The sequence below is a fragment of the Burkholderia sp. BCC0398 genome, from assembly GCF_902833245.1.
Classification (GTDB): domain Bacteria; phylum Pseudomonadota; class Gammaproteobacteria; order Burkholderiales; family Burkholderiaceae; genus Burkholderia; species Burkholderia sola.
This window is the reverse complement of the sequence record NZ_CADFEM010000001.1, coordinates 342,490-400,160: the sequence shown is the minus strand read 5'-3', so window position 1 is coordinate 400,160 and position 57,671 is coordinate 342,490. Positions and strand designations below refer to the sequence as shown.

Genomic DNA, 57,671 nt, shown 5'->3' with positions numbered 1-57,671 from the left:
GCGCGCTCGCACGGCATTCCGGCAGTTCTAGGTCTGCCGATCGACAAGGACAGGCTGCGATCCGTCAAACGTATATCGATTGACGGTACGACCGGGGAGGTCTGGCTCGACCATTCCGACGCGCATGAAAAGGAACTGTCGCGCCGTATCGACGCGCAGCGCGAACAGCAATCGGCGCTCCTTGCTTACCGGGACGTCGAGCCCTCCACGCGCGACGGACGCAAGATACTGATCGCCGCGAACATGGGTTCTCTGTCGGAACTTGACTCGGCCCTGCAAGCCGGCGCGATGGGCGTGGGACTATTCCGTACCGAGCTTTTGTTCATGGACCATCAGCGCGTGCCTACGGAGGACGAGCAATACGAAGTTTATGCCACGCTCGCACAGCGCTTTCACCCGTGGCCTGTCGTCATTCGGACGCTCGATGCTGGCGGCGACAAGCCGCTGCCGGGCATTCGCTTCCCGAAGGAGGAGAATCCATTTCTGGGGTGGCGAGGCATCCGGATGTGTCTTGACAGCCCCGAAGTGTTCGAGCCGCAACTGCGAGCGCTACTGCGTGCCACCGCGCACGGAAACATCTGCGTGATGTTGCCGATGGTCGACGATGTCGACGAGGTTCGCCGTACGAAGGCGATCATCGAGCGCATCGCTGCGGAACTCACCGACGCGGGGGTGCCGTTTGCAGTTCCAAAGCTCGGCATCATGATCGAGACGCCGGCTGCGGTTCTCACTGCCGATTTACTGGCGCAGGAGGTCGAGTTCTTCTCGATCGGTACCAACGACCTTACGCAATACATCATGGCCGTCGATCGCATGAATCCCAGCCTTGCCTCGCTCTACAAGACCGAGCACCCGGCTGTCATTCAGGCGATCAAGATGGTATGCGACGCGGCGAAGCGGGCGCACATCAGTGTCGGCGTGTGTGGGGAAGCTGCGTCTCGGCCAAACATGATTCCGGTGCTCGTGAACCTCGGAGTCGACGAACTCAGTATGAGTCCCAACTCGGTACTGCGCGCAAAGAAACTCGTGACGGAAATCTGATTTCCGATCGGGAAACGACAGGGGCGTGGCATCGACGATCCACAAGATTCGTATTTGCCACTGCTTCGCGGGGCCGGCTTGATACACGGAGGGGCGGGCGATCTGTCTCGCCGCGCAGGTATCCGGTCTTGTCGGGCAATTTCGCTATGCCTCCCGAGCTGCTTACCGGCCGACACGGCGCGATTCGAGGAGGCGATTTTACCGGATGGAACTGCCGTCCGGTCTTCTCGAACACGCGCAGCCTTCACACCCGAAAGCCGTCGAGCTTTCTCCAAAATTGCCTGGTTTCCTTCCACGGCTCGTCCAGTCGGGCGTGTGTATCAAGAACGCGCGACGAGCCGCGAGGCTGCTCGTCGCGCTGAATCGGTTTTCCAGCGTCCGGCGCGTGCGGTCTCTCACCCCAGCCGCGTTTCAGTCAGGCATCCCGGGCGATGTCCGCGTGATCCCTGATCGTCATTTTGCCTTGTATTACCTCCCGGATGGTTGCCATCGCTACAGCCCTGTCTGACAGCGGGTGACGGCATGCGCAACAGATTCACGGCGATTGCGACGAACGGCGTGGCCAAGTATCGGACGCAGGGCCGGCCTACTGTCGCGTTGATAAATTTTGGCGATCAGCGCAAATCGCGAATCGCAATTGGACCGCTTCAATTTGGAGGTGGACGATCGTTTCACTTGCCGTGAACAAAGAGCTTCTTGAAGCGAAATCGTGAGACAAATGTAGCGAAATAAACCGACAAATACCAGTCGTTGCTGCATTTCCCAGTGTTTTCGTATGGCGAAGATTCACATAATGACGGAGGTGGGACGGAGATGGAGATGAACATGCAAGAGATTCGCATGAGCGAATCTGCACCCAAAAAGTTATCCGGAAACATGGGGCCGATCGGCCTGGCGCTGATGGTGCTCGCGTTCTCGGCACCTTTGACAACGGTGTCCGGTTACATCCCGTTCGCGCTGATGTTCGGAGGCGTCAGCAGTCCGATCCTGTTCGTCGTCGTTACGATCGTTCTGCTGTTCTTTTCCGTCGGCTACGTGACGCTCAACAACATCGTCAAGCGCCCGGGCGACTTCTACGCATTCGTCAGTTTCGGCATCGGGAAGTCGACAGGCCTCGGCTCGGGCATCCTCGCGGCGGTGTCGTATTTTCTGCTGCTCGCCGGGGTGACGTCGTTCTTCGGCGTGTCCTGTTCCGATCTCCTTCATGAAACGACCGGCGCCGTGCTCCCGTGGTACATCCCGACGATCGCATGCTGGATGGCGTGCGGGATCCTCAGCTACCTGCATGTCGAGTTGTCGGCGAAGGTGCTGACGTGGATCATGCTGCTCGAGATCGCGGTATGTCTCATCTTCTCGTTCTTCGTGCTGGCGAAGGGCGGGGCGGCAGACATCTCGGCAACCGCGCCGTTTGCGCCGAGCCAGTTGTCGAAGAGCGCGAGCGTGCCGTTCTCGGTACTGTTCATCGTCGGTTTCTTCATGGGATTCGAGGCGACCGCGCTGTTCCGGGATGAAGTCCGGATGCCCGACCGGACGATTCCGGTAGCCACGTATGGTGCGGTCATCTTCATCGGCGTCGTCTATACCATTTGTGCGTATGCGCTGATCATGGCCTATGGGTCGCATGTCCAGGACATCGCTACCAAGACCCCTGCCGCAATGTTTCCCGACGCATTCTCGAAGTTCGTCAGCGGCCGTCTCCATGTCGTGATCTCGCTGCTGGTGCTGACGTCGGCGTTCGCATCGGCGCTGTCCACGCAGAACGTGCTGGCCCGCTACATGCACAACCTCGGCACCGACGGCGCGCTGCCGCGATTCCTCGGCAAGGTTCATCCGAAGCACGAGTCGCCCTATCTCGCGTCGATCACGGTGTCGGTGATGGTGCTCTGTGTGCTGATCCCCTTCATCGCGATGGGCGCCAAGCCCGATCTGCTGTACGGGCAACTCTCCGGAGTTGGTACGTCGGGGATCGTCGTTCTGATGGCCATCGTCAGCATCTCGTCGCTGGTATGGTACGGCCGGAGCGGCAGACACCAGGGCGTCAGCTTCTTCAAGTCGGCGGTCGCGCCCGCCATTTCCTCGGTGTTCTTCATCGCGCTCGTCGTGCTGATCGCGCAGCACTTCGATGTTCTGGCAGGTGGCGATCCGGGGCAGTACGTGTGGATGTTCTACTGCCTGATTGGTGTGCTGCTCGTCGGCATCGCACTGGCACAATACTTCAAGTACCTGCGCCCGGAAATTTTCGAAAGACTCGGCCGCAGCCACAAGGACTGAATCGTTGAGCGACCGGGGCGGACACGTTCAGCCTCATCCCGGGTCGTTTCTCCTTTGATCCCGAGCACTTTCGGGATCTTTTTTTATTTTCCGGCTCGTTGCATCAGATGCGCCCGGCTGCCAGTCACGGCCGGTGCGGACACGTCACGACCGGATCATCCGTTCATCCAGAAGATGTCCGAGTTGTCGGACACATCCCAAACCATGGTCGTCGAGACTGCAAGCGAAAGCAACAAGCGGGCTGCAACACGCGCATCATTCTTTCTCGCCGGAATCAGCGTCGCGACGTGGGCGCCGCTGGTGCCGTATGCGAAGGCGCGGCTTGACGTCGACGAAGCGAAATTCGGCTTCCTGCTGCTGTTCCTGGGAATCGGCGCCGTCGGATGCATGCCGCTCTGTCAGCGCGCGGTTGAGCGATTCGGTTGCCGCAAGGTCATCGGCGCGGGCGCCGCGATGATCTGCGCATCGCTTCCGCTCCTGGCGACGCTGTCCGGCATGCCCGCGATGGCGATCACGCTGTTGATCTTCGGCGCCGGCCTGGGATTCGTCGACGTCGCGATGAACATCCAGGCCACGCTCATCGAGCGGCAAAGCGGCGAGCAACTCATGTCCGGCTTCCACGGCCTGTTCAGCGTCGGCGGAATCGCGGGCTCGCTGGTCGGCGGATCGCTGCTGTCGGCCGGCGCGAATCCGCTTGGGGTAGCGGGTGCGATGGTCGCCGTCATCGCCGTGCTCATGTTTCGTTACGCGCGATACCTGGAGTCGGCGGGGCCCGGCGAGCGCACGGCGTCGGCGTTGATCTTGCCGCAGGGGATCGTGGTCCTGATGGGCGCCATTGCGATCGGATGTTTTCTCGTCGAAGGCGCGATGCTCGACTGGAGCGCGCTGTTCCTGACATCGGTGAAGAATTATGCGCAGGACCGCGCGGGCTTCGGATACACCGCGTTCGCGATGACGATGGCGATCGGTCGACTCTTCGGCGACATGTTGATTACCCGATTCGGTTCGCGCGCAATGATTGTATCGGGCGGGAGCCTCGGCGCGGTCGGGATGTGCATCGCGATCGTTTCGCCATCGGGCACGGGCGCGATCGTCGGGTTTGCCGTATGCGGGGCCGGGTGCGCGAACATCGTACCCATCCTGTTCGCCGCTGCCGGGCGGCAAACGGCAATGGATCCTTCTGCCGCAATTTCGTCGATCACGACATTAGGCTACGGCGGCAATCTGGTCGGACCGGCAATTGTCGGCTTCTTTGCGCATGCGATCGGTTTGCATCTTGCATTTGCGTTGCTCGCCGGGTTGCTGCTGCTCGCCGCGTTCGGCGGCCGAAAGATCGAGTCGTGACGCATGCGCGCCGCGAATGCGTCGAGGCGCGCGATTGAACGCCCGGCATGCGTTGTCAATCGATTACGAATTTCGATCAGTGATCATTTTTGTTCTTCATTGGATTGAATCGGTCGAGGTTGATGTAATGCGCTGACGTCTTTCACCGTGAGCGAATGCCATGACCGATCTCTCATCCGGCGATTTCTCGGTCGCCGACATCGAAGCCGCCTCTGTGCGCATCCTGCCGTTCGTCGTGCGAACACCTCTGCTCGAGAGCGAGGTGCTCAACCGTGCGACAGGGGCCCGTGTGCTCGTCAAGGCGGAAAGCCTTCAGAAGACGGGGTCCTTCAAGTTCCGGGGCGCGTGCAATCGCGTGCTGCAAATTCCGGCAGCCCTGCGGCCGCGCGGCGTCGTCGCCTTCTCGTCGGGAAATCACGCGCTGGCGATCTCGGCGGTTTGCGCGCGGTTCGGCATGCCGGCCACCATCATCATGCCGGCGGACGCACCCAAGGCAAAAATCGAAGGCGCACGGGCCTACGGTGCGACCGTGCGTCTCTATGACCGACAAACGGACGACCGGGAAGCAATCGGCCGGGATATCGCGGAGCGCACCGGCGCGGTGACCGTTCCCCCCTACGACGATCGTCAGGTGATGGCCGGACAGGGCACCGTCGGTCTCGAGATCGTGCAGCAAACTCAGGCCCTGTCCGTGGTCCCTGATGTGGTTCTTGCGGCCGCCAGCGGTGGGGGACTGGTCGCTGGGGTCGCGACGGCGATCAACGCGTATTGCAGGCAAGCGCGCCTCTACGCTGTCGAGCCCAAGGGGTTCGACGATCACGCACGATCGCTTGCGAAGGGCGAGCAAGTTACCAATGCCGCGGGCGCCAGATCCATCTGCGACGCTCTGCAGGTCGCATCTCCCGGCAAGCTGACGTTCCCGATCAACAAGAGGCTGCTGGCCGGAAGTCTCGTCGTCGACGATGACGAGGTGCGTCGGGCGATGCGCGTGGCGTTCGAGACACTGAAGCTCGTCGTGGAGCCCGGTGGCGCAGTACCGCTCGCGGCGGTACTTGCCGGGAAGCTCGCCATAGCCGGAAAGACCGTCGTGCTGGTACTGAGCGGCGGTAACGTGGACCACGACATCTTCGTCAGTGCGTTGGCCTGATCATCCGGCATTCATCTACCCAGAGCGCATTTCTGCCAGGAGGTAATTGTCATGCTGCAGCAAGACAGCAAACAGTATCAACGCGTTGCGCGCACGATCGACGAATTCATGACGCTCGACTACACGGGTGTCGGGCTCATCGGCAACATCTACGAGGCGCTGCAGAAGCGACAACCCGGATTCGCATGCATGGGCGCGGCCGAACGAATTGTCGAGGTGGTAAGGCGACAAGGCGGCCCGGTGCTCATCGCCACGGGATTCCCTGAGGGCGGCGGTGCACCCGAAACCGATGGTCCGGTGGGCGCTGCGCTGATGGCGCGCGCATTTTTCCTCGGCCTGGGGGTGCCGACCGTCGTCGTGATCGACGAAGACTGGGAGGAGATGATGGTGCAGACCTGCCGCGGCGCAGGGCTGGCACCGATGCCGTTCCCGGATGATGGCGTGGTGAAACGGATCGAGTACTTGCGGCCCGTCTACATCCGGACAGTCCCCAAGGACAAGGACGGCAGTCGTCGTGTTTGTGATGATCTGCTCGAGCGCACCCGGCCCAGCGTGATGATTTCGATCGAGCGCCCCGGTTGCAACGCGCTAGGACTCTACCACGGGCTGGGCGGCCGTCCGCTCGACGGACTCGTCGCTGACCTTGATTACCTGTTTTATCAAGGCAAGGAGCGCGGCATCCTGCATATCGGCGTGGGCGATGGGGGTAACGAACTCGGCATGGGGGTAATCGCGGCAGATCTGCCCGCGTTTTCGCCGAAGGCCGCGTCAACCGGTGTTGCTGGGCGTGGAGGCGTTGCGGCGGTCAATGCAGCTGATCACCTCGTCGTCGCGAACGTGTCGAACTGGGGTGCAACGGGCATCATCGCGGCGCTTTCGGCGCTGCTGGAGAACCCTGTCGTGTTTCACGATCCCGAACTCGAGATTCGCTGCATCGAATGCTGCGTCAATTCGGGTGGTGTGGACGGCATGTTCATGGCCCCCGAGCCCGCCGTGGATGGCATCAGCGCGCTCGAATGGGAAGGCTTGCTTCGTACGCTTCGCGCGAGTGTTCGACGCACGCTGGGCGACTCGATCAACTGGCAGGGGGAACGTGGCGACTGGAGGCAATTGAAATGACGGACAAGACCACGATTGACGCGCGCCTCGCCGAACTGGGCCTCGAACTGCCGCCTGCGAGCGTGCCGCGCGGTAGTTATCTGCCTGCAGTGCGGTCGGGAAACTACCTTCAGATCGCCGGCCAGGGGCCGCGCCTGAACGGTAAGCTTCTCTACGCAGGAAGAGTGGGCGCCGACCTCAGTGTGGATGACGGGCAGCGCGCGGCCCAGCTCTGCGCCCTCAATATCCTGAGCCACATCGGACGCATGCTGGACGGGGATTTTTCGCGCGTCGTTCGCATCGTTCGCGTCGCTGGCGTCGTGCGGTGCGACGCGGACTTTACCGACCATGCGACCGTGCTGAATGGCGCTTCGGACCTGTTCTTCGCCGTCCTTGGCGAAGCAGGGCGGCACGCACGCATTGCGACCGGCGCCACCGCCTTGCCGTCCGGCATGGCGGTGGAAGTAGAAGCCACCGTAGAGGTCGTTTGAGGACAGCGTATGGGCGGCCTTGTCACGAGTCGACCAAGACGGCACGAAATCTTAAGGGGTAGAGGTGATCATGCAATACGATTCAGCTGTTGATCCGGTCCGCGGTGATATGCATTCCGAAGGTACGTACCGGACGGTCGCCCTCCGGATCATGCCTTTCCTGATGCTGTGCTATGTCACTGCATATCTCGATCGCATCAACATTGGCTTCGCGAAGCTGCGGATGCTGTCGGATCTCGGGTTGACGGACGCGGCGTACGGGCTGGGGGCCGGTCTGTTCTTCATCGGCTACTTCCTGTTCGAGGTGCCGAGCAACGTGCTGATGGCGAAGATCGGCGCGAAAAGAACCATCTCGCGCATCATGATCCTCTGGGCAATGATTTCCGCGGCCTTTGCGTTCGTATCGACGCCTGTTCAGTTCTACGTTCTTCGCTTTCTGCTTGGCGTGGCCGAGGCAGGCTTTTATCCCGGCATCATTCTGTACTTGACGTACTGGTTTCCATCCGCACGCCGCGCGAAGATGGTGGCGCTGTTCGTCGGCGCGGTGCCTTTGTCCGGCATGATCGGGGCGCCGGTATCGGGTGCGATCATGTCGGCGCTCGAGGGAGCACATGGATTGGCCGGCTGGCAATGGCTCTTTGTCATCGAGGCAGTTCCGTCGTTTGTGCTCGGTCTGCTGACGCTCGTGTTTCTCGACGATGGTCCCGAGTCTGCTCGCTGGTTGCGGGATCGTGACAGGCGTGTCATCGAGCGCGAACTGGAGGCGGATCGTCGAGCGATAGACGGACACTGCGCCGGGATGAACTTGAGGCAGACGGTGACGAACCGCAAGGTCTGGCACATGACACTCATCTGCTTCTGCTCGGCGATCTGTTCGTACGGCGTTTCGTTCTGGTTGCCGACGCTGGTCGCACAGCTTGCGCCAGGTGACGTCTTGCGTATCGGATTCTACACGTCGTTGCCGTTCAGTGCGGCGTTCGTCGGGATGTATCTGATTGGTCGAAGCTCCGATAAACTTCGCGAACGCCGCTGGCATCTCGTCGTGCCGTTCTTGTGCGTGATCGCGGGGCTCGTCGCCAGTGTATTCACCCGTGGCGCGCCGGCCGTTGCATTGGTGGCGTTGTGTGTCGCAGCCGTGGGTGCGTACAGTACGACGTCGATGCTGTTCTCGATTCCTGGACTGTTTCTGACTGGGATCGGCATGGCCGCCGGTGTTGCCTTCATCAACTGCGTCGGCGGATTGGGCGGGTTCGTCAGCCCCTATGTCGTGGGCGTCGTCAAGGACATGACCGGGAGCACCGATTACGGCGTTTTCTTTATTTCGTTGATGGCTGCAATCGGCGTGACGCTGACTTTGTGCCTTCCCAAGAAGCTCGTCAATCGCTGAGGTCGACGGCCACTGATCCTGTTGCGTCTGAACGATTGCGGGCCGGCAATATTCTTTATGTTCGACGTGAACAGAACAGATGATCAATCTGAAAAGCCTCGAAACCTTCTACTGGGTCGCAACGCTCAACAGCTTTCATAAGGCGGCGACCAAGCTGCACACGACGCAATCCGCGGTGTCGCACCGGATTTCCGGCCTGGAGGACGATCTGGGTGTGCTGCTGTTCGAACGCGCGGCACGTACAATCCGGTTGACACCCTGCGGCCGGACTCTACTGGAATATGCGGAGCGGTTCCTGGCGCTCGAGTCCGAACTGATTTCGGCGATCGCAAGCCCTCAGACGCTGTCCGGTGTGGTTCGTCTGGGCGTCGCCGAAACGATCGTTCATATGTGGCTCACCGAGTTCATTGAGCGTGTGCATCGCGAACATCCGGGTATCGTCATCGACATCGTGGTCGACATCACACCGGCGCTTCGAGACGGGCTTAGGTCCGGCGAGATCGACATGGCGTTTCTGTTGGCCGGGCCCGTGGTGGATCCCGATTTTGTCGAAGCACCCTTGTGCAGATATCCGGTCGACTTCCTCGTGTCCCCTGACCTCGATGTCGGCGACAGCCCTTTGACGCCAGAGACCCTGGCGCGCTTCCCGATCATCACGCTGCCGAAGCGGACGCATCCGTACATCACGCTGAGGGACGCCATTGCGACGCGGGACAAGCCTTCTCCGCGCATTTTCGCGAACGGGTCCCTGTCGACGATCGTGAAGATGGCGGTCGACAGGATCGGCATTGCCGTGATGCCAGGCGCAGTCGCGCGGCACGAAATCGAGGTGGGCTCACTCGTCGTAAAGGAATCAACGCTCACGCTCGACGATTTCGTATTCAGTGCGGCATACGCCCGCGGACTCGACGTTCGCATCTACGAAATCCTGACCGGATTGGCGCTCGTCGCAGCCAAGCCGACGTCCGGGTAAACGCGTATCCCGATGCGCGGCGGTGGTCGCGATTAATGGGTTCGCATCGTGGTGAGCCCTCCTGCCTGACGAAGTTTGGCGATTTTTATCATCCTTTGGGTGGACGAGGGATACACGCGTCATTTCTAGAATGAAATCGATTGCCGGCACATGCGATATCACCGTCCGGCTTGACGCGATGCGCACGTTGCGCGCTTTCGACAGGGCTTCAGGGAAGAGCGGCATGGCGATCATTTCGACCGACAAACAGGCTGTTGACCACCGGTTTTCGCAAGAGCGCCGGATAGGAGGGCGCAAATGACCGATGTGAGCGAGAAGCGGACGACCTCGACAAACCCGACGGTGCGCTACGACGCATCGGAAAAACAGAAGGCGCACGCGAAAACGGCGCGCATTCCGATCAAAATCGTCCCGATCGAGCCGCTTAGCAAGCCACGATGGATCCGCGCCAAAGTCGCGACGCCCAACACGCGCTTTTTCGAGATCAAGACGATCCTGCGCGAGCACAACCTGCACACCGTGTGCGAGGAAGCGAGCTGCCCGAACATCGGCGAATGCTTCGGCAAGGGCACCGCGACGTTCATGATCATGGGCGACAAGTGCACGCGCCGCTGCCCGTTCTGCGACGTCGGCCACGGCCGTCCCGATCCGCTCGACGCGGACGAGCCGAAGAACCTCGCGCGCACGATCGCGGCGCTTAAGCTCAAGTACGTGGTGATCACGAGCGTCGACCGCGACGACCTGCGCGACGGTGGCGCCGCTCACTTCGTCGAGTGCATCCGCGAAGTGCGCGAGCAGTCGCCGGAAACGCGCATCGAGATCCTGACGCCGGACTTCCGCGGCCGTCTCGATCGCGCGATCTCGATCCTGAACGCGGCGCCGCCCGACGTGATGAACCACAACCTCGAAACGGTGCCGCGCCTGTACAAGGAAGCGCGTCCGGGTTCGGACTACGCGCACTCGCTGAAGCTGCTGACGGACTTCAAGGCGCAGCATCCGGACGTCGCGACGAAGTCGGGCCTGATGGTCGGCCTCGGCGAGACCGAAGAGGAAATCCTGCGGGTGATGCGCGACCTGCGCGCTCACGACGTCGACATGCTGACGATCGGCCAGTACCTGCAACCGTCCGAGCACCACCTGCCGGTGCGTGCTTACGTGCATCCGGATACGTTCAAGATGTACGAGGAAGAGGCGTACAAGATGGGCTTTACGCACGCGGCCGTTGGCGCGATGGTGCGCTCGAGCTATCACGCCGATCTGCAGGCGCATGGGGCCGGCGTTGCGTGAGGGGCAAAGCCGGTGCGCGTGATAAAACGCGATTATCAAAAAACATCGCCAACAGCAATTGGACCCGATCAATTTGGCGGCCGACGATGGCGGCGATACGGACCGAACTGAACCGAACTGAGTACCGTACAGGCTCGAAACCGATGAATGGTGCTCAGACACATGAACGATCGCGGCGCGATGCGGCGAAAGTTCGATCATGCTGACGATATGTTGGAGGCGTAAGGAGATGGAGGCGGAGATGGATATGAAACTGAGTGTGGAAGACGTGCAAATAGAAACGCCTCCACATAAGAAGCTGTCGGGCAGCATGGGCGCCGTCGGTCTGGCGCTCACCGTGCTGGCATTCTCGGCGCCGTTGACGACCGTGTCGGGTTACATCCCGTTCGCGCTGATGTTCGGCGGAGTCGGCAGCCCCGTGATATTCGTACTGACGACGTTGGTATTGCTGCTGTTTTCCGTCGGCTATGTGACGCTCAACAATATCGTGAAGCGCCCGGGCGACTTCTATGCGTTCATCAGCTATGGCATCGGAAAGTCGACCGGCCTCGGCTCCGGCATACTCGCGGCGGTTTCGTACTTCCTGCTCCTCGCCGGCGTCACGTCGTTCTTCGGCGTCTCGTGCTCGGATCTCGTGCACGACATGACCGGCATGGCGATTCCGTGGTACTGGCCGACGCTCGCGTGCTGGCTGGTGGTCTCGATGCTGGGATATCTTCATGTCGAGCTGTCCGCGAAGGTGCTGACGTGGGTGATGATTCTCGAGATCGTCGTCTGTCTGGTATTTTCGTTCGGTGTGCTGGCAAAAGGTGGCGTGCCGGGTGTTTCCGCATCCGCTCCGTTCATGCCGAGCCAACTGGCGAACAGTACCAACGTGCCGTTCTGCATGCTGTTCACCGTGTCGTTCTTCATGGGGTTCGAGGCGACCGCCTTGTTTCGCGACGAGGTGAAGATGCCGGACCGGACGATTCCGCGTGCGACCTATGGTGCCGTCATCTTCATCGGCGTGATCTACACGCTGTGTGCGTATGCGATGATCATGGCTTACGGGCCGCAGGTTCAGTCGATCGCGGCCAAGACGCCCGCGGCGATGTTCCCTGACGCCTTCGCGAAATTCGTGAGCCCTGGCCTGCACCTGATCGTTTCGGTGCTGGTGATGACGTCGGCGTTCGCGGCGAGCCTGTCCACGCAGAACGTGCTTTCGCGCTATATGCACAACCTGGGAACGGACGGCGCGCTGCCCCGCTTCCTCGGAAAGGTGCACGCGAAGCACGAGTCTCCGTATCTTGCCTCGATGACTGTCTCGGTCATGGTGCTGTGCGTGCTGTTGCCGTTCATTCTGATGGGCGCCAAGCCCGATCTGCTTTACGGGCAGCTCTCCGGAGTCGGAACGTCGGGCATCATCATTCTTATGACCATCGTCAACATCTCGTCGCTGCTCTGGTACGTTCGCCGAGGCAGGCAACAGGGCGTGAGTTTCGCCAAGTCGTTTCTGGCACCGGCGATTTCGTCAGTATTCTTCATCGCGCTGGTTTATCTCGTGGCCGCACACTTCGACGTGCTTGCGGGCGGTGACCCCGGGCAGTACGTGTGGATGTTCTACTGCCTGATCGGCGTGCAGGTCGCGGGCATGGCACTTGCCCAATACTTCAAGCACCGGCGCCCCGAGGTCTTCGAATGCCTGGGACGCAGCCAGAACGGTTGACGATGACGACAAGCCAGGACTCGCCGAGTCCTGGCTTTTTTTGCGCTTGCGCCAAGCAAGCGCGGCGTGGCGCCTAGCGCCCTTCGTAATGCGCGGCGACGTTTTGCGCGAGCCCGGCAACGATCGCACTCAGCGGCATGTCGACGCGGCGGACAAAACTGGCGGTGAACGGCATCACCGGCATCTCGTGGCCGGTGTCGATTCGGCGCAGCCGGCCGCTCCCCAGATGCTCGGCCACGACGTGGTGTGGAATCGCCGCGATGCCGATGCCGTCGAGCGTCATCCGGACGATCGACGACAGCGACGAGTTGCCGAAGATTCTCACGTGATGCAGATGCGACCGATCGAACATCTCCTTTAGCTGCATGTACGGACGTGTCGATCTCGAGAACGTGATGATCGGATGCCGCGCAAGATCGCTCAGCGTGAGGTGAGCCGTGTCGCATTCAAAATCCGACGAGACGATCCAGCTGATCGGATAGCTGCACAACGGCAGATTCTCCGCGTTGCTCGCGTTCACGGGGCCCATCAGGAGCGCGACGTCGATCGTGCCGTCGGCGAGCCCCGCGGTCAGGTTCGGCGTGGCGTCGACATTGACCTCGAGCGTGATCTCCGGGTATTCGATGCTGAGCCGCTTGAGCAGCGCGGACAGCCATGTGTGCACGATCGTGTCGGACGCGCCGAGCTGAACCGTCCCTCCCAGGGCCGTCCGGCCAGCAACTGCCTCGACCATTTCGGCGCTCAGCGAAATCATTTGTTCCGCGTAGACGAGCAGTTGCCTGCCCTTGATGGTCAGGAAGCAACCCCGCTTGTCTCGCTCGAACAGGCGTCCCTTCAGTTGCTGTTCGAGTTGCGCGATGCGCGCGGATACAGCGGGCTGTGTCGTGTGCAACCTTTCCGCGGCACGGTGAAATCCCCCTAGTTGGGCGACGGCGTAAAAGGTCTCCAGGTTTCGAAGATCGATCATGTGGCGAACTCCACCCGCGTGGGGAAAAGCGATTCGATCGCGCATATCCGAATGTCGACCGGCGATCGGACGAGGCGACGCATATCCCCGGTGCGGGGAAGGTTCGATCGATCATAGCGACGAAGGGTGGAGTGCTCAACATAGAACACCCGATTCCCGGGGAAAGCGGACGCGCTGCGATTTCTTTCTCCACCTTTAGGTGGACGAACCTCATCAGGCGCATCACTAGAATTTCAACAACGCTGAAACGAAAAGTGCATTCGTGGCGGTTGAAGCGAGCAGTCGATGATCGATCGCGATCGCACGGTTCGAGTGTCGACGTGAATTCATGATCGGGGTGCGGACTGGCGCTCACGCACTGATAAGAATCGGTGATCGCGCGAAATCGCCAATCACAATTGGACCGGACGAAATTGAACGGTGACGATTGAAATGGCATGTCGGCACTGCTGTCGCGATATTCGTGGGGCGAGCCGGATTTGCAACACGGTCGAGTGTGTCGCGTCGAAGCGCACAGCCACGCACACCATTTAAATTAAGGAGATTGGAATGTCCGCCTTGAAGTTTCCCAGTGAGCGGCTCGTGGACGCTTATCGCGCCATGCGAACGATTCGCCGCTTCGAGGAGCGCGTGATGGACGAGATGGCGACCGGCGACATTCCGGGCAACACCCATCTTTGTGCCGGGCAGGAGGCGAGCGCCGTCGGCGTGTGCCTGCACCTGACGGACAAGGACTACATTTCGTCGACCCATCGCGGGCATGGTCACAGCATTGCCAAGGGATGCGATATCGGCGCAATGATGGCCGAGCTGTTTGGGCGTGCGACGGGAACGTGCGGCGGCAAAGGCGGCTCGCAGCACATCGCCGATCTGCGCAAGGGGATGCTGGGCGCGAACGGCATCGTGGCCGGCGGCGCGCCGATCACGTGCGGCGCCGCGCTCACGGCGAAGTTGCTCGGCACCGGTGGCGTGGCGGTTGCGTTCGCGGGTGACGGTGCGATGAACGAAGGCGTGATGTCGGAGAGCTTCAACCTCGCGAAGATCTGGATGCTTCCGATCGTCTTCGTGATCGAGGACAACGGCTTCGGCGAAGCGACGGCAAATTCGTTCGTCTCGGCCGGCAGCTTCACGCGGCGCGCGCAGAGCTACGACATTCCCGCTGCGGAAGTCGACGGCACCGACTTGTTCGCGGTCTACGAGGCCGCCGGCCAGGCGATCGATCGTGCCCGCAATGGCGGCGGCCCGAGCCTGCTGCAGATTCACGTGCCGCGCTACTACGGTCACTACAGCGGAGACCCCGACAACTATCGCACGCCGGAAGAAAAGAAGGCCATGCGCCAGGAGCGCGATTGCGTCGCCAATTTCCGCAGGCAGGTGCAGGAAGGATCGCAAGTGGCCAGCGGCGAGCTGGACGCGGTCGATGCGCAGATCGAGACCGAGATCGACGCCGCCGTGAGTGCTGCGCGCGCAGCCCCGTTCCCGCCGCTTTCGGCACTGACCGCCGACGTTTACGTGAAGTATCTGTAAGGACCCACAGCAATGGCAAAGAAATCGTTCCGTCAAGCGCTGAATGACGCGCTGCACTCGGAGATGGCGCGTGATCCGCGCGTGATCATGATGGGTGAGGATCTGACCGGCGGCGCGGGCGCCAACGGCGTCAAGGATGCGTGGGGCGGTGCTTTCGGCGTGACGCGCGGGCTGCTCGACGCCTACGGCCCCGAGCGCATTCGCGATACGCCGATCAGCGAGGCCGCATTCGTTGGCGCGGCCGCCGGGGCGGCCCTCACGGGTTTGCGTCCGATCGCCGAACTGATGTTCGTCGACTTCGCCGGCGTATGTCTCGACCAGATCATGAATCAGATCGCGAAGTTCCGGTACATGTTCGGCGGCCGTGCCAAGACGCCGCTCGTGATTCGCGCGACGTACGGGGCCGGCACGCGCTCGGCCGCGCAGCACACGCAGGCGTTCTATCCGATCTTCACGCACATTCCCGGCCTCAAGGTCGTGATCCCGTCGAATCCGTACGACGCGAAAGGCCTGCTGCTCCAGGCGATCCGCGACGACGATCCGGTGATCTTCCTCGAAAACAAGATGCTGTACGACACCGTGGGCGAAGTGCCCGACGGCGCATACACGATTCCGTTCGGCGAGGCGCGGGTGGTGCGGGACGGGAAAGACGTGCTGATCGTTGCGCTCGGCCGCATGGTCGGCGTGGCGGAGACGGCCGCTCGCCTTCTCGCGGCGGACGGCGTGTCGGCATGCATCATCGATCCGCGCACGACGTCGCCGCTCGACGAGGACACGCTGCTCGAGTACACCGAGGACATCGGACGGGTCGTGATCGTCGATGAGGCGAATCCACGCTGCAGCGTCGCGACGGATATCTCCGCGCTGCTGGCCGACAAGTGCTTCGACTCGCTGAAGGGGCCGATCCGGCTCGTGACGGCGCCGCACACGCCGGTGCCGTATGCACCGAACCTGGAAGACGCGTACGTGCCGTCGCCGGAAGCCGTCGTGAATGCCGTCAAGTCGATTCTGAAGGGGTAATCAATCATGTCGTTCATTGAAGCCGTCACCATCCCCAAGTGGGGGATGACGATGACCGAAGGCACCGTGCTCGAATGGCACGCGAAGGAGGGAGACAAGGTCGAACGCGGCCAGGAACTCCTCGAGGTCGAGTCCACGAAGGTCAACAACGTGGTGGAGGCGACCGTGTCCGGGATCCTGCGGCGCATCGTCATCGACGAGGGCGAAATCGCGCCGGTCGGCGCGCTGATCGGCGTCATCGCCGATGAAGCGGCGACCGAGGAGGAAATCGACGCGCTCGTCGCAAGCTACGCGCATCGCCTGAATGCGGACGACGGCGAGGCGGGTGGTGTGGTCGCACCGAAGGCGGTCGCCGTGTCCGGCGGCAGCGTGAACGTGCTGGAGCTCGGCCCCGAAAGCAACGAAACCGTGTTGTTCATTCACGGCTTCGGCGGTGACCTGTCGACCTGGCTGTTCAACCAGGGCACGCTCGCCGAGCAGTTCCGGACGATCGCGGTGGACCTTCCCGGGCACGGCGCGTCGACGCCGATTACCGGTGGTGGCGTGATCAAAAAGATCACTATGGCGGTCGAGGAAGCGGCGAGCGCGATCACGTCCGGGAAACTGCACCTGGTCGGTCACTCGTTCGGCGGCGCGATCGCCGCGGCCTTCGCGGCCGCCAACCCGTCGCGTGTCGCATCGGTGACGCTCATCGCGCCAATCGGTCTGGGCAAGGAGATCAACCGCTCGTTCGTGACCGAATTCGTCGCCGCGGAGCGCCGCCGTCCGCTTCAGGCCGCGCTGGAGAAGCTGTTTGCCGATCCGTCGAAGATCACGAGCGAAATGGTCGAGGGCACGCTTCAGTTCAAGCGGCTGGAAGGCGTCCAGGAGGCGCTGTCCGCGATCGCCGACACCATTGCCGACGAAAACGGCCAGGTTCAGACGATCGGTGCGATGCTGGCTGGACTCACCTGCCCCGTGATGCTGCTCTGGGGCGAGCGCGACGCCATCATTCCGGTCGCGCAGGCCAACGACCTGCCGTCCACGGTGCAGTTGCGCGTGATTCCGGACGTCGGCCATATGCCGCAAATGGAGGCAGCGTCTGTTGTGAACGATGCGCTGCTGGAGAACATCCGTCGCGCCCGATAACCGCTCGTGCCGGGCGGCGGGACGCCAATTCGGCGATGTGAAGCGGTTATCGGCGCAGTGATCTTGAGGAAACAGTCATGTCAGGACGTTTGACAGGCAAGCGGGTACTTCTGACCGGCGGCGTTGCCAATATCGGTCTCGCCATTCTGGAGTCGTTCGTTGCCGAAGGTGCGACCGTATCGGTCGTCGATATCGATGAGGTCAAGGGCCGCGCGCTCGAATCCCGGTTCGGCGATAAGGTGCGTTTTTTTCGAACCGACATCTCGAGCGAAGACGAGATCAAGGCCGTCATCGAGAAGTCGTCGGAATGGATGCGCGGCATCGACACGTTGTGTCTGAATGCCGGCGTCCAGCTCTCCGGGCGGATCGAGCAGTTCAGCACCGAGAGCTGGGACAAGGTCTTCGGGATCAACGTGCGGGCCAACTTCATTTTCGCGCGCGAGTCGCTCCGTCACCTGAGAGCCGCGCAGAAGTCGTCGATCGTGATGATGTCGTCGCTCGCGGGCAAGCGCGGCGGCACCGGCCTCGCATGCTACTCGGCGTCCAAGGCGGCCATCATCGGTCTGACGACCACGCTTGCAATCGAGCTCGCGCCGGACGGCGTGCGTGTCAATGCCGTGTGTCCCGGCTGGATCGATACGCCGTTCAATCAACCGGTGATCGATTTCATGGGTGGCCGCGACAAGCAGGAGTCGGCGGTTCGGACGGCTATCCCCCTTGGCCGACAGGCGACGCCGGACGAGGTCGCGCCGCTGTTTGTCTACCTCGCATCGGACGAGTCGTCTTACGTCACCGCGCAGGCAATCAATGTCGATGGCGGCGCGTACAACTGACTGCCGTGCAGAATCGGGAAGAAACCAATGAGCAAGCAGATCACAAATGAAGCCGCACGGCGGGCGATCGAAGCGGGCGTCGCGAAGGCGAACGAACTGGCGCAGCGCTCGTCGTTGTCGATCGTGGATGCGGGCGGCCACCTTGTTGCGTTCACACGCGTGAACGACGCGGCGTTCGGCACGATCGAAATTGCGCACAACAAGGCGTATACCGCCGCAGCACTGCGGTTCCCTACCGATTACTGGATGAATTTCGTCCAGCCCGGAGCCGAGCTCTACGGGCTCGAGCGCGCGGCGTCCCGCCCGCTGGTCGTGTTCGGCGGCGGCCTGCCGGTGAAGCACGGCGACGAGGTCATCGGTGGGGTAGGCGTGTCGGGTGGTCCGGAGGAAGCGGACGTGGCGATTGCGCGTGCGATGGTTGCTGCGCTCGGCGAGAACTGAACATCTTCCTGCAAGGGTACTTTCAATGGAATCGACTGCAGGTACGCGGACGATGTCGGCCGACCAGGTTCGGCTGCTGATTCGCGACGGCAAGCTGCGTGCGCCGACGACGGGATACGCCGATGGCTTCATGCAGGCAAATCTGGCAATTCTGCCGAAGATGTACGCAGATGATTTTCGCGAGTTTTGCCGAATCAACCCCAAGAGCTGTCCGCTGGTGGGAGTCGGGCAGCCCGGCAACCCGGGGCTGGATGGACTGGGCGCGATCGACATTCGGACCGACGTGCCCCGCTACCGCGTGTACCGGAACGGGGTTCACACCGATACGGTCGACGATCTGGTCGATCTGTGGCGTGACGATCTCGTGACGTTTGCGCTCGGTTGCTCGTTCTCGTTCGAGAGCGCGATTCTGCAGGCGGGGATCGACATTCGCCACATCAGTGCGAACCGGAACGTACCGATGTACGTGACGAACATCCAGACGGCGGCCGCGGGGCCGTTTCATGGCCCGATGGTCGTGTCGATGCGCGCGTTCAAGCCCGCAGATGCAATCCAGGCGATCGTGCTGTCGGAACGGTTTCCGCTCGCGCACGGTGCACCGGTTCATATCGGTGACCCGGCGGTCATCGGGATTCGCGACGTAACCCGGCCGGAGTTTGGCGATCCGCCGGTGATCGAGGACGGTGACATCCTCGGTTTCTGGGCTTGTGGGGTCACGCCGCAGATGGCTCTTCAGGCGGCGAAGCCGGATTTTGCGATCACGCATGAACCGGGATACATGCTCGTCACCGATTTGCCGGCGCACACCGCGGCCGTATGAGCCAGGAGTCGTTGCAATGTTCGATGCAGAAATCGCCGCGAAGCTGCTCAATCGCGGAACGTCGCAGGCGTCGGACGAATGTGGCATGCAACACCTTGACGTGTTGCGCGAAGGGTTGCTCGATTTTTCTCACCGGATCGAGCGTCTGGCCGTGCAGGACGCCGGTTCCGAGGTTCCTCGCGAGATCGAATGGCTGATATTCCGCGACGGCTCCCGTGCGTTGCGCATTCGTGCCGATGATGCACATACGTGCTGGAGCGAATGGGTTTCGATTGCGAAATCCGGTACCGTCAAATCGATAAAGAGTACGAACAAATATATTGTGACGGAATGAAGCGGCAAGGCCGTCGAAGCTTGTCCGCAATGGAAATGACTGATTGGCGAGGAAGCTCGCCGGGAGAAGCCGATGTCCGAGCATGGAGTCCGACTGGAATGGACTGTCGATAAGCACCACGAGCGAGAAGGGACCTATAGCCGGGACCACCGCGCGATCATCAGCCCGACGGTGACGATCCCTGTCTCTGCGGCTCCCGATTATCTCGGGAACGAAAGCCTGGCCGACCCGGAGCAGTTGCTCGTCAACGCGCTCGCGAGCTGCCACATGCTGTACTTCCTTGCGCTCTGCGAGGGAAGCGGGTACGCGGTCGAATCGTACTCCGACAACGCAGTGGGGAAAGTCGAGAAAAGTGCTGACGGATTTCACTGGGTATCCGAGATCGTGCTTCGACCGCGCGTGACGTTCCGGTCCGAAAAGCAGCCGAACCTTGCGCAACTGGAGCGACTGCATCACCGCGCCCACAAGGGGTGCTTCATCGCCAATTCGATCAAGTCGAAAGTGGACATTGAACTCGGCTGAGTTCTGACAGGGAAGTGCCAGCAGCAAATCAACAACCGCAAACAGGAGAGTGAGATGAAGAAGGATGGTCTGGTCGTGGTCGCAACCGTCGTGGCTCGAGCCGGTAACGAAGACGTGCTGCGCGAAGCATTGAAGGAGCTGGTGCCGTATGCGAAGACGGAGCCGGGGTTCATTCAATACGATCTCCACGAATCGACCGAGACGCCGGGGCAGTTCGTTTTCTATGAAGTCTGGGAAGACGAAGCCGCCCTCGAAACCCATTCGAATACCGAGTTCGCGAAGGCGTTCGGCGCACGGGCGGGACAATGGATCGAATCCGTCTCGCTCAGCAAGTTCCGGAAAATCGCGTGAATCCCGCGCGAACACCCGAGCAGCATCGCGTGTTCGCGCACTGAAGGAATCCTGTAGGCAGCGTCATGTTAAGCATTGATTTGAACTGCGATCTCGGTGAGAGCTTCGGCGCGTGGAGCATGGGCGACGATGCGGCGATGCTCGACATCGTGACGAGCGCAAATGTTGCCTGCGGTTTTCACGCCGGCGATCCGGTGGGCATCTATACCGTGCTGCGTGAAGCGGCGCGGCGTGGTGTTGCCGTCGGTGCACACGTCGGCTATCGCGACCTGGTGGGCTTCGGGCGTCGCAACATGCAGCCGTCACGCGAAGAGTTGATGGGCGACGTGATCTACCAGATCGGCGCGCTTCAAGGGCTCGCGAAGGCGGCGGGCACGTCAATTCGCTACGTGAAGCCACACGGCGCGCTGTACAACACGATCGCGCGCGACACCTACCAGGCGGCGGCCGTCATCGACGCGATTCTCGCGATCGATTCCACGCTCGTGTTGATGACGCTGGCCGGTGCGCCGATTGCGGATCAGGCGCGCGAAGCAGGCATCACCGTAGTCAGCGAGGCGTTTGCGGACCGTGCGTACAACGGGGATGGAAGTCTTGTGAGTCGCCGCTTGGAAGGTGCGGTCATTCACGATCCGACTGCCGTTGCGCGTCGCATGTTGCGGTTCGTGCAAGAGGGTGTCTTGACTGCAATCGACGGAACGGACATTACGGTTGATGCGCAGTCGATCTGCATTCACGGAGACAACCCGTCGGCCGTTGCGACCGCTCGTGTGCTGCAGACGCAACTCACCGCGCGCGGCGTTGCGCTTCGGCCATTTGCCAGTGCGTGCGGGGGAGGGAACCGTGCCTGAGCAGATGCGCATCCTTTCGGCTGGTTCTACCGGCGTCCTGGTCGAGCTTGGAAGTCTCGAGACGACGCTGGCGCTCCTCGACAGGCTTCTCGCAAGCGAAGTGGACGGTGTCGACGAGGTCGTCCCGGGCGCGCGTACCGTACTGGTTCGCCTCGATCCGGCTGTCGTCGATCGCGCGGCGCTGATCGAGCGGCTCGGGCGGCTGGACGTGTCCGTTCGCCGGGAGCGCGGCGGGAGCATGTTCGATATCCCGGTTTCCTACGGCGGAGAAGATCTGGGCGAGGTCGCCGAACTGTTGGGATGGTCCGTGGCGGAGCTTGTCCAGCGACATCTGGATGCAGTCCACTCGGTCGCGTTCACCGGATTCGCACCGGGGTTTGCGTATATGACCACCGACGATCCGGGATTCGATGTCCCCAGACGTAGAACCCCCCGTGTGCGTATCCCGGCGGGTTCGGTCGCGATCGCGGGGAAATTCAGCGGGATTTATCCGTCCGACAGCCCTGGAGGCTGGCAGCTTCTCGGCACGACGCAAGTGCCCATGTGGGACGCGACGCGCCCGCGTGCGGCATTGCTCGCGCCCGGTGATCGGGTCCGCTTCCGCGATGCGAGTAAAGGTGCGGTCGTTCCGGTATCGGCACGACTGGAGCCGACGCGGGTGCGCCGGGTTTCGGGCAGCGGCATCGCGGTGACGCGTGCGGATCGCCCAGTGCTGTATCAAGATCTCGGCCGACCCCGTCAGGCTGACCAGGGTGTCTCCGTGTGTGGTGCCGTCGACCGCGCCGCGCTACGACTCGCGAACGCCTGTGTTGGCAATCCCGAGCGTAGCACCGTGCTCGAAGTGACGTTCGGCGGTCTTTCGCTGGTGCCTGATCGTCCGGTGACCCTGGCTGTAACGGGGGCGCCGTGTCCGATTTCGATTCGCGACGCAAATGGCCGCGTGACGGTTGTCCCCCATTCGCGTCCGTTTGCCGTCGATGCGGGCGAGGAAGTCTCGCTCGACATTCCCGGCCGCGGCATGCGGAGCTACGTCGCACTGCGTGGCGGGTTTGTCGTGGAGCGCACGTTGGGGTCCGCGTCGACCGATACGCTTTCGAGGATCGGCCCGTTGCCGATCGCCCGCGGCGATGTTTTGGTTCCGGCCAACGAGGCGGCGACGTTCGTCGAGCCGGAACCTCTGGTCGGACGGATGCTCCCGCGTGCTGGCGACGTCATCGATGTCGACGTCGTCCCGGGGCCTCGCACCGACTGGTTTACCGACGATAGCGTCGCACGTTTTTTCTCGCAGGAATGGCGCGTCACACCCGAGTCGAGCCGGGTCGGCATGCGACTGTCGGGCGACCTGGCGCTGGCGCGGCGCGACGACGCGGAGCTACCGTCGGAAGGCACGTTGTTCGGATCGATTCAGGTGCCGCACAGCGGCCAGCCGGTGGTGTTCCTGACCGATCACCCCGTCACCGGCGGGTACCCGGTGATTGCCGTCGTCGCGGCCCATCATCTCGGCATGCTCGGGCAGATTCCGATCGGCGCCCGTATCCGCTTCAACCCGATATCCGCATTCGATCCGCAAGTGAAGGAACTCGTTCGATGAAGAAGCTGCTCATCGCCAATCGCGGCGAAATCGCCATTCGCGTCATTCGCGCCGCGCGCGACTACAACGTGACATCGGTCGCAATCTACTCGGACGCGGATGCCGGTTCGCTGCATGCCGAATTGGCCGACGAAGCATACGGGCTGGGTGCGGGCCGCCCGGCGGAGACCTATCTCGACATCTCGAAGATTCTGGCGATCGCCCGTCGCGCCGGTGCCGATGCGGTCCACCCGGGCTACGGCTTCCTGTCCGAACGCGCGGAGTTCGCCCAAGCGGTAATCGATGCCGGACTGATCTGGGTCGGCCCGTCGCCGGCGGTCATCACCGCGCTCGGCGACAAGGTGCAGGCCCGGCGTATCGCATCGAAGGTCGGCGCGCCGCTGGTCAGGGGATCCGACGGGCCGTTGAACAGTGCGTCCGACGCGGTCGCCTTTGCGCGGGAAGTTGGCCTGCCGCTGGCGATCAAGGCGGCGTTCGGGGGCGGCGGCCGCGGCATGAAGATCGTCCGACGCATCGAAGACGTCGCGGAGATGTTCGATTCGGCCGTCCGCGAGGCGACGGAGGCGTTCGGCCGGGGCGACTGCTACGCCGAACAGTTTCTCGACCGTCCGCGCCATATCGAGGCGCAGATCATGGCCGACCATCACGGCAACACCGTCGTGCTCGGCACGCGCGACTGTTCGCTGCAGCGCCGAAACCAGAAGCTCGTGGAAGAGGCTCCCGCGCCTTTCATCACCGTCGAGCAGCGCGCGCGCATTCATGACGCGGCGCGAAGGATATGTGCCGAGGCCGGCTATACGGGGGCGGGCACGGTCGAGTTTCTGCTTTCTCAAGACGGGGTCATCTCGTTTCTCGAGGTGAACACGCGGTTGCAGGTCGAGCATCCGGTGACGGAGGAAACCACCGGTGTCGACATCGTGATCGAACAACTGCGCATCGCGGATGGCCTTCCTGTGTCGATTACGGCGACGCCGGAGCCCCGCGGTCATGCGATCGAATTCCGTATTAATGCGGAAGATCCGGGTCGTGGTTTCTTGCCGACACCTGGCGCGATCACGCGCTTTCGTCCGCCCGCAGGTCCCGGTGTGCGGCTCGACTCCGGTGTCGAATCCGGCTCGCAGATTCCGGGACTGTACGACTCGCTGATGGCCAAGCTGATCATTACCGGCGATACGCGCCAACAAGCGCTCGCTCGCGCCCGTCGTGCGCTTGCCGAATTCGATATCGAGGGAGTGGGTTCGGTGCTGCCATTCCATCGGGCGGTACTCGAGGAAAAGAGCTTCAGCGGCGAAGATGGATTCAAGGTTCATACCAACTGGATCGAAACGGAGTTTGGCGGGGTCGAACCTTCCGGACGCGTCACGCCGGCTGAGGGCGGGCTGCTGAAAAGCTTCATCGAGATCGATGGAAAGCGTCACACGATCGGTCTGCCTGCGTCGCTGTTTGCGAATGTCGGCGTCCCGCGAGCATTCGACGATTCGGCGAAGGCGGAAGCGGGCGCCGACATCGTGACGGCGCCGGTTCCTGGAACGCTGCAGAAGTGGCTGGTGGGGGAGGGTGCGACGGTGGCCGAGGGCGATGCCGTCGCCATCATGGAAGCGATGAAGATGGAAATGCGTGTCGTCGCACCGAAAGGTGGTCGAATCCGCATCCATGGGGAAGCCGGACGTCCGGTCACGGCGGGCGAAAAGATCGCGGTTATCGAGTAAGGAGCGAAGGGGACATTGAATCGAATTTGAGTTGTCGAGATGTAGAAGGTGTACGTCATGTGATTCGGGATCCTGAGTGACTGGCGAACAATCAAATTGATGTCGGAAGAGTCAAGGAATCGGCTGAGTGCGTCACGAGTACGACAGCCTTATTGGAGGAAAACCGTGAAAAAACTGAATGTCGCTCTGGTGGGCACTGGCTTCATGGGCAAGGCCCACTCCATCGCTACTGCCGTGGTGCCGATCCTGTTCGGCTCGCCGGTGGAAATCGAACGCAAGGTCGTGGTCGACATCGACGACGAACTCGCACGCAATGCAGCTGCGCAATATGGGTTCGCCGAGCACGCGACGGACTGGCGCGAAGTGGTGTCGCGCCCGGATATCGACATCGTCGACATCTGCACGCCGAACGACACGCACGCGGCGATCGCGATCGCCGCCGCGAAGGCGGGCAAGCACGTGATGTGCGAGAAGCCGATGGCCATGACGGTAGCCGATGCGGAAGCCATGCATGCGGCCGCGAAGGAAACGGGCGTGGTCACGATGATTTCGTACAACTATCGCCACACGCCGGCGCTGCAGATGGCCAAGCGGTTGATCGACGAAGGGCGTATTGGCGAGATCCTGACGTTCCGCGGCTACTACCTGCAGGACTGGGGCGCGGATCCCAGCACGCCGCTGTCGTGGCGCTTCAACAAGGAGAAGGCCGGCTCGGGCACGCTTGGCGATATCGGCACGCACGTCATCGATGCGGCGCGCCTGCTCGTCGGCGAGTTCGAATCGGTGAACTCGATCGTCAAGACCTTCATCGCCGAGCGGCCGCTGCCGGCGGGCCGTTTCTTCGGCCCGGCAGGTCAGGCATCGTCGGAGAAGGGCAAGGTCGACGTCGACGACATGGCCATGACGATGATCAAGTTCAGCAATGGCGTGTGCGGAACGATCGAAGTGACGCGCAATGCGTGGGGCCACCACAACCAGCTCGGCTTCGAAATCCACGGTACCCGTGGCTCGATTGCGTTCGACTATCAGCGCCTGAACGAACTGCGTGTGGCGTTCGCGGACGATCCGTCGGACGCGTTCGGCTTCCGCACGATCTACTCGGGCCCGCATCAACCGTTCGGCGACAAGCTGTGGCCGGTTGCCGGGATGGGCCAGGGCTACATCGATATCAAGTCGATCGAGTGGTACAACTTCCTGCAGGCCATCGCCGGGAACCAGCCTGCCGCGCCGAACTTCGAGGACGGCGTCCAGATCGAGCGCATCGCCGACGCGATCCTCGTGTCGGGGCAAAGCGGCGTGTGGGAACACATCCAGCAGCCGGCTCGCGGATAACACGGCCGCCGCCTGAAGTCGTGCGGAGGCGGTGAGCTCCTCGGTGAGTGGCGAATCGGTAACGCGGCTCGTCGGTAATGGATCCGGCGAGCGCCTCCTCATCTGCGGCCAACGTCGAAGCATCACCGTCCCGGCGGCGAACTGCGATAGATCCGGATGCGGCCTCCACTACGGCCGCGTTCGAACGATAGCGTGTCAATAGATCGGAGGCAGGGGATGACCTTGGCAATTGGGGTGATCGGTGTCGGCGTAATGGGATCGGAGCACGCGCGCATTCTGCGTGAGGAGACGTCGGGTGCGGAGTTGGTCGCGGTCTGCGATGCCGATGAAGGGCGCGCGCGGACCGTGGCGGGCGGCGCGAGAGTCTATACGGACCCGCGGCAGCTGATTCGCTCCGAGCATGTCGACGCCGTTCTCGTTGCCGCACCGGACACGCTGCACGGCGACCTCGTACTGCAGTGCATCGAGGCCGACAAGCCGGTTCTGTGCGAGAAGCCGCTGGCCGGTACGGCGGCCGAGGCACTCAAGGTCGTCGACGCGGAAATTGCGAAGAGCCGACGGCTGGTCCAGGTCGGTTATATGCGTCGTTTCGACCAACCGTACATCGAGATGAAGCGTGCTGTCCGGGAGGGCGACATTGGCGCACCGGTTGTCGTGCACAACGTCCACCGAAATCCCATCGCGCCGGACTGGTTCAACGGCCCGATGTCCATCACCAATGCGTTCGTTCACGAAATCGATGCAAGCCGCTGGTTGCTCGATTCCGAACCTGTTGGCGCACGTGTCTACAGTGCTGGAAACGGCGATCCGCTGGTCGTCGTGATGGAAATGGCCGGCGGCGTAATCGTGTCGTCGGAGGTGTTCATGAATTGCCAGTATGGCTATCACGTGCACGTACAGGTCGTCGGGCGAAACGGAACGATCGAGACTGCTCCGCCCGGATGTGTCGGCAGGAATGCCGGCGGCTACGGCATGACGGCCCATGCCGGAAACTGGATCGACCGATTCAGGTCGGCCTATGTGAAGCAGCTCAACGAGTGGGTCCGATCGATCGGCGCCGGCACGTCAAGCGGTGGTGCAAATGCCTGGGATGGCTATGTCACGACGGCAGTCGCAGAGCAGATCGTCGCTGCGATGGGGCGCGGAACATCATTGACGTTCGCGGCCGGGCGTTACCGTCCGACGATGTACGCGTAGTCATGCCAATCCGCGGAAATGCAGAGGTTTGCGCCACTCAGGAGGAAAAATGATCAGAATTGGAATTCTCGGATGTGGGCGCATTGGTCAAGTTCATGCACTCGGTATCAAGCAGATTCCATCGGCAACGCTAGTCGCGGTAGCTGACGTCAACGAGAGCGCCGCAGCGGCCTGTGCTGACCGATTTGGGGTTGACGCACGCGATGCATCGGACATTCTCGAAGGGAATGACATCGATGCGGTGGTGATTGCGACACCGTCATCGACGCATTTCGATCTCGTTCACGCGGCGGTGGTTGCGCGAAAGGCCATCTTTTGCGAGAAGCCCATCGATCTGTCGTCGGAGCGGGTAAGGGCATGCATGGATGCCGTCGAGAATGTGGGCGTGCCCTTCATGACGGCGTTCAACCAGCGGTTCGACCCGCACTTTGGTGAGTTGGCGCGTCGCGTGCACGAGGGTGAGATCGGAAATGTCGAGACCATCACGATCACATCTCGTGATCCGGCGCCGCCGCCGCTGTCGTATCTGAAGACGTCCGGTGGTCTCTTTCGCGACATGATGATTCACGATTTCGACCTCGCGCGATTCCTGTTGCAGGAAGATCCAGTGCGAGTGTTCGCCACCGGATCGGTGCTGGTTGAGCTGTCCATTGCGGAGGTCGGCGACGTGGATACGGCGGCAGTCATCCTGACGACGAAGTCGGGGCAGATCTGCCAGATCTCGAATTCGCGCCGCTCGACCTACGGCTATGACCAGCGACTCGAGGTTCACGGATCGCGCGGCATGCTACGTGTCAAGAACGTTCTCGAGTCTCAGGTGGAGCATGCCACGGAAGTCGGGTTCGCCATGCCGGTCGCGCAACCGTTCTTTCTCGAGCGCTTCGGCGCCTCCTATCTGGCCGAAATGCGCTACTTCGTCGACACCGTGTCGGCAGGAAAAATGCCGCAACCGGATGCCGGCGATGGCCTGAAGGCCCAGTTGATCGCCGATGCGGCCACGCTTTCGTGGCAGCGCGGGCAGCCGGTGGACATCGCTGGCTGATCGACATGACCGGCATGGGCAGGCCAGCCGGTGGGCATTTCACACATATCGGGTGCTCTCATGAAGATCGGTATCATCGGCCTCGGCAACGTAGCAGAGTTGCACGGAACGGCTCTCGCCGAAATGGATCCGCAGTTGTTTTGTGGCGGCTGGAGTCGCACTTACAGGAAGGCACTGCAATTCGTCGACAGGTTCGGGGGGCGCGCATACGAAACCGTTGACGAACTGCTGGGCGACAACGCGGTCGATGCGGTTGTCGTGTGCACGAATACCGCGTCGCACTTCGACATGGCCAGGCGTGCGCTACTGGCAGGCAAACACGTATTGCTCGAGAAGCCGTTGTGCGCGCAGGCGACGCAGATTCGCGAGCTTGCGGAGATTGCACGTTCGCAATCGAGGATCTGCATGCCTTCCCACAATTACGTCTATGCAGAGAGCATGCGGCGACTGCGTGCGCATGTTGCTTCCGGGAAACTGGGAAGGATCGTCAGTTTCTGGGCGATCTACAACAAGCAACATGACGCTTCGATCGGCGCGCCGGATCTGACGATGCGCGAGCTGATGGTGCATCACGCGTACTGCATGCTGTATTTCGTCGGTCGCCCGTCGTCGGTATTCGCGACCGGTTCCAATGTGCACTTTGACGATCCGAACGCCGACGATCAACTGGTGATCACCGCGGAATATCCTAATGGAACGATTGCGAATCTGTGGGGAAGCTTTTCAGCCGACGATCGCAGTCGGGAGCCCTGGTCCGTCTATTTCAAGATCATCGGCTCCGACGGAAGCGGCGTGATCCCGTGGGATGTCACGAAGTTTGGCGACGCGAGACTTCCGTTCTGGGATGACGCGACCTACTGGGACAGCTTTCTTCAGGTCGAAAGCTTCTTCGTGAACGAATGCGTCGCGAAAGGTACGACCCCGTTGTCGACGCTCGACGACGCATATGACGCAGCCGTCGTGCTGGATGCGGCGCGTCGGTCTCTGCGCGAGCGGAGCGCCGTGCCGGTCGTCTACGGTTCCTGAGCAACGCATAGAGGCAAACATGATCAGATATGCTGTTGTAGGTGCTGGATGGATATCGCAAGAGGCGTTCATGCCGGCTGTTGCCCAGACGGGAAATTCGGCGATCGGCGCGTTGGTTTCCGGAAATCCTGACGGCGCGCGGAAGCTCGCGAGATTCCACGGCGTCGATACGATCGTCGGGTACGACGACTACGACCGGATGTTGAACAGCAATGTCGTCGACGCGGTCTATATCGCCGTCCCCAACCCGCTCCACGCCGACTATGCGATTCGCGCAGCGCGAGCCGGAAAGCACGTATTGGTCGAGAAACCGATGGCGACCAACGTCGCGGATGCCGAGGCGATGATTGGGGCGGCAGCCGAGGCCGGCGTGTTGTTGAGCACCTGTTACCGCTTGCATCACGAGGCAGGGACGATCGCGGCACTGGAAGCGATCCGGGAAGGCCGCATCGGTGATCCGAAGTACTTCTGCGGGATGTTCGGATTTCAGTCCGCGACGGGCAACCACCGGCTGGACAGCAAGAACTGGGGCGGCCCGCTTCAAGACATCGGGATTTACTGCGTCAACGCGGCGCGGCATGTCTTCTCCGACGAACCCGTCGATGCGTCGGCGATCACGACGCGCCGGCCCGGAGATTCCCGCTTCTCGGACATCGACGACGCCATTGCTGTCACGTTGCGTTTCCCTCGCGATCGAATCGCGCAGTTCTATTGCAGTTTTGGCACGGCGTCGATCGATATGTACAGGGTGCTGGGAACCGAAGGGGACCTGACCATGGAGCCCGGTTTCAGGTTCGAAACGCCGACGCGAATGGTACTGAACGCGAAGGATGCTTCGGAGACGATGCATTTCCGGCACTGCGATCACTTCGGCGGGTTGATTCAGCAGTTTTCCGAATGCATTCAGAAACGCAGCAAGCCTGCGTCGAGTGTCGAAGAGGGCCTGGCTGACCTGAGGGCCTTGCTGGCGATCGAGGCGTCTGCTCGCACGGGAACGGTGGTGTCCATCGAACCGACGCGTTTCGTCCGCCGAAACCTGACGCTCGATGATGTGCGCGCCGTACCGAGAACGGAAAAGCGGCTGCTGTTGTAGGCGTTCAAGTCGAGAGAACTTGCGCGACACACTATCCGAGGCTCGCTCGGCGTGCCTCGAATTCCTGTCGCGGATGCAGATCCGTGGCGCGAGACTTAGTTGTAGCCGAGGATCGATACCGACCGGAGATCGGGCCGATCGGGAACATTCGCCGCGATGGAAGACATCGGTTCACGCAGAAGGGCGGTGTACGGAGAGACGTTTCGCTGGTCCGTGGCGGGTACGTTTCGATGGTTCGTGCGGGTGACCGAGGCAGCGTTGAGAAGGGCGGTGCCGAGAACTTTCCGTAGCGTCATGGGGCGAGGGTCCAGATATATCCGTCGTTTCGAGATTCGCGGTTTGCCGAATGGCTTTCGCACTCTACGTCATAAAGAAGGAATGCGAATAAATAATAGGATCGGAAATGATCTTGAGCCAACGAGAAATTCTGCACACGGCTGTCAACATTTTCCTGACAAGCAGAGACGAACGTAGCGATGTTCGACGCCAATGTGCTGTCTTCGCCGTGTTGACTCGAGAAGATCGACGGACGCAGGCAGGTGTTCTGTGGCGTATGACGGGACGGAAACCTGCATCCTCGATGGTGAGGCAATGAATACACGCTTTCTGGAGACGTTCGTGACGCTCGCGCAACAAGGCAGCTTCCGGGCTACGGCGCGTCTTCTTCATACTTCGCCCGCGACGATATCGACACGTATCAAGGCGTTGGAAGACGAGTTGAGGACCGAGCTCGTCGATCGAACGGCGGCGGATTTTCGTCTCACCCTGTCTGGGCAGAGCTTGTTGACGCTGGCGATGAACGTGGTAGACGCGACTCGTGCGCTCAAGAAGGCAGCCGGTCTCGATCTCGCGTTACGCGGACCGATACGTTTCGGCGTGATAGACACGATTGTTCACAGCTGGCTTTCCTTGTATGTGACGCAGTTGAGGGAGCGCGTCCCGGGCTTGGTGGTCGAGCTGACCGTAGATTCGAGCCCGGCACTGAACAAGAAAATCTTGCAGGGCGAGCTCGACATGGCTGTCTGCGCAGAGGTTGTTGGGAGCGACAAGGTCACGTCGAGCAGGATTGCAAGCTATCCGGTTCGATGGATTGTCAGCCGGGAGCTGCTTTCCGGTTCGGACATGGATCCGGTTCGCCTCGCCCTGGCGCGGCCGATACTGACATTCGGAAGGGGCACCACGTCGCACCTGGCGGTGGAACGCATCGTCCGAACACTGGCCGGTGGAGCCGGCATCCCGGACGAGGCGATACGCATAACCTGTGCCTCTTCGGTCGCTGCGATCGTGCAATTGGTGCGTGATGGATACGGTGTCGGGGCAGTCCCGCACCTGTTCGTGCACGACGAACTGGAGAACGGGCGAATCGCCGAGCTCGCGCTGGAGCCGCAGCCGCCGTCGATCGACGTGTCGTTGTGCATGCCGGTCAATGCATCACCGGCCGTCGTAGCGGCAGCCGACGCGGCCCGGGATGTGTGCGCTACATACTGCCGAGGAAAACCGGAGACGCTGATTCGGGCCGCGTGACCGATCATCCCGATTGAGGTCGTTCGGGCAGTGGGGGTGTACCGATTGACTTTCGGATTATGGTCGCCGGCGGGTATATGACTTCCCTAGTATGATTCGGCGGCGCGTTGCGGTAGCCTGTCCCATTAGGTATCAGATGTTAGTCTGGTGCGAATTTCATGCTCTCCGCTCGTGAGGCTTTCGGTTTCGGTGCTGGCGCACTTGTCGGGCCGCTGATTTCGGGCGATCGGCGCTCGCGCTCATCCCTACCGGCAAAGAGAATTGGCGATGTTAGTCGAAGTCAGCAAATTCAGGGAATCGCAGGAGTTCGCTCTTCAGACCGTTAACTTTGCACGGTCGATGCTCAATTGTTCGGCCGCCGTGTTCACATGGCTCGATTCGCACGACCAGCTATTGCCGCACACCCAGATGGGATGGCCCGAAGAGACCATCAAGGACTATTACACGGTATTCGCCTCGGCCGATCCGCTGAACGTCTATCGTCTGATCAAACAGCGTGCGACCGTAGTGACCCTCAAAGGGGCAAAGCGCGACGACCAGCACTCCAGTTGGTCGGATTACCAGCGGAAGTACGGGCTCGTGGACGAAGTCGGGTTCCTGTTTTGGGCGGGAGATACGCCACTAGCATGCCTCTCCGTCATCAAGAAGCAAGGCGATAGCCCGTTCTCGACTCCCGAACCCTTCGGACAGATGTACGACTATATGCAGCACAGCTTCTCGATGCTTGCGTCCGTCAAGAAGGTCCAGGCAGACCACGCGCTGCGAAACGAGTATTTCCTGACGGAGCGGGAGCTCGCAGTCGCGTCTCTGATGACCGCCGGCCTGTCCAACAAGGATATCGCCGAGACGCTGGGCATCGAGCTTGCCACCGTCAAGTCGCATGTCATTCGAATCCTGGGCAAGCTGGGCATCGAGAGCCGAACCCAGCTTGCGGCATTCTCCGCCGACCTGGGCACACCGACCACGAAATAGCCTGGGTGCACCGGGGCGGTGCGTTCGTCCTCGTCACCGGTTGCATCAATGGAAATTTTTCTCATCCTTTGGATGGACGAGCGGCGTCTTGGCCATACATACAATGGTTTCAAGGCCGCCGGACATCATTCAGACGGTCGTAACGCTCGCATTGGTTCATGCCTGTTGCGTGGCCTGACAGCTCACTTCATCGATCACGATCTTCAACCTTGAGGATGGTGCGCGTTACACATGGCTTGAGCGGCGTCCGGCTGTCAATTCGCATAACGAATTAACTTCCGATGCGTGACGGGTGTTTGCCGAGTGCCGGTTGATGGTGGACCGTCTTCGGTCCAGCTCGCCGAACTGATAGAAATTCGTGATCTGCATGCATCGAGAATCACAATTGGACCTCGTCTAATTGGCGCAAGACGATGCATGCACGCGAATCCTGGAAACAGAAAGCGCACGATTCGCCGGCTCAGTGAGCAGCGCACGTGCTGGTCAAAGTGAAGTCAAGGAGACGTTTCAGTGAATGATTATTCCGGGCGCGTGGTTGTCGTAACCGGTGCTGGTTCCGGCATGGGGCGAGCAATGGTTCGCGAGTTCGTTTCGAGAGGGGCGAACGTAGCCGCACTCGACATCAATCTCAAGAATGCCGTTGCCACCGTCGAAGCGTTGGCGAATCCGTCGATGGCGTACGCACATCAAGTGGACGTCAGCGACCCGCGTAGCGTCGAGGCCGCTGTCAAGGCGGTGATCGAGCGTTGGGGGCACATCGATCTTCTGTGCAATAACGCCGGCATTCTGGATGGACACGCGACGGCTCACGAGGTGAGCGTCGAAGAGTGGGACCGCGTCATTGCCGTTAACCTCACGGGACCGTTCCTGATGGCCCGAGCGGTCATTCCGCAGATGCTGAAGCAAGGCAAAGGGGCGATCGTGAACACGTCGTCCACCTCGGGCTTCAGTGCTGCGGGTGGCGGGACCGCCTACACGGCGTCCAAACACGGTGTGATCGGTCTGACTCGACAACTCACGTTCGAATACGGCGCGCGCGGCATTCGCGTCAATACGATTTGCCCGGGCGCAACCGCAACCCCGCTGGCGATGTCGGAGCACACGACGGCGAATTCGCCCGATATGGAGGCGGCCCTTCAGAAATTCCCGGCCCGCCGCTGGTGTCAGCCGGAAGAAATTGCCAAGCTCGCTGCGTATCTGGGCGGCGACGATGCCGACTTCGTGCATGGCAGCGAGTACGTGATGGACGGCGGCTGGCTTGCTGCTGCCCGGGATCCCTTCTGAGCGGGCGTTTGGCTACACGCGTGGCGCGGCGCAGGTGCCCGCGCCTGCACATGTCGGTGGAACAACAGGAGCTTGTGAATGTTTTCGAATCGTGAATGGCCGGAGACCGGCATCGAAGGTTTCAAGCGGGGCTTTCAGACGGTTGATGGCGTGCGGATGCATTATGTGAGCGGCGGCAAGGCGGACGGCGACGTGCTGGTTCTGATTTGCGGTTTCCCCCAAAGCTGGTATGCGTGGCGCAAGGTTTTGCCGCTGCTTGGGGATCGGTACCGTGTTATTGCTCCGGATCTTCCCGGGCAAGGTGACTCGGACCGTCCCGCGGGTACGCTCGACACGGTCAAGGCCGCCAGGCTCCTTCGTGGCCTGGTCGAGAAACTCGGTGTCGATCGACATGCACTTGTCGTACACGACATCGGTGGATGGGTCGGTTATCCCTATGCGGCGATGAATGGCGACAAGGTCACGGCCCTCGCGATCCTCGACACGGGTATCCCGGGCATCAGTCTTCCGGATACGCTGCCGTGGGCTTCCGACGTTGCGTGGCGGACGTGGCACGTCGCATTCCACAACATCCCGGATCTTCCCGAAGCGCTCTTGGCCGGCCGCGAGCACATCTATCTCGAGTGGTATTTGCAACGGAAGGCGGCAAACCCGCAGGTGTTCTCCCAAGCGGACTTCGAGGAATACCATCGCGTGTTCCTGACGAATGGCCTGAAAGGTGGCCTCGCTTACTACCGTGCTATCTCGGTGTCGGCCGAGCAGAATCGCGAATTGAGCGCGAAGGGCAAGCTCAAGATGCCGGTTCTTGCGGTCCGTGCAGATCAGGGATCAATGCCCGACCTGGTTCCGCAGCTGCAGCAGGTCGCGGCGGACGTTCGCGGCACGATGGTCGCTTCCGGACACTATATCCCGGAAGAGGCGCCCGAGGCGCTTGCAAAGGAACTCGAGAGTTTCTTCGGCTAGTACGAGCGGACAAGCCGGCGCCGCTTCTGACGATCCAGCCAGCGTCTGGAGAAATCCGTCGCCCGGTTCGAACGGGTATGGAGCGCGCGCCGCATGCTGCCTAGCGATGTCAGTGCGTCGTGGGCGCTGCACTCCGTTCGACGAGAGATTGTTGATCTTGAGACGGAAACGGCTGGTATCGAAGCAATTCGATAGTTTATTTGATCAGTATTCCTAGTGAAATTAACTTTGGTGATTTGGGGGGGGGAATGAACAAAAAAGTCATTGCAGTCGCCGCACTGAGCATCGTAGCTTACTCGCAAGCAAAGGCTCAAAGTTCCGTGACGCTCTATGGGATCGTCGACACGGGTGTGGGCTATGTGCACAACAGCGGCGGACAGAGTTCGCAAGTAAGGATGTTGCCCAGCAATCTTTCGGCTTCCCTGTGGGGATTGAAGGGAACGGAGGATCTGGGTGGCGGGCTCTCGGCCATCTTTACAGTAGAGAGCGGCTTTGACGGCACGAACGGCGCGCTTGCGACACCGGGCAAGTTGTTCAGCCGACAAGCGTTCGTGGGCATTTCGAGCCAGTACGGCACCCTGACGTTCGGTCGTCAGTACGATCCGCTGACCGACCTCGAACAGCAGTTGACCGCCGATGTCTACAGCGGCTGGTTCGCTACGCCGGGTGACGTCGACAATTACGACTCGAGTGCTCGATTCAATAACGCCGTGAAATGGGTGAGTCCGTCGTGGGGCGGCGTTTCGGCCGAGGTCATGTATGCGCTCGGCGGCGTCGCTGGATCCACGGGGTCGGGGCAGACGTGGAGCGCAGCAGTTGGCTATCAAAGCACGTCGTTCAGCGTCGGCGGCGGCGTTCTCCACATCGACAACGGCAACGCGACGTTGGGCAATCGCGGCACTTCCTCGTCCGACTCGCTGTTTAATTCGCCGGTGAATGCGGCTTATGCGTCAGCCCGGTCGATCAATATCGCCCGGATCGGTGCCAATTACGTTGCGGGCCCGTTCACGGTGGGCGCGGCGTATGGCTATGCCCAGTATTCGGCCGATTCGGCATCGACGTTCACGGGGTCGGAGAAGTATCACAACGGTTCGGTCTTTGCCCAGTATCAAGTGACGCCTGCGTTCCTGCTCATCGCCGGCTACAACTACACGCGCGCACTGGGGGATTCGTCTGCCAAGTACCACCAGGTGAATATCGGGGCCGACTACAGCTTGAGCAAGCGCACCGACGTCTATGCGCTCGCAGGGTATCAGCATGCAAGCGGGCAGAACGGGCAAGGCGCCGCCGAGGCTTCCATCGGGTCGTACGGAATTGCGGCGGGCAAAGGTACTCAGGAAGTTGTAGCCGTCGGCCTGCGGCACAAGTTCTGAAGCAATCTGTATGAGGCGCCGCGGACCGATACGAGGGTGATTCCTTCGTGAGTTCCGCGGCGCCGCGTTGCTCATTTTCCTGACACGAAGGTATTGGGATTTCTGTATGCCGGCATCAACTCACTCCGATGATGATTACGCGTCCAGTCCGGTTCCTGAAGATGCAAGGACCGGTTGGCAGGGCATATTCTTCGCTACGTTAGGTATTGCGACCGCGCTTTTCTTTGCTCAGATTGCGTCGATCATTACCGTGAGGTTTGGCGTAGCAGCCGCGCTGATCGGACTGGCCTACGGATACTGCGTTTCGACATTCGTCGGTGTGCTGCTCGTTCGTCGATCCATTCAGACAGGGTTTGGCATCAATATCTGGGCCAGAACCGTGCTCGGATATCGTGGAGCGGGATTATTCAGCCTGGCCTACGGAGTGGCCTGCCTCACTTACTTCGTCGCAGAAGCCAACATCATGGGGGCTTCGCTACAGGCTCTCTTTCCGCAAGCTCCTCATGCGTTGATATACATCTGCCTTGTCTTCGTCATGTTGCCGCTCGTGTGGTCGGGCATGAAGGTTCTTGCAAGATTCCAGACGATGAGTCTGGTGCTGTTCGTTGTGTTTGTTGTGTGGGCGATAAGAAACGCGCTTGATGTTCCCGTGGCTGGCGCTCCGCTCCCGGAGATTCGGCTTGCGGCAGCCCCCTTCACCAGCCTGCTTGAAGTATTGGGCATCGTTAACGGTCTCGCCTTCATCATTGGTCTTGTGACGGCCGACTATGCAAGATTTGTGCGCAAACGGGAACTCCGAGCAGGGACGGTGTTTGTTGGCGCGTTGTTTCCAGCGTTCTGTTACGGGATCACCGGGATCTTGGGGATCTGGTTCGCTGTCCAGATGCGGGAAAGCAATCCTGGCGTCTATTTCGTTTCGTTGCTGGGTGCGGGGGGGATCATTTTCGCGTGTACGACGCAGCTCAGAATCAATCTCGGGAACATCTACTCAGGCACCGTTGCTTTCGTCAACGCACTCGAGCATCTATTTGGCGTTTCCGTCAGCAGAAGAGTCGTCATCGTTGCTTTCTGCGCGGTTGCGGCCGCTGTGCTGATTTCAGATGGTACGCACTTGCTCGCGAGTGCCCTGAACTATATCGGTATGTCCATGGCTTGCTTCGTCACGTTGCTTCTCGTCGATCAGTTCTGGGCTGGACGATCCCGAGATGTGCCCGATGTCATGCCTCAAGTGATCAAGAACTGGCGATGGACGGGATTGAGCTCATGCCTGATCGCAACCCTATGTGGAGTGTGCATCGGTAACGCATCGCTCTTCCCATCGTTGTACCAGTGGGCGACACCGGTGTCGGTGCTTGTCCAGGTGATCCTCTTTGTTGGTATCGAATCGTACTGCAATCGACGAAGGGAACTGTCGTCACATGCTGCCTCGAGTTAGAGGGACCACTTGAGAAACGGACCTGTTTTCTGGAGCGCTAGGCTACCTGACGCCAGCAAAGGTCACTTTCGAGGAAGGTTTGAGAATGCGGAAGCGCTTTACGGACGAGCAAATCATCGGCTTCTTGAGAGAGGCCGAAGCTGGCGAGGCGGTCCAGTATCTGTGCAGGACGTACGGTTTCAGCGATACCTCCTTCTACTCGTGGCGGGCGAAGTTTGGTGGCAACGACGGCGTTGAATCGCAAAGGTTGAAGTACCTTGAGGGCGAGAATGATCGACTAAGGAAGCTATTGGCGGAGGCCTTGGCCAAGCAAGGGGCATCGGGTATCGCTAGAGACGATGTATAGATCGTCCACGTCGCCTGGGTCGTCGTCGTTCCGATGTCGTTGTGATTGGCGTCGAGCGATCCGGCGTGGACTTGAACAGATCATGATGCTTCACGCTTTGTCGATTGTAACCACCTCTGCGCTTCAATGTCCGGTTGGCGCGCAGACCTCAGTAGTGGACCCAACAGGGAACCGAGTCATGCGAAAGATATTCCTGCGATCGCTGCATAGCCGTCATCCGATTGACTCAGCGGAGGTCTCTGCTTGTCAGACGGATTCCGATGCTGGAATCCGTAACATTGAGTCAGACCGAAGCAGCTTCGTTACGTACTACAGCCTCGGACAAGTGGTTGCGCACCTGCGTTTCGACGCGCGGCATGGAGAGCAGAGTCCGGCCGAGCGTAGCCGAAAGTAAAAAAACCGGTCCAACGTCAGATCACGGCATGGAAGCGGCCACCGCGAGAGTACGCGGTGGAAACGCCACTGAACGTGCCAATTCGGCCCCGATCTCTCGTCTGTACCTTTGACGAAGCTGTCGAAACCATGGCGTGTCAAGCTGATGGTATTGCGAAAGCTTGCAGGCTCAGCGGGCCGCGTGCGTTCGTATGGTGCCTGGAGCGGGGCGCACGTCGTTTCGACGGCCTGGTTGAGGGCGGCGTCGGTTCGCCCCGCCTGCAACTGAACTGCAATGGACCGCACGCATCACACTTCGCTTCCACGAGGCGGGACTGCAACGGTCAATCCGCGGTTATCGAGTGCAGAAATGACGCGACTTGTGACCGCGTATTCAATCCGAGCTTTGCCAGAACCCTTCCCACGTGCGTTTTGACCGTCACCAGCTCGATCTGGCATTCGTGGCAAATTTCCTTGTTGGAAAGTCCACTCGCAATCAAATTGGCGATCGCTAGCTCGCGGGCTGTCAATAGATGTTGCTCGGTGAGTTTCCGATTGCGTCGATGGGTTTTTATTGAATCCAATCCGAGAAGGTTGTACTGGATATAGCTATGCATTTCCTGGAGTACGGATTCATTGTCGAGCGTTTTGTCGTGTCTGCCTTTTAGAACATTGAGAAAAGCGATGGCTCGGTTGTCCTGCCAAAAGACAAAGGCGGCCTCGTCCACGAACCCGTACCGCGCCATAAACTGTGCGTATGGGATGTGGCAATCTCTAAATCTATTGTCTGCGATCTTTCTTAGAGTAACGACCGAAGATCTGTTTGATAAAAGGAAGTCGGGGGAGATCGGATCGAACTCTCTGAAGTCTCGGTAATAGTCGCGAATCATCACGTCGCCGAGGCCGTGTTCCGTGCACGGTGGAATCTTCTGGGTAGCGTCAAACCAGGTAAAGATTGCGGCAGACGATTCCAGAAGGGTTTGGGAAAACGCAATGGTCCGCTTGGCGAAGTCCTTGCAATCGTCGTTCAGATGATATCGCATGGTTTATCCAAGTGGAATAGACAAAGGATCCTTTTCCGAACCTGTCTGACGGAGGCTGGAACGCTGGCGGCCTACGCGAAAAGGCTGCTAGCGCGATGTTCGACGATTGGATGCAAGAACCGAGCCAAGGCGACTGGCGGGTCACACGCTCCCGTATATGGCGACGGTGGCGACGAATCCGGCCAAGTGCCAGGGTGCCGTAGAGGTAGAAGCACGATCTGGAAGCGCGTCATTGCACGTTGGTCGTGCATGGCGCACCACGCGCGATCGGCGCTCCATCTTGAAGCGACGCATAGATACTTTCGGAGGATGTTGGCCAGAAATTCGCTGAATATAGTTCGACTACCAAGTCAACGGGTTCTGCGGTACACGCATCACAGTGCGATACCGAGAGAACCGCGTACAGAAAAGAGGTGGCTCGAATGAAGACAAGCGGTTACATGGCGATTGCAGAGAAGGGAAATAAACTTACCGGGAACATGGGCGCCTTTGGGCTTGCGCTGAGCGTTCTGGCTTTTTCGGCCCCTCTCACGACCGTATCGGGATATGTGCCGGTCGCGTTGATGTATGGCGGTGCAGCCAGCCCTACCATCTTCATCGCGACGATGGTTCTGCTGATGCTGTTCTCGCTGGGGTATCTGACACTCAACCATGCTGCGAAGCGACCAGGCGACTTCTACGCATTCATCACGCATGGATTGGGCAGGAGTGCCGGGCTTGGAGCCGGAATGCTCGCCACGATTACGTACTTCATCATCCTTGCCGGTGTTCCGGCGTATTTTGGCGTTGCGTCCGCTGATCTGCAGCGGACGCTCACGGGATGGGCATTCCCCTGGTACTACTTTACGCTCGCATGCTGGCTTGCCATCGCGATTTTCGGATATCTGCACATCGAAGTATCCGCGAAGTTCCTGACTTGGGTAATGGTCGCCGAAGTCATCGTTTGCATCGCGTTCTGCACTGGAGTTATTGGCAGCAATCCCCCGAGCGACTTGCCGCCGAACGCCATTTTTTCCCCATCCGGATTGTTCAACGCGAACAGCCCGTTTGCCATGCTGTTTGCCGTCTCTTTCTTTATGGGGTTCGAGGCGACAGCATTGTTCCGTGATGAGGTGCGCGACCCGGATAGAACCATTCCGCGAGCAACTTATGGTGCGGTTATCTTCATCGGTCTGTTGTATACGTTCTGCGCATATGCACTGATTCGCGTGTATGGACACGACGTGATCTCCGTCGCAACGCAATCGCCCGCCACCATGTTTCAGAATGCCTTCGACAAGTTCGTCAGTGCGCGGATGCGCACGCCGGTCGCGATCCTGGTTTTGACCTCGGCGTTTGCGTCCAGCTTGTCCATTCATAACGTGCTGACGCGTTATCTTCACAACCTCGGCATCGACGGCGCATTTCCGCAGTACCTGAGTGCGATCCATCCGAAGCATTTGTCACCGCACCGCTCGTCCGTTACGGTTTCGACGCTGACGCTGCTTGTTCTTCTGCCGTTCATCGTGACCGGGGCCCAACCGGAATTGCTTTACGGTCGACTGTCTGGCGTCGGTACCGCAGGAGGACTGATCCTTATGACCGTCGTGAATGTTTCATGTCTCGTCTGGTATTTCCGCGAGGGGCGGTTCATCGGTGCAGGCGTTTTCAAAGCGTGTGTTGCGCCCGGCATCTCCGCAGTCCTGTTTGTTGCGCTCGTCGTCCTCGTTGGCAAGCACTTCGAGCTTCTCGTTGGCGGCGAACCGGGCCAAAGCACGTGGATGCTCTATAGCCTGTGCGCAGTGCAGATTTTCGGGATGGCATTGGCCGTTTATTTCAGGAAGGCCAAGCCGGAAGTGTTCCGGCGGTTGGGGCGCAATCGTGACGTCGAGCCGCGAGATGGTGGCACGGACGACGAGGCCGTTCTCGCCGTCACGCAATGACATATCCATGCTTCGGATGTGAATCTCGATAGCTTCGGCTTCAGTCGCGAAGCAACTCGGCATCCGATTCATCTCCGTTTCAAGAGACCAGTCCAGGTACGTTCATGCGCATCATTAATCCATCCATTGCCGTTGTGGGAAGCGGACCGTCCGGGTGCTACCTGGCTCAATCGTTGATAAAGGTTTGGCCGGATTCTGCAGTGTCGGTGTTTGAATCGGAGCCGGTACCATTCGGTCTGTTGCGTTACGGCATCGCGGCCGATCATCAGGGTTCGAAATCCGTGGCGATGCAGTTCGATCGTCTGTTTAGACGCGATGGGGTCAATTTTTTCGGGAATGTAACTATCGGAAAAGACCTGTCGTTTGAGCGATTGACAGAGAGTTTCGACATTGTGGCGCTCGCGACTGGTTTGGCAACGGATTCGGTACTTCCGGTTCCACAACACCCGAAAGCAAACGTCGTTGGGGCAGGCGAAATACTGCGGGCGCTGAACGGCTATCCCGAGCCTCGGTTGCCCCATGACAGAGGGCGATTTTGCTCCTTGGGTGAATCGTTGGCGATTGTCGGGCACGGGAACGTCGCCATAGACGTTGCCCGGTTGCTGGCCAAACGCATCGAGCAATTCGATAACTCCGATATCGACGACGAGCGGCTATCGATGCTTCGCTCGAATCATCTCGAGCGGATTCATCTTGTCGGAAGATCCAGCGCAGGCGACGCGAAATTTGACCTTGCCATGCTGCGTGAACTTTGTGATCTGGGACATGTAAAGGTATCTGCATCGGGTCTTTCGGACGACGATCAGAGCGAAAAGGCACAAGTGCTGCGGAATGCCGCGAGGCGCATCGTATATGCCAAACCGCTGGTGGAAATTGTTTTCCACTTCGAATGCACGCCGGTGCAGGTCGACGCACTGCTGACGAAAAGCGTTTTGCGCGGACACTCGAAAGCGGAAGGTATCGTGAGTTTTCACGTCGACACGATCGTTACTGCGATTGGTTTTACGAACGAGGTCGGCGATATCGGCGCGCGATGCGGGCCGTGGCGTTCGTTCAATGTATTCGAGGTCGGTTGGGCGAAGAACGGCGGAAAGGGCGGGGTTGCCGCGAATCGCAGAGACGCACAAGCCGTGGCCGCGCAGATCGTTGCGATGGTGCAAGACGGAGCGCTGCCGATCGGCCGGCCTGGACTGGCCGCGCTCGGAGACCAGTTTCCAGCCGATTTCGTGAATTACGCCGGCTGGCTGGAGGTGGACCGGTATGAACGGGATGCGGCGGGGCCGAACAGGCTCCGCAAGAAAATTGCAGATCGCAGGCGCCTGCTGGAAGTGGCAAGGCAGATCGTGAGCGTGGGGTAATCGTCTAAATATGAGCAAAAAGAAATGAATGCATCAATTCTGATTCTGTTTGGCACGGAGAGCGGTAACGCAGAGATGGTTGCCGATGATATTGCGATGTGCTTCGCCGAAAAAGATATGCCGAGCGTCGTCAAATCGATGGCGGATCAAGCCGTGGACGAACTGGAGGCTGTCAGTTTCGCGATCGTTGTTACTTCTACGTACGGCGAGGGCGATATGCCGGAGACGACCGAGCCGTTCTATCGCGCGCTCATCGCGAAGCGTCCCGATCTGGCTTCGATGAGATTTGCCGCGTTTGGGCTCGGGGATTCCAGCTACGAGAATTACAACCGTGCAATCGATCTATTGACTGAGATGCTCGCTTCGTGCGGCGCCACGCAAATTGGCGAAACGGGACGACACAATGCATCGAAAGGCATGCCTGCAAACCAGATGGCGGTGGCATGGTCCCAGGGCATCCTTTCGATTTTGGGCAAATAAGGGGGTTTCGATGAAAAATCAAACGGGCGATTTCATGAACGATCCTTACCTTCCGTGGGCGGACCTCGCGTTTCGCGACAACCCGTATCCGTGGTATGAGCGATTGCAACGCGAGGCACCGGTGTATCGGATTAGCGAACGTGAGTTCGTCGTCTCGAAGTATTCCGACTATGTGGAGTTTGCCAAGCATCCAGCGATGAGCATGGAGGAGCCGAACTGGGTGAAACCCCATCCGTGGCACGTGTTCAAGGAAAGTGTGCTGTTCTACGACCCGCCACGGCAGACGCTATTGCGGCGGCACTTCAACAAGTGGTTCACGCCGAAGATGGTCGCGGAGTGGGCGAAGCATACAAAGGCGCTTGTGAGCGACGCGCTGGACAATATCGCGCAAGATGGCATTGTCGAGGCCCATCACACTATTTGTGTCGTACCCACGCACGTCACGATGTGCCGCATCTTCGACATACCGGAAGACGACATCGAAGGTGTGATAGAGAACGGATTGCGTATTGTCATGGCTCAGTCTCCGGCTTCAACGAAGGCGCAGCTGGACGATGCGGTAGAGGGCTTCAAGTATCTGTTCGACCGGTGCAACGCGTTTGTTGCCGAGAAGCGCCGAAATCCTGGCAACGGTCTTGCGGACGCACTAATCGAGGCACAAGCGCGAGGCGAACTATCCGAGGCTGAAGTCGTCCAGGCCATGGTCAATTTTTTCTTCTCCGGTGCACCTAATCCGGCTTACGTACTCGCGTCGACGTTGGAGCATTTCACGCGCGAGCCTGAACTCTTCGACCTCTACAAAGCCGATCGAGAAAGCCGCCAGGCGATGATCAACGAATTCCTGCGCCTGTATCCGCCAGAGATGTCCTTCACTCGGTACAACAAGGCTGCGGTTACGATCAGAGGCACGGTGATCCCGGAAAATAGCGTCATTCGCTTCATGACGGCGGCAGTCAATCGGGATCCTGATGTGTTCGAGGATCCGAACACATTCGACCATACTCGTTCGATGCGTGAAAGCCAGATGCTGTCGTTCGGCATCGGAACACACAGCTGCGCGGGGCAATTGATCAGCCGCGTCGAGATCGAGGTGATCTTGTCAGCCATAGCGGAACGCTATTCACGCGTGGAGCTCGCCGGCTCTCCCGCGGTTCAGCACGACGATCGCATTCGCAACTATTTGACTTTGCCGTTGCGCTTTTCCTGAAGCGACCAAGGGCGCGAATCGGGGGATGCTTGCTGATCGGGGTATTCCGGATTGGCGCTCAAGGAGCGTCTCGCGAGCAACAACTGCTCGGGGCGCTCCCTTCATTCCGCTATCGGCGACCCGCCCGGTGTCGTCATGCGCACGCTGTCGACCGTATCGTCCGTTGCTTCCATCATTCCACATCCGCGCTCCGATAGCATGCCTTCCAAAAGCCGCTCGTCCGGTAAGTTTCCCGGCGATGTCCCAACCTCACGACATCAATGGTTCGCCGTATTTGCCGTCGCGGTCAGCGCATTTGCGTTCGTCACTTGCGAATTTCTACCGGTCGGCCTTCTGGCGCACATCGCTCTGGATCTGCATGTCACGTCCGGGACGGCAGGCTTGATGATGACTTTGCCCGGCGTGATGGCTGCCTTGGCCGCGCCGACCTCGGTGGTTGTTGCTGGAAAATGGGATCGCAGGTACATACTTTTAATATTAACCGGATTGCTGACGTGCTCAAGCTTCGTCAGTGCGTACTCGACGAACTTCACGACGATGCTTGCCGGCAGGGCACTGTTGGGGATCGCATTGGGAGGGTTCTGGACGCTCGCGACCGCGGCGGCGGGGCGCATGGTGCAAGCCCGGGATACGGCGCGTGCGATCGCATGCATCCTGGGCGGGGTTGCATCGGCTACTGTCATTGGTGTGCCGCTCGGGACCCTGATCGCTACGCTCGCGTCCTGGCGGGAATCGTTCGTTGCGACCGGTGTCCTCGCAACGGTAGCGCTCTTTGCGCAGGTCGCCTTCGTGCCGAAGCTGACAGCTGAAACCACCGTGGGCGTTCAGGACTTCATTTCGCTGCTGCGCCGGCCGCACGTGCGTCTGAGTCTGATGATGGTGGCGTTCGTATTCGGCGCGCATTTTTCCGCCTATACGTACCTGGAACCTCGTCTCGGAGAGGACTTTTCGGTATCGGAGATTTCAAGCCTGCTGATGGTGTTTGGTATTGTCGGCTTCATGTCGAACGTGACGCTTTCGGCGGTGATGGATGGCCACGTGAAAGTCGCCACCGCGATCGCGACGGCTCTGCTGTTCTTCGCATTGTTGCTGATGGTGGTACTGGATCATGCGCGAATCGGCGAGGCCGCAGCATTGTCGCTCTGGGGCGTAGCGTTCGGTGCAATCCCGTTGTGCTTCAGCATCTGGACTCAGCACGATGCCGCTGACTGCCCCGAAGTCGGTTCGGCGCTCTTCATTTGCGTTGTTCAAGTCGCCATCGCGATTGGGGCCGCCGTGGGAGGGCTGATCGTCGATCATATGGGCATACGAGCAGATTTCTCTATCGGGTGTATTTCCTCCGTGCTCGGGTTGGTGACCCTATGCACACTGAAGGCCCCATCGTGCGGGCAGCGGGCGTTTTTGCCTGCTACGGGTAGAACCGTAGTCGGCCAACATCCTGGCTCGTCACGCCGAGATAGCCCGCCAGTCTCTGAATAATCGCCATCCAATCCAACGATTCGCCTAACCATTTCCCGCTTCAGATCGCGGTCTGGAGTTGATGGGGTCGTGCGACATGGTGTCCCCACCGCAACCGCGAGGACGTACTTGCCGCGATCGGGGAATACGAACTCGCCGCCATCGTGACCGTTATGAAAGTGCAGCGTTGAAAGACCATCACGGTTCGAAGCGAAGCCTCGCTTCTCGGCCTTCGTCCCCCGGATGCTGATCGCTGACCCTTTGCAACTTCATTTACGTGCCACGTAGCGACCGCCGCAGCGTGTGGAGTAGCTGCAGCTTCGACATCGGCGTGCGTCTTCATGCTGCAGCGCACTCACGCGTAAACACGGAGTTTTGCGTCTTGCAAAGCCGTGTAGAGTGTGCGCAAAGAATATAAATATGCACAAAAAATCATCTTAGGCATTTCTTGTGCACATTGGCGACTTCGTAAACGGTATGGAGGAGACGACGGTGAAAAGGTGGGTCATTACGTCAATTGCCTGCGCGACCGCGGGTCTGGGCCCGGTATCGTGTGCCTATGGGCAAAGCAGCGTGACGCTCTGGGGCTTGCTCGATGCAGGTGTGTCATACATCAGCAATACCTCGGGCCACCCTGCATGGCGGCTCGACGACGGCATCGCGTTGCCCAACCTGCTGGGATTTCGCGGGACCGAGGATCTCGGTGGCGGCACCCGTGCGGTGTTCCAACTGGTGACGCAGTTCACGCTGCAGGGCAATCTCGTCGCTCAGAAGAGCAACGGGAGCGGTACCGGAACCGGGCTTTTCGCGCGCAATGCATGGGTCGGCCTCGATAACGCGCGCTTCGGCAAGCTCACGCTCGGACGCCAGTACGACTTCATGGTCGACACGCTGTTCGCCGATGTCGGGGCCGATATGGCGATGTACGGCGGCGGATTCTACGGCTTCCGGGATGGTCCGTTTGCGAAGCTCGGCATTCCCGATTCTCCACCGAACGAGGCGTTCGACTTCGACCGCATGAACGGCGACACGCCTCTTGGCAACGCGGTCAAGTACACGAGTCCTTTGCTGGGAGGATTCCGGTTCGGCGGAATGTACGCATTCGGCGGCGTGGCCGGGGATTTCCGCCAAAACAGCGCGGAAAGCTTCGGTGCCAGCTACAGTGCCGGCGCGTTTGCATTCGGCGCGGCCTATACGGACGTGCGTTATGCGTCATTGCTCGGTGACAGCATCAGGAACTACGGGCTCGGCGCGAAATATCGCGGCGACAAACTGCTGCTGACGGCGCTGTTCACTGACACGCGCAATACGCACAACGGCGCGGTTGTCAACGCGGCGGAGGTCGGCGCACTGTATCAGTTCACGCCGGTGTTCTCGACGAGCCTCGCCTATACCTACATGTGGGGGAATGAGGTTGTCGACCGCAATCACGCCCATCAATGGGGGGCCGTTGCGAAGTACCATCTGTCGAAGCGGACGGCCGTCTATCTGCAATCGATGTATCAGCTGACGAACGGGGGGGCGAATGCGTCGATCAACGGGACGTTCGGCCCGTCGAGCAATCGCTCGCAGTTCATCGGCCGGATCGGCATGCAAACGATGTTCTGATTGGTTCTTGCGACGGCGGCGCGCGTCGTCGTCGCAATGGAATTCATCCGCGCGCGGCAGTATCGGATACTGCGCTCGACTTACTGTACCGATGCCAATTGCCGTTCCAGTGCGGCGGCAACACGCGTCAACGTCCCTTCGATATGCTTGCGCAGCAATTTCGCTGCCTTGTCCTTTTCCCGCCCGATCGCCGCTTTCATCAGCGCCTCGTGTTCCGCGCCCTTGTGGCGTTCCTCCGTCCGATGGAGCGCCGAGTAGCGCCGATAGCGTTCGGCGCGGTCGAACAGCGATCCGACCATGTTCAGCAGCAGCGGGCTCGGCGTCGCGGACAGCAGCGCCATATGGTAGGCGCGATGGCGCTCCGACCAGTCGTCGTCGAGGGCCACCGGGCCGGTACCCATCCGCTTTTCGGCGAGGCTCAGCCGATGGAACGCCGTCAGCACGGCAACTTCCCAGTCGTCGTCGCCATGCTCGATGGAATCCATTAGCGCTTCGTGTTCAAGCAGGATGCGCAGGCGCGTGATGTCCTTGAAGTCGTCGATACTGATCGGTGCAACCCAGAAGCCGCGATTCTCGGTCGCCTGCACGATTCCGTCCTGCGCGAGGCGGTTCAGTGCTTCGCGAATCGGTGAACTGCTGAGACCGTAGATCTTCGACAGACTTTCGACTTTCAGGCGCGTGCCTGGCTCCAGTTCACACCGGATGATCGAGGTTTTCATCCGTGCGAAAGCAACATCGATGAGCGGGGCACCATTGGAGGCAGGTGTCGAATCCATGGCGTGGCATTCCGGATTGTCAATGCGGTAATTTTATGCGCAAAGCGCGCTTCTATGCAAGATTGACTCGAAAGGCTCGTCGAACAAAAAAAGCGCTCGGGCAAAGCACCGAGCGCTGAAGGCTGTTACATGATGCGCGTTCCGGATCAAGGGCTCGTTGCCGGCGCCTCAAGTGCTTGCGAGCCGTTGGTCGCTAGCGCGGCCACGAGCTCGTCGAGCAGCGCAAGCGCTTCCTGCAGCTCACGGCAACCACCGTACACATAGTGATCGGGGCGGGCGAGAACCACACGGCAATCGTGTTGAGCCATCCAGCCGGTCAGCACGCCACTGACGTCCTGATACGTATCCGGCGAGGCATCGGGCGTGAGCGCGTCGGGCCCGATCGAGACGAACCGGATCGCCGGATACTGCAGGCGATCGCATGCCTGCCGAAGTTGCGCGACGGTCGCGACATCAGTACGTGCGTCCACCGCGAGCCGGAAGGTCGCGCCGGTCACGTCGTCGAGCAGGCGCTCGTCGCCGGTGGACGTCCGCACGCGTGGTTGCGGAAACAGCAGCCCGCGTGGCCCGTCGCTCGAAGCGGACAGAAAGCCGTCGCTCAATCCCGGGATCAACGATTGCCGGACCATTCCCTGCGGATTGGCGGCCATCTCCGCATGCAAGCGCTCGTCGCGCGCGCTGGCCGCGACCGGATCGCGTTCACAGATCAGCTTGCCCAGTTCCTTCGTTACGAGTGTCGTGCGCTTGACGTGCGGCAACCGTTCAGCCTGGTAACTGTCGAGCAGTGCCGTACCGGCCTTGCCACGCGTAACCATCGCGAGCTTCCAGACGAGATTGGACGCATCCCGGATGCCTTGACACATTCCCTGCGCGAGGAATGGCGGTGTCATGTGCGCCGCGTCGCCGAGGAAGAATATCCGCCCGGCCCGCCAGCGGCGCAGCACGAGCGCGTGAAACCGGTAGGCGGATGCACGCCAGATCTCGTATTCGTCGTCTGCGAGCCAGCGCGAAATCAGCTTTTTCACGAACTCGGGCCGGCAGGCCTCGGCAGGCGTCTCGTCTGCGTTGATCATGAACTCCCAGCGACGGCAGCGGCCGGGGCCGACGACGAACGTCGACGGGCGCGCGATCTCGCAATACTGCACGTTGGTTGCCGGCAGGCTCTCGCCGGCACCGTCTTTGAGCATCACGTCGACGACGAGCCACGGCTCGTCGAAGTCGAGATCCTCCATGTCCAGGCCGAGCCGCGTACGGATCGGGCTCGTTCCTCCATCGCAGGCCAGCACATGGCCTGCGGTGAACGTGCGTTGCTCGCCCGACGCCAGCGCGATTGTCACGGATGCGGCATCGTCGTGCGATTCGACCGCGGTCGCTTCCGCACCGAGCTCGACTCTGACCGACGGGTAGCCGGCGAGATTGTCGCGCAGGATCCCTTCGATTTGCGGCTGCATGAACACGTAGTTCGGTGCCCAGCCGAGCTGGTACGGCGGGGCTGCCGCGTCGATGCGGCGGATCACCCGCGTGTCGGTCGTCCGGTATTCGGACGGGCGGTACGGCATCACGTATTGCGCGATCCTGTCTGCGATCCCGAGGTTGGCCAGGATTCGCATGATTTCCTGGTCGAATCCCATTGCCCGTGGCTTGTCGTAGACAGTAGGCGACTTGTCGACGACCAGCGTGCGCAGGCCGGCCTGACCGGCCAGGTTGGCGGCGACTGCACCGACCGGGCCGAGACCGACAATGATCAAATCGAAGTCCACATCTCCTCCATGTTCATATTCGTTCCGCCAGAGCCGACCACGTTCGCCCGGCGGTGCGGGCGGGTCCACCGGACCGTCGCCCGACTGATCTCAGTATGCCTTCGTGTAGGCGGTCTTGACGGTCGTGAAGAATTCGGCGGCGTATCGGCCTTGCTCGCGCGGGCCGTAGCTCGACGACTTCGTGCCACCGAACGGCACGTGATAGTCGACCCCCGCGGTGGGCACGTTGACCATCACCATCCCGCTGCGCATGTGTTGCCTGAAATGCGTCGCATGTTTCAGAGACGTCGTACAGATGCCGGCTGACAATCCGAACTCGCTGGCGTTCGCGATCTCCAGCGCCTCGTCGTAATCCTTCGCCGGGATAGCGCACGCGATCGGGCCGAAGATCTCCTCGCGCGCGATGCGCATCGTCGGTGCCGCATCGGAGAACAGCGCCGGCGTCAGAAAATGGCCTCGTGTGCTGCGGACGACGGTCGTACCGCCGCAGATCAGCGTCGCCCCTTCATTCCGGCCGATTTCCACGTACGCTTCATCCAGTCGCAGTTGCTCGCTGTCGACAACGGGTCCGATTTGCGTGTCGGCGTCGAGCGCATGCCCGACGCGGAGTTGCCCGAGCGCCTCCGCAACACGGTTGACGAAGCGCGTGTAAATGCCTTTCTGCACGATGAAACGGGACGATGCGGTGCAGCGCTGCCCGGTCGAGTAATAGGCGCCCTGTATCGCACAGTCGACGGCGACGTCGAGGTCCGCGTCGTCCAGGATGACGAGCGGATTCTTGCCACCCATCTCGAGCTGCATCCGCTTGAACTGGCGCGCGCCCTGCAGCAGCAGGTTCCGCCCGGTATCGACCGATCCGGTGAACGAGATCGCGTGGATGTTCGGCGAGGCGACCATCGCGTTGCCGACGACACTGCCGCGCCCCATCACGAGATTGAATGTGCCGGGCGGAATGCCGCTGCGGTGGATGATGTCCGCGAGCGCCCACGCGGATCCCGGGACGAGGTCCGCCGGCTTGAAGACGACGCTGTTGCCGTGCGCCAGTGCCGGCGCGATCTTCCAGGCCGGAATGGCCATCGGGAAGTTCCACGGCGTGATGATGCCGACGACACCGACCGGCTCGCGCGTGATATTGACGTCGACGAGCGGTCTGACCGACGGCAGGGACTCGCCGCCCGAGCGCACCGCTTCGGCGGCGTGGAACTTGAATATCTGCCCGGCACGCGCGACTTCGGCAATGCCCTCGGCAAGCGTCTTGCCTTCTTCACGCGATAGCAGCGTACCGAGTTCCGTCTGCCGCGAGAGCAATTCGCTGCCGATCGCGTCGAGTGCATTCGCTCTGGCCTGGATGCCGTTGTTCCGCCAGCCGCGTTGAGCGTCGCAAGCGGCGTCGATTGCCTCGTGTGCCTGCTCGACATCCGCGTACGCATAGTCGCCGATTGCGTCGTCGAGATCGGACGGATTGATGTTGCGGCGTGAAGTGGCGCCGGTGCGCCACGACTCGCCGATCAGATTGCACTTCATGACCAGTGATCTCCCCCAGTTTCGCAGGGTGGCGTCCGCCTGCCGTCGAATGCGGCGGACGCTACGGATTGGTATGTCTATTCGTCGAATGCGGTGCGTTGGGCGGCGATGCGGTCGCGCATTGCCGCGATCCATGCGTCGCGCGTCAGGAAGCCCGGGCGGCGCTGGCACATCGCTTCCGTCCGTCTCAGGACTTCAGCGCTCGGGAGATCGAGATCGAGCGGCTCGCGACAAGGCTGCGCGGTGAAGAACGGGCTGTCGACGTAGAGTTCGATCGGATTGCCTTCAGGATCCTTGAAATAGATCGACCACGCGTTGCCGTGATCGACTTGCTCGATACCGGCGACGCCCGCACGTTTCGCGCGTTGGTAATACGTGCGCAGATCGTCCAGCGAATCGAGCAGGAAGGAAAGCTGGTTGACCGGGTTGAAGGGGAGGTCGGTGGGCTTTCCATCGAACAACACGAGCTGATGATGGATTTCCGGATCCTGCGTCATGAAGTACAGATTGTGTCCGGTCGACGCGACACCCTTGTCGCTGATCACGAACCCGAGTGCCTTGCGGTAATAGTCGACCATCCGGTCGAGGTCGCTGCAGAAGATGCCGCAGTGAGTGAACTGAATTTTCGGCAGTGCCGCCATGATCGTCTCCTGATTGTTCGAGTATCGCTCACGCTTCGTCGGCCACCGGGTTCGACAGCGTGCCGATTCCCGGAATCACCACGTCGAAGGTGTCACCGGGCTTCAGGAATACCGGCGGCTGGCGCTTGAAGCCGATCCCACTCGGGGTGCCGGTCGCGAGGATGTCGCCCGGCTGCCAGTCGAGCGCCTGCGATACGTATGCGATCAGGGCCGGAATGTCGAAGGCGAGTTCGGACAGCTTGCCGATCTGCATCTGTTCGCCATTCAACAGACCGTGTACCGAGAGTTCGCGGTAGTCCGGAATTTCGTCGGCCGTGACGAGCCACGGGCCGAGCGCGCCGGTGCCGCGGAAATTCTTGCCCATCCCGTACTGGTGCGTATGGAACTGCCAATCACGGACGCTGGCGTCGTTGAAGCACGTATAGCCGGCAACGTGGCTCATCGCGTCTTCCGGTGCGATATGCGAACCGCCGCGGCCGATGACGACCGCGAGTTCGGCCTCGAAATCGAAATTGTCTGAAATGGTCGGACGAATCAGCGGCGCACCGTGCGGCAACAGGGTTTCCGCGTAACGATGGAAGATGACAGGGTACTTGCCGACCGTGCGCCCGGCTTCCGCTGCGTGCGCGACATAGTTGATGCCGACGCAGATGATCTTGTTCGGGCGTGGAATGACCGGCTCGAGCTCGACATCGGCCGACGGGAAATCCGCGGTCGCGGCCGCGGCGACGAGCCGGCGTGCTTCGTCCAGCGCCGCGTCATCCGCGAGCAGTGAAGCGAGATCGGCCAGCGCCGGCATGCGCGACGCGAGATCGACGATCCCTTGTTCCTTGATTGCACCGAAAGCGGCCTTGCCGGCCCGGCGATACGACACGAGTTTCATTGCTCCTCCGTTTGGGCATAAAGCATGTTTTTATGCATATTACATCGGAATGGATATAATGCAAGCACGGGAGCACAAACTGGCTCCCGGCGATCCGAACAATTTCCGTGGAGCAGAAAGATGCCGCTGGTCAATGTCAGAAAGATCAAGCTCGATGTGGAGGAGGTCTGGCACGAAGGGGGAGAGCGCGTGAGCGAGCCGCTGCGGGTTGCGGTCGCGACCGCCGTCGTCGCGAATCCGTATGCGGGGCGGTACGAGCCCGACCTGCTGCCGTTCATGCAGGCGCTGCGCGAACTCGGGCATGACCTCTCGTCGCGCCTCGTGGCGCTGCTCGGCGGCGCGGAGAACGTCCAGGCGTACGGAAAGGGCGCGATCGTCGGCGAGGATGGCGAACTCGAGCATGGCGCCGTATGGCATGAAGCCGGCGGCTGGGCGATGCGGGAATCGCTGGGCCAGCCGAAAGCAATGGTGCCGTCGGCCAAGACGATCGGCGGCGTCGGCACGCGCCTGATGGTTCCGCTGGGCCATATTCAGGCGTCTTATGTCCGCAGTCACTATGGCACGTGCGAGCTAACCGTCTGGGATGGCCCGCGCCGCAACGAGATCGCGTTCGCACTCGCGATGGCGACGGGCGGGCGCGTGCACGCGCGACTGGGCGGCCTCGCGGCGTCGGACGTCAAGGGTCTCGACGGCCTGCGATGAAGTTCAGGCGGAATCTGTGTTTTTGTGCATAAAAATTGATATCATGCATTGAGCGTGGTCCGTGTCGCGGGTAGATGGCCGGGCCAGTGACTGTGTGTGTGGCGAATACACGAAGAGTGATAGACCGGAGACAGACATGACGAAGATGATGCGAGCAGCACGTATGCACGATGTCGGCGCACCGATGGTGGTGGAGGACATCCCGGTGCCGTCGCCGCGGCCGACCGACGTGCTGGTGAGAGTCAAGGCTTGCGGGATCGTGCCCAACCTCGGCAACGTGCTGAGCAACTGGCAGAAATGGTTTCCCCACCTGCCGCTGCCCCGGCTGCCGGCGATTTTCGGTCTCGACGCGACGGGCGTGATCGAGGAGGTTGGCAGTCAGGTCCATGCGTTCAACGTGGGGGACCGCGTCTATGTGAATCCGGCGCGCTATTGCGGCGGTTGCCGCGCGTGCCGCTCGGGTGATACCACGGCCTGTCCGTACTACACATTCAACGGCTATTTCGGGTTCAGCCAGCGATCGCAGGCCATCTTCGACGACTATCCGTACGGCGGGCTGTGCGAGTTCATGACCGCGCCGCAATACAGCCTGGTCAAGATACCCGACAACCTGAGCCATGAGACCGCGGCGCGGTTCGGCTATCTCGGCACCGCCTATCGTGCGCTGAAGAAGGCGGAAGTCGGGCCGAGCAGCACGATCCTGATCAACGGCATCAGCGGGACGCTCGGTATCGGGGTTGCACTGTTCGGGCTCGCACTTGGCGCGCGGAAGATTCTCGGTACCGCACGCAACAAAGAGTTGCTTCAGCGCGTGAAGGCGATTGCGCCGGATCGCATCGAGATTCTGGCGCTCGATGACGAGCCGGTCGACGCATGGGCGGCGCGCATCACGCGCGGGGAAGGTGTCGATGCGGTGATTGATGCGCTCGGACCGGGCGCACCGCATACGACGCTGCAAGAATCGCTTAAGACGCTGCGCCGTGGCGGCCATCTCGTCAATGTCGGCGCGGTTGCCGGCGACGTGCCGGTAAATCTTCACTACATGATGGACAACGACCAGCGCCTGAGCGGCTCCGCGTGGTTCACGGCCGGGCAAGGACAGGAAATGGCGGACATGGTCGAATCCGGCGTCGTCGACCTGTCGGTCTTCGAACACTGCACGTTCAAGCTGGAGGACATCAATGTCGCGCTGGGCGGGATCGAGAATCGCAATGGCGGCTTCAGCAACTACGTGATCTGTCCGTAAAGCACATCGGCGACACTTCCGCGTCACATCGGCGCCGGGGTGTCGTCGGCCGAAAGCGTTTCCTTACAGCGAGGCAACTCATGCACATTCGACGCGTGGTGACCGGCCGTGATCCGCACGGCCGGTCTGTCGTGATTTCCGATGGCCCGACACCCCGGACTGTCCTGTTCGACTCCATTCCCGGACATGCATTCGCACAGGTGTGGACGACCGCGGCATCTCCGTCGATGGCGACGACGGCCGATCCGACGGTCGGAAAAGACACCCTGATTCCGCCGGCCGGCGCGACCAGTCTCCTGGTCGTCACCTTTCCGCCGGATCAGGTCATGGCGGCTCCGCAGTTCGATCCGGCAGCAGCGGCAAACGAATGTGTCGCGCGCATGCCGGATCTTGCAGCGACGTTCGAGCCTGACCATCCAGGCATGCATGCGACCGAAACGGTCGACTATGCGATCGTGCTGTCGGGAGAGATCTGGCTGGAGCTCGATGACGGGGAGGCGACCCGGCTCGGGCCAATGGATGTCGTCGTGCAGAACGGCACGCGCCACGCATGGCGCAACAAGGGGAACAGCCCGGCGATCGTGGCGTTCTTCATGGTCGGTGCGACGCGCACGTGATGCGCGCGCATGGCCTTTCGATGGTCGATCTGGAGGAAAACGGAATGAGCGAGCCGCTCGATACCCGCGCGCGCCAGCAGCTATTTACCGACGCACGCAGCCAGAACGCGTGGTTGGACCGAGCGGTGCCCGATGCGGTGCTGCGTGACCTGTACGAACTGACCCGATGGGGCCCGACGAGCATGAACTGCTCGCCGATGCGCGTCGTGTTCGTGCGGTCGCTGCTGGCGCGCGAAAAGTTGTTGTCGGCTGTTTTTACGGGGAACGTCGAGAAAGTGCGTACCGCGCCGGTCGTTGCGATCATTGCGCAGGATGTGGCGTTCTACACGCAGCTCGACAAGCTGTTTCCGCATCGGCCGGGTGCAGGGAAGATGTTCATCGAGCAACCGGAGCTGGCGCGAGATACATGCTTTCGCAACAGCTCGCTGCAGGGTGGCTATTTCATCATGGCGGCGCGCACGCTCGGTCTCGACTGCGGGCCGCTCTCGGGGTTCGACGCGGCCAGGGTCGATCAGTTGTTCTTCGACGGGACGGCACTGCGCGTGAACTTTCTTTGCTGCCTCGGGTATGGCGATCCGGACGGCCTGTTTCCCCGCAGCCCGCGGCTCGATTTCGACGACGCTTGCGAGGTTCTGTAGGTTATAGGCGCGGCGACGAAGCCGGTTCGCCGCCCATACGCTTCAGCTGAGGCGCACACTTGCGAAACGCTGTTTCGATCAGATGCAGTCACTGTGCGCGCCGGTGATGCCGAGCACCGCGTGATTGAGCCATGTGCGCAATGTTCTCGTTGTATCGTCGCGCTTCGCCGCTCAGCCATTCCCGAAACGCCGCCAGCGTCGAGCTTTCCGCCTTGGCTTCCGGGTAGATCAGGAAGTACGCATTCCCGGTCGGATGTTCGTAGCGACCGACCTGAACCAGCGTCCCTCTCGATAGTTCGTCCTCGACGAGCAGGCGAGGAATCAGTGCGATTCCGATTCCGCTCGACGCCGCTTCCGCAAGCATCGAGAACAGTTCATAACGCGGTCCGGACAGGTCGCCTTCCATTTCGAGTCCTTGCGCCGCGAACCACTCGCGCCATGCGTACGGCCGCGTACTTTGCTGCAGCAACCGATAGCGCCGCCAGTCCGCCTGGGTCGGCTGGGTGCGCGACGCGACCAGCTTCGGGCTGGCGACCGCGATCACGCTTTCCTGCATCAGCAAATCGCCGGCCGTACCGGGCCACGGCGCGGGGCCTGCGTGGAGCGACGCGTCGAACCCTGTCGCATCGAACATGAACGGACGCGGCATGGCGGTCAGATTGACGGCGATGTCCGGATGCGTATCGATGAACGCCGGCATGCGCGGCAGCAGCCAACGGGTTGCGAAGGTCGGCACGGCCGCGAGCTCCAGGGTACCGCCTTTGCCGCCCGTCGCCATCATCTCCAGCGCGTCGTATTCGATCTGATCGAGTCTCGATGCCACACGGCGGCTGTACGCCGCACCGGCTTCGGTCAGTGTCACGCCGCGTCGGGTGCGCCGAAACAGCTTCACGCCGAGAAATTCCTCGAGCACACCGATCTGACGACAGATCGCACTTTGCGTGACGGCGAGCTCGTCCGCCGCTTTTGTGAAGCTCTGGTGGCGAGCGGCGGACTCGAATGCGGACAAGG

At 60.9% G+C, this 57,671-nt stretch carries 52 protein-coding genes and 2 pseudogenes (2 of these 54 only partly in view); 46 read left to right on the top strand and 8 right to left on the bottom strand.

The window, feature by feature from the left end:
* The 12 genes and pseudogenes from ptsP to HWX76_RS01710 form a co-directional block, all read left to right on the top strand.
* Positions 1 to 1,041 carry the 3' portion of a phosphoenolpyruvate--protein phosphotransferase gene (ptsP, locus tag HWX76_RS01765; protein WP_080334128.1) on the top strand. It extends 936 nt beyond the left edge of the window, so 1,041 of the gene's 1,977 nt are visible here — the last part of the coding sequence; the start codon falls outside the window, past its left edge; its stop codon occupies positions 1,039 to 1,041.
* Between the two features lie 205 nt (positions 1,042 to 1,246).
* Positions 1,247 to 1,549: a hypothetical protein gene (locus HWX76_RS01760; protein WP_124630511.1), complete on the top strand. Its 303-nt coding sequence runs from the start codon at positions 1,247 to 1,249 to the stop codon at positions 1,547 to 1,549.
* A gap of 332 nt (positions 1,550 to 1,881) precedes the next feature.
* On the top strand, positions 1,882 to 3,312 hold the full coding sequence (locus HWX76_RS01755) for an APC family permease (RefSeq protein WP_160300488.1): 1,431 nt from the start codon (positions 1,882 to 1,884) through the stop codon (positions 3,310 to 3,312).
* Between the two features lie 54 nt (positions 3,313 to 3,366).
* Complete coding sequence (locus HWX76_RS01750) at positions 3,367 to 4,656, top strand: MFS transporter (protein WP_124630510.1); 1,290 nt, start codon at positions 3,367 to 3,369, stop codon at positions 4,654 to 4,656.
* Positions 4,657 to 4,816: 160 nt separating this feature from the next.
* A complete protein-coding gene (locus tag HWX76_RS01745; RefSeq protein ID WP_050011222.1) occupies positions 4,817 to 5,803 on the top strand; it encodes a threonine/serine dehydratase in 987 nt (328 codons plus the stop codon).
* A gap of 51 nt (positions 5,804 to 5,854) precedes the next feature.
* The gene (locus HWX76_RS01740; RefSeq protein ID WP_089489196.1) at positions 5,855 to 6,922 is read left to right on the top strand and encodes a DUF4392 domain-containing protein; all 1,068 of its coding nucleotides are present in this window, start codon (positions 5,855 to 5,857) and stop codon (positions 6,920 to 6,922) included.
* The gene (locus HWX76_RS01735) at positions 6,919 to 7,392 is read left to right on the top strand and encodes a RidA family protein (protein ID WP_050011221.1); all 474 of its coding nucleotides are present in this window, start codon (positions 6,919 to 6,921) and stop codon (positions 7,390 to 7,392) included. The genes HWX76_RS01740 and HWX76_RS01735 overlap by 4 nt, the downstream gene beginning before the upstream one ends.
* A 70-nt stretch (positions 7,393 to 7,462) precedes the next feature.
* Complete coding sequence (locus HWX76_RS01730) at positions 7,463 to 8,779, top strand: MFS transporter (RefSeq protein ID WP_200891608.1); 1,317 nt, start codon at positions 7,463 to 7,465, stop codon at positions 8,777 to 8,779.
* A gap of 79 nt (positions 8,780 to 8,858) precedes the next feature.
* Positions 8,859 to 9,752 (top strand): LysR family transcriptional regulator, encoded by an 894-nt coding sequence (locus tag HWX76_RS01725; RefSeq protein WP_050011220.1) that lies wholly within the window; start codon positions 8,859 to 8,861, stop codon positions 9,750 to 9,752.
* A gap of 130 nt (positions 9,753 to 9,882) precedes the next feature.
* Complete coding sequence (locus HWX76_RS01720; protein ID WP_160300487.1) at positions 9,883 to 10,053, top strand: hypothetical protein; 171 nt, start codon at positions 9,883 to 9,885, stop codon at positions 10,051 to 10,053.
* A 47-nt stretch (positions 10,054 to 10,100) separates the two neighbouring features.
* A pseudogene (gene lipA, locus HWX76_RS01715) lies at positions 10,101 to 11,039 on the top strand (lipoyl synthase); the annotation flags it as partial.
* Between the two features lie 241 nt (positions 11,040 to 11,280).
* The gene (locus HWX76_RS01710; protein WP_176015407.1) at positions 11,281 to 12,744 is read left to right on the top strand and encodes an APC family permease; all 1,464 of its coding nucleotides are present in this window, start codon (positions 11,281 to 11,283) and stop codon (positions 12,742 to 12,744) included.
* A 73-nt stretch (positions 12,745 to 12,817) separates the two neighbouring features.
* On the opposite strand, the gene HWX76_RS01705 is transcribed toward HWX76_RS01710, so the two are convergent.
* Positions 12,818 to 13,756, bottom strand: coding sequence for a LysR family transcriptional regulator (locus HWX76_RS01705; protein ID WP_208458923.1), 939 nt, complete (start codon positions 13,754 to 13,756; stop codon positions 12,818 to 12,820).
* A 504-nt stretch (positions 13,757 to 14,260) separates the two neighbouring features.
* Here HWX76_RS01705 and HWX76_RS01700 point away from each other — a divergent pair.
* The 24 genes and pseudogenes from HWX76_RS01700 to HWX76_RS01585 form a co-directional block, all read left to right on the top strand.
* Positions 14,261 to 15,238 (top strand): thiamine pyrophosphate-dependent dehydrogenase E1 component subunit alpha, encoded by a 978-nt coding sequence (locus HWX76_RS01700; protein ID WP_050011217.1) that lies wholly within the window; start codon positions 14,261 to 14,263, stop codon positions 15,236 to 15,238.
* 12 nt (positions 15,239 to 15,250) lie between these two features.
* A complete protein-coding gene (locus tag HWX76_RS01695; RefSeq protein ID WP_048985726.1) occupies positions 15,251 to 16,258 on the top strand; it encodes an alpha-ketoacid dehydrogenase subunit beta in 1,008 nt (335 codons plus the stop codon).
* 6 nt (positions 16,259 to 16,264) lie between these two features.
* On the top strand, positions 16,265 to 17,386 hold the full coding sequence (locus HWX76_RS01690) for an acetoin dehydrogenase dihydrolipoyllysine-residue acetyltransferase subunit (RefSeq protein ID WP_124630508.1): 1,122 nt from the start codon (positions 16,265 to 16,267) through the stop codon (positions 17,384 to 17,386).
* A gap of 77 nt (positions 17,387 to 17,463) precedes the next feature.
* Positions 17,464 to 18,219, top strand: a complete 756-nt coding sequence (locus tag HWX76_RS01685; protein ID WP_050011215.1) for an SDR family NAD(P)-dependent oxidoreductase — start codon at positions 17,464 to 17,466, stop codon at positions 18,217 to 18,219.
* Between the two features lie 27 nt (positions 18,220 to 18,246).
* Positions 18,247 to 18,660 carry a heme-binding protein gene (locus HWX76_RS01680; protein WP_050011214.1) on the top strand — a complete coding sequence of 138 codons (414 nt, stop codon included), beginning with the start codon at positions 18,247 to 18,249 and terminating at the stop codon, positions 18,658 to 18,660.
* A gap of 25 nt (positions 18,661 to 18,685) precedes the next feature.
* Positions 18,686 to 19,480, top strand: coding sequence for a putative hydro-lyase (locus tag HWX76_RS01675; RefSeq protein ID WP_089489199.1), 795 nt, complete (start codon positions 18,686 to 18,688; stop codon positions 19,478 to 19,480).
* Between the two features lie 16 nt (positions 19,481 to 19,496).
* A complete protein-coding gene (locus HWX76_RS01670) occupies positions 19,497 to 19,814 on the top strand; it encodes a hypothetical protein (protein WP_050011212.1) in 318 nt (105 codons plus the stop codon).
* A gap of 72 nt (positions 19,815 to 19,886) precedes the next feature.
* Positions 19,887 to 20,336, top strand: a complete 450-nt coding sequence (locus HWX76_RS01665) for an OsmC family protein (RefSeq protein WP_050011211.1) — start codon at positions 19,887 to 19,889, stop codon at positions 20,334 to 20,336.
* Positions 20,337 to 20,390: 54 nt separating this feature from the next.
* Entirely contained in the window at positions 20,391 to 20,687 is a 297-nt protein-coding gene (locus HWX76_RS01660) for a putative quinol monooxygenase (RefSeq protein ID WP_050011210.1), read from the top strand.
* A gap of 65 nt (positions 20,688 to 20,752) precedes the next feature.
* Positions 20,753 to 21,538 carry a 5-oxoprolinase subunit PxpA gene (locus HWX76_RS01655; protein WP_050011209.1) on the top strand — a complete coding sequence of 262 codons (786 nt, stop codon included), beginning with the start codon at positions 20,753 to 20,755 and terminating at the stop codon, positions 21,536 to 21,538.
* Entirely contained in the window at positions 21,531 to 23,129 is a 1,599-nt protein-coding gene (locus tag HWX76_RS01650; protein WP_124660024.1) for an urea amidolyase family protein, read from the top strand. Before HWX76_RS01655 ends, HWX76_RS01650 begins: the two co-directional genes overlap by 8 nt.
* A complete protein-coding gene (locus HWX76_RS01645) occupies positions 23,126 to 24,838 on the top strand; it encodes a biotin carboxylase N-terminal domain-containing protein (protein WP_050011208.1) in 1,713 nt (570 codons plus the stop codon). Before HWX76_RS01650 ends, HWX76_RS01645 begins: the two co-directional genes overlap by 4 nt.
* Before the next feature lie 165 nt (positions 24,839 to 25,003).
* Positions 25,004 to 26,170, top strand: coding sequence for a Gfo/Idh/MocA family oxidoreductase (locus HWX76_RS01640; protein ID WP_048985716.1), 1,167 nt, complete (start codon positions 25,004 to 25,006; stop codon positions 26,168 to 26,170).
* Positions 26,171 to 26,386: 216 nt separating this feature from the next.
* Positions 26,387 to 27,367 (top strand): Gfo/Idh/MocA family oxidoreductase, encoded by a 981-nt coding sequence (locus HWX76_RS01635; RefSeq protein ID WP_050011207.1) that lies wholly within the window; start codon positions 26,387 to 26,389, stop codon positions 27,365 to 27,367.
* A 49-nt stretch (positions 27,368 to 27,416) separates the two neighbouring features.
* Positions 27,417 to 28,409, top strand: coding sequence for an inositol 2-dehydrogenase (gene iolG / locus HWX76_RS01630; protein ID WP_050011206.1), 993 nt, complete (start codon positions 27,417 to 27,419; stop codon positions 28,407 to 28,409).
* A gap of 60 nt (positions 28,410 to 28,469) precedes the next feature.
* On the top strand, positions 28,470 to 29,435 hold the full coding sequence (locus HWX76_RS01625) for a Gfo/Idh/MocA family oxidoreductase (protein ID WP_124630502.1): 966 nt from the start codon (positions 28,470 to 28,472) through the stop codon (positions 29,433 to 29,435).
* Positions 29,356 to 30,528, top strand: a complete 1,173-nt coding sequence (locus HWX76_RS01620) for a Gfo/Idh/MocA family oxidoreductase (RefSeq protein WP_321177361.1) — start codon at positions 29,356 to 29,358, stop codon at positions 30,526 to 30,528. Before HWX76_RS01625 ends, HWX76_RS01620 begins: the two co-directional genes overlap by 80 nt.
* A 591-nt stretch (positions 30,529 to 31,119) precedes the next feature.
* Positions 31,120 to 32,052, top strand: coding sequence for a LysR family transcriptional regulator (locus tag HWX76_RS01615; protein WP_050011390.1), 933 nt, complete (start codon positions 31,120 to 31,122; stop codon positions 32,050 to 32,052).
* 267 nt (positions 32,053 to 32,319) lie between these two features.
* Entirely contained in the window at positions 32,320 to 33,024 is a 705-nt protein-coding gene (locus HWX76_RS01610; RefSeq protein WP_060067741.1) for a LuxR C-terminal-related transcriptional regulator, read from the top strand.
* Between the two features lie 510 nt (positions 33,025 to 33,534).
* On the top strand, positions 33,535 to 34,308 hold the full coding sequence (locus HWX76_RS01605; protein WP_048985709.1) for an SDR family oxidoreductase: 774 nt from the start codon (positions 33,535 to 33,537) through the stop codon (positions 34,306 to 34,308).
* A 78-nt stretch (positions 34,309 to 34,386) separates the two neighbouring features.
* Complete coding sequence (locus HWX76_RS01600; RefSeq protein ID WP_089489203.1) at positions 34,387 to 35,271, top strand: alpha/beta fold hydrolase; 885 nt, start codon at positions 34,387 to 34,389, stop codon at positions 35,269 to 35,271.
* Between the two features lie 248 nt (positions 35,272 to 35,519).
* On the top strand, positions 35,520 to 36,644 hold the full coding sequence (locus tag HWX76_RS01595) for a porin (RefSeq protein WP_050011200.1): 1,125 nt from the start codon (positions 35,520 to 35,522) through the stop codon (positions 36,642 to 36,644).
* A 106-nt stretch (positions 36,645 to 36,750) separates the two neighbouring features.
* Positions 36,751 to 38,079, top strand: a complete 1,329-nt coding sequence (locus HWX76_RS01590; RefSeq protein ID WP_124630501.1) for a hypothetical protein — start codon at positions 36,751 to 36,753, stop codon at positions 38,077 to 38,079.
* Between the two features lie 85 nt (positions 38,080 to 38,164).
* Positions 38,165 to 38,383 (top strand): annotated as a pseudogene (locus HWX76_RS01585) (transposase); the annotation flags it as partial.
* 758 nt (positions 38,384 to 39,141) lie between these two features.
* Here HWX76_RS01585 and HWX76_RS01580 read toward each other — a convergent pair.
* Positions 39,142 to 39,840 carry a LuxR C-terminal-related transcriptional regulator gene (locus HWX76_RS01580; RefSeq protein WP_050011198.1) on the bottom strand — a complete coding sequence of 233 codons (699 nt, stop codon included), beginning with the start codon at positions 39,838 to 39,840 and terminating at the stop codon, positions 39,142 to 39,144.
* Between the two features lie 422 nt (positions 39,841 to 40,262).
* Between HWX76_RS01580 and HWX76_RS01575 the strand changes: the two genes are divergently transcribed.
* The 6 genes from HWX76_RS01575 (at position 40,263) to HWX76_RS01550 (ending at position 47,873) form a co-directional block, all read left to right on the top strand.
* Positions 40,263 to 41,762: an APC family permease gene (locus HWX76_RS01575; RefSeq protein ID WP_050011197.1), complete on the top strand. Its 1,500-nt coding sequence runs from the start codon at positions 40,263 to 40,265 to the stop codon at positions 41,760 to 41,762.
* Between the two features lie 104 nt (positions 41,763 to 41,866).
* Complete coding sequence (locus HWX76_RS01570) at positions 41,867 to 43,120, top strand: hypothetical protein (RefSeq protein ID WP_063772873.1); 1,254 nt, start codon at positions 41,867 to 41,869, stop codon at positions 43,118 to 43,120.
* Positions 43,121 to 43,144: 24 nt separating this feature from the next.
* Entirely contained in the window at positions 43,145 to 43,600 is a 456-nt protein-coding gene (locus tag HWX76_RS01565; protein WP_050011195.1) for a flavodoxin domain-containing protein, read from the top strand.
* A gap of 10 nt (positions 43,601 to 43,610) precedes the next feature.
* A complete protein-coding gene (locus HWX76_RS01560; protein WP_176015406.1) occupies positions 43,611 to 44,807 on the top strand; it encodes a cytochrome P450 in 1,197 nt (398 codons plus the stop codon).
* Between the two features lie 51 nt (positions 44,808 to 44,858).
* Positions 44,859 to 46,286, top strand: a complete 1,428-nt coding sequence (locus tag HWX76_RS01555) for an MFS transporter (RefSeq protein ID WP_176015405.1) — start codon at positions 44,859 to 44,861, stop codon at positions 46,284 to 46,286.
* A gap of 456 nt (positions 46,287 to 46,742) precedes the next feature.
* Complete coding sequence (locus HWX76_RS01550; protein ID WP_080334124.1) at positions 46,743 to 47,873, top strand: porin; 1,131 nt, start codon at positions 46,743 to 46,745, stop codon at positions 47,871 to 47,873.
* A gap of 80 nt (positions 47,874 to 47,953) precedes the next feature.
* Here the strand turns inward: HWX76_RS01550 and HWX76_RS01545 are convergent, their stop codons facing one another.
* From HWX76_RS01545 to HWX76_RS01525, 5 genes are all read right to left on the bottom strand, one after another.
* The gene (locus HWX76_RS01545; RefSeq protein WP_050011193.1) at positions 47,954 to 48,649 is read right to left on the bottom strand and encodes a GntR family transcriptional regulator; all 696 of its coding nucleotides are present in this window, start codon (positions 48,647 to 48,649) and stop codon (positions 47,954 to 47,956) included.
* A gap of 146 nt (positions 48,650 to 48,795) precedes the next feature.
* Positions 48,796 to 50,409, bottom strand: coding sequence for a bifunctional 3-(3-hydroxy-phenyl)propionate/3-hydroxycinnamic acid hydroxylase (locus HWX76_RS01540; RefSeq protein ID WP_176015404.1), 1,614 nt, complete (start codon positions 50,407 to 50,409; stop codon positions 48,796 to 48,798).
* 90 nt (positions 50,410 to 50,499) lie between these two features.
* Positions 50,500 to 51,933: an aldehyde dehydrogenase family protein gene (locus HWX76_RS01535; RefSeq protein WP_176015515.1), complete on the bottom strand. Its 1,434-nt coding sequence runs from the start codon at positions 51,931 to 51,933 to the stop codon at positions 50,500 to 50,502.
* A gap of 77 nt (positions 51,934 to 52,010) precedes the next feature.
* Positions 52,011 to 52,574, bottom strand: coding sequence for a VOC family protein (locus HWX76_RS01530; RefSeq protein WP_050011190.1), 564 nt, complete (start codon positions 52,572 to 52,574; stop codon positions 52,011 to 52,013).
* Between the two features lie 28 nt (positions 52,575 to 52,602).
* Positions 52,603 to 53,457 (bottom strand): fumarylacetoacetate hydrolase family protein, encoded by an 855-nt coding sequence (locus HWX76_RS01525; protein ID WP_124638683.1) that lies wholly within the window; start codon positions 53,455 to 53,457, stop codon positions 52,603 to 52,605.
* A gap of 120 nt (positions 53,458 to 53,577) precedes the next feature.
* Between HWX76_RS01525 and HWX76_RS01520 the strand changes: the two genes are divergently transcribed.
* The 4 genes from HWX76_RS01520 to HWX76_RS01505 all read left to right on the top strand — a co-directional run bounded on the left by HWX76_RS01520 (position 53,578) and on the right by HWX76_RS01505 (position 56,660).
* Positions 53,578 to 54,159: an amino acid synthesis family protein gene (locus tag HWX76_RS01520; protein ID WP_124638684.1), complete on the top strand. Its 582-nt coding sequence runs from the start codon at positions 53,578 to 53,580 to the stop codon at positions 54,157 to 54,159.
* A 136-nt stretch (positions 54,160 to 54,295) separates the two neighbouring features.
* Positions 54,296 to 55,405 carry an alcohol dehydrogenase catalytic domain-containing protein gene (locus tag HWX76_RS01515; protein ID WP_050011187.1) on the top strand — a complete coding sequence of 370 codons (1,110 nt, stop codon included), beginning with the start codon at positions 54,296 to 54,298 and terminating at the stop codon, positions 55,403 to 55,405.
* An 80-nt stretch (positions 55,406 to 55,485) separates the two neighbouring features.
* The gene (locus tag HWX76_RS01510) at positions 55,486 to 56,022 is read left to right on the top strand and encodes a cupin domain-containing protein (RefSeq protein ID WP_124660031.1); all 537 of its coding nucleotides are present in this window, start codon (positions 55,486 to 55,488) and stop codon (positions 56,020 to 56,022) included.
* 44 nt (positions 56,023 to 56,066) lie between these two features.
* Positions 56,067 to 56,660: a malonic semialdehyde reductase gene (locus HWX76_RS01505; protein WP_050011388.1), complete on the top strand. Its 594-nt coding sequence runs from the start codon at positions 56,067 to 56,069 to the stop codon at positions 56,658 to 56,660.
* Positions 56,661 to 56,748: 88 nt separating this feature from the next.
* Here HWX76_RS01505 and HWX76_RS01500 read toward each other — a convergent pair whose 3' ends face one another.
* On the bottom strand, positions 56,749 to 57,671 hold the 3' portion of the coding sequence (locus HWX76_RS01500) for a LysR substrate-binding domain-containing protein (RefSeq protein WP_050011185.1). 28 nt of this gene lie beyond the right edge of the window; only the last 923 of its 951 coding nucleotides appear in the window; the start codon falls outside the window, past its right edge — the gene reads right to left on this strand; the stop codon is at positions 56,749 to 56,751.

What these genes read in the sequence shown, in the direction of transcription:
- HWX76_RS01725 (WP_050011220.1), top strand. Translation starts at nt 8,859, where the DNA reads ATGATCAATCTGAAAAGCCTCGAAACCTTCTACTGGGTCGCAACGCTC.
- HWX76_RS01730 (WP_200891608.1), top strand. Translation starts at nt 7,463, where the DNA reads ATGCAATACGATTCAGCTGTTGATCCGGTCCGCGGTGATATGCATTCC.
- HWX76_RS01685 (WP_050011215.1), top strand. Translation starts at nt 17,464, where the DNA reads ATGTCAGGACGTTTGACAGGCAAGCGGGTACTTCTGACCGGCGGCGTT.
- HWX76_RS01755 (WP_160300488.1), top strand. Translation starts at nt 1,882, where the DNA reads ATGAGCGAATCTGCACCCAAAAAGTTATCCGGAAACATGGGGCCGATC.
- HWX76_RS01670 (WP_050011212.1), top strand. Translation starts at nt 19,497, where the DNA reads ATGTTCGATGCAGAAATCGCCGCGAAGCTGCTCAATCGCGGAACGTCG.
- HWX76_RS01705 (WP_208458923.1), bottom strand. Translation starts at nt 13,756, where the DNA reads ATGCGCGATCGAATCGCTTTTCCCCACGCGGGTGGAGTTCGCCACATG.
- HWX76_RS01575 (WP_050011197.1), top strand. Translation starts at nt 40,263, where the DNA reads ATGAAGACAAGCGGTTACATGGCGATTGCAGAGAAGGGAAATAAACTT.
- HWX76_RS01620 (WP_321177361.1), top strand. Translation starts at nt 29,356, where the DNA reads ATGACGCAGCCGTCGTGCTGGATGCGGCGCGTCGGTCTCTGCGCGAGC.
- HWX76_RS01660 (WP_050011210.1), top strand. Translation starts at nt 20,391, where the DNA reads ATGAAGAAGGATGGTCTGGTCGTGGTCGCAACCGTCGTGGCTCGAGCC.
- HWX76_RS01745 (WP_050011222.1), top strand. Translation starts at nt 4,817, where the DNA reads ATGACCGATCTCTCATCCGGCGATTTCTCGGTCGCCGACATCGAAGCC.
- HWX76_RS01565 (WP_050011195.1), top strand. Translation starts at nt 43,145, where the DNA reads ATGAATGCATCAATTCTGATTCTGTTTGGCACGGAGAGCGGTAACGCA.
- HWX76_RS01720 (WP_160300487.1), top strand. Translation starts at nt 9,883, where the DNA reads ATGAAATCGATTGCCGGCACATGCGATATCACCGTCCGGCTTGACGCG.
- HWX76_RS01520 (WP_124638684.1), top strand. Translation starts at nt 53,578, where the DNA reads ATGCCGCTGGTCAATGTCAGAAAGATCAAGCTCGATGTGGAGGAGGTC.
- HWX76_RS01525 (WP_124638683.1), bottom strand. Translation starts at nt 53,457, where the DNA reads ATGAAACTCGTGTCGTATCGCCGGGCCGGCAAGGCCGCTTTCGGTGCA.
- HWX76_RS01710 (WP_176015407.1), top strand. Translation starts at nt 11,281, where the DNA reads ATGGATATGAAACTGAGTGTGGAAGACGTGCAAATAGAAACGCCTCCA.
- HWX76_RS01645 (WP_050011208.1), top strand. Translation starts at nt 23,126, where the DNA reads ATGAAGAAGCTGCTCATCGCCAATCGCGGCGAAATCGCCATTCGCGTC.
- HWX76_RS01530 (WP_050011190.1), bottom strand. Translation starts at nt 52,574, where the DNA reads ATGGCGGCACTGCCGAAAATTCAGTTCACTCACTGCGGCATCTTCTGC.
- HWX76_RS01695 (WP_048985726.1), top strand. Translation starts at nt 15,251, where the DNA reads ATGGCAAAGAAATCGTTCCGTCAAGCGCTGAATGACGCGCTGCACTCG.
- HWX76_RS01665 (WP_050011211.1), top strand. Translation starts at nt 19,887, where the DNA reads ATGTCCGAGCATGGAGTCCGACTGGAATGGACTGTCGATAAGCACCAC.
- HWX76_RS01590 (WP_124630501.1), top strand. Translation starts at nt 36,751, where the DNA reads ATGCCGGCATCAACTCACTCCGATGATGATTACGCGTCCAGTCCGGTT.
- HWX76_RS01595 (WP_050011200.1), top strand. Translation starts at nt 35,520, where the DNA reads ATGAACAAAAAAGTCATTGCAGTCGCCGCACTGAGCATCGTAGCTTAC.
- iolG (WP_050011206.1), top strand. Translation starts at nt 27,417, where the DNA reads ATGATCAGAATTGGAATTCTCGGATGTGGGCGCATTGGTCAAGTTCAT.
- HWX76_RS01675 (WP_089489199.1), top strand. Translation starts at nt 18,686, where the DNA reads ATGGAATCGACTGCAGGTACGCGGACGATGTCGGCCGACCAGGTTCGG.
- HWX76_RS01625 (WP_124630502.1), top strand. Translation starts at nt 28,470, where the DNA reads ATGAAGATCGGTATCATCGGCCTCGGCAACGTAGCAGAGTTGCACGGA.
- HWX76_RS01690 (WP_124630508.1), top strand. Translation starts at nt 16,265, where the DNA reads ATGTCGTTCATTGAAGCCGTCACCATCCCCAAGTGGGGGATGACGATG.
- HWX76_RS01635 (WP_050011207.1), top strand. Translation starts at nt 26,387, where the DNA reads ATGACCTTGGCAATTGGGGTGATCGGTGTCGGCGTAATGGGATCGGAG.
- HWX76_RS01600 (WP_089489203.1), top strand. Translation starts at nt 34,387, where the DNA reads ATGTTTTCGAATCGTGAATGGCCGGAGACCGGCATCGAAGGTTTCAAG.
- HWX76_RS01735 (WP_050011221.1), top strand. Translation starts at nt 6,919, where the DNA reads ATGACGGACAAGACCACGATTGACGCGCGCCTCGCCGAACTGGGCCTC.
- HWX76_RS01505 (WP_050011388.1), top strand. Translation starts at nt 56,067, where the DNA reads ATGAGCGAGCCGCTCGATACCCGCGCGCGCCAGCAGCTATTTACCGAC.
- HWX76_RS01700 (WP_050011217.1), top strand. Translation starts at nt 14,261, where the DNA reads ATGTCCGCCTTGAAGTTTCCCAGTGAGCGGCTCGTGGACGCTTATCGC.
- HWX76_RS01535 (WP_176015515.1), bottom strand. Translation starts at nt 51,933, where the DNA reads ATGAAGTGCAATCTGATCGGCGAGTCGTGGCGCACCGGCGCCACTTCA.
- HWX76_RS01545 (WP_050011193.1), bottom strand. Translation starts at nt 48,649, where the DNA reads ATGGATTCGACACCTGCCTCCAATGGTGCCCCGCTCATCGATGTTGCT.
- HWX76_RS01680 (WP_050011214.1), top strand. Translation starts at nt 18,247, where the DNA reads ATGAGCAAGCAGATCACAAATGAAGCCGCACGGCGGGCGATCGAAGCG.
- HWX76_RS01560 (WP_176015406.1), top strand. Translation starts at nt 43,611, where the DNA reads ATGAAAAATCAAACGGGCGATTTCATGAACGATCCTTACCTTCCGTGG.
- HWX76_RS01655 (WP_050011209.1), top strand. Translation starts at nt 20,753, where the DNA reads ATGTTAAGCATTGATTTGAACTGCGATCTCGGTGAGAGCTTCGGCGCG.
- HWX76_RS01610 (WP_060067741.1), top strand. Translation starts at nt 32,320, where the DNA reads ATGTTAGTCGAAGTCAGCAAATTCAGGGAATCGCAGGAGTTCGCTCTT.
- HWX76_RS01570 (WP_063772873.1), top strand. Translation starts at nt 41,867, where the DNA reads ATGCGCATCATTAATCCATCCATTGCCGTTGTGGGAAGCGGACCGTCC.
- HWX76_RS01615 (WP_050011390.1), top strand. Translation starts at nt 31,120, where the DNA reads ATGAATACACGCTTTCTGGAGACGTTCGTGACGCTCGCGCAACAAGGC.
- HWX76_RS01550 (WP_080334124.1), top strand. Translation starts at nt 46,743, where the DNA reads ATGGAGGAGACGACGGTGAAAAGGTGGGTCATTACGTCAATTGCCTGC.
- HWX76_RS01515 (WP_050011187.1), top strand. Translation starts at nt 54,296, where the DNA reads ATGACGAAGATGATGCGAGCAGCACGTATGCACGATGTCGGCGCACCG.
- HWX76_RS01740 (WP_089489196.1), top strand. Translation starts at nt 5,855, where the DNA reads ATGCTGCAGCAAGACAGCAAACAGTATCAACGCGTTGCGCGCACGATC.
- HWX76_RS01580 (WP_050011198.1), bottom strand. Translation starts at nt 39,840, where the DNA reads ATGCGATATCATCTGAACGACGATTGCAAGGACTTCGCCAAGCGGACC.
- HWX76_RS01510 (WP_124660031.1), top strand. Translation starts at nt 55,486, where the DNA reads ATGCACATTCGACGCGTGGTGACCGGCCGTGATCCGCACGGCCGGTCT.
- HWX76_RS01760 (WP_124630511.1), top strand. Translation starts at nt 1,247, where the DNA reads ATGGAACTGCCGTCCGGTCTTCTCGAACACGCGCAGCCTTCACACCCG.